Source organism: Leclercia sp. AS011 (genome assembly GCF_037152535.1).
Classification (GTDB): Bacteria; Pseudomonadota; Gammaproteobacteria; order Enterobacterales; family Enterobacteriaceae; genus Enterobacter.
This window is the reverse complement of record NZ_JBBCMA010000002.1, coordinates 1-57,109: the sequence shown is the minus strand read 5'-3', so window position 1 is coordinate 57,109 and position 57,109 is coordinate 1. Positions and strand designations below refer to the sequence as shown.

53 protein-coding genes (1 of these 53 cut by a window edge) are annotated in these 57,109 nt (G+C 58.8%); 21 read left to right on the top strand and 32 right to left on the bottom strand.

All coding sequences use genetic code 11. From position 1 onward, the window contains the following. The 3 genes from yagF to WFO70_RS12750 form a co-directional block, all read right to left on the bottom strand. A protein-coding gene (gene yagF / locus WFO70_RS12760) for a xylonate dehydratase YagF (protein ID WP_337016702.1) crosses the window boundary here: on the bottom strand, nt 1–318 show its 5' portion. 1,650 nt of this gene lie to the left of the window's left edge; only the first 318 of its 1,968 coding nucleotides appear in the window; it begins with the start codon at nt 316–318; its stop codon lies beyond the left edge, outside the window. 14 nt (nt 319–332) lie between these two features. After that, a complete protein-coding gene (locus WFO70_RS12755) occupies nt 333–1,241 on the bottom strand; it encodes a dihydrodipicolinate synthase family protein (protein ID WP_337016701.1) in 909 nt (302 codons plus the stop codon). 200 nt (nt 1,242–1,441) lie between these two features. After that, nucleotides 1,442–1,894 carry a YhcH/YjgK/YiaL family protein gene (locus WFO70_RS12750; RefSeq protein WP_337016700.1) on the bottom strand — a complete coding sequence of 151 codons (453 nt, stop codon included), beginning with the start codon at nt 1,892–1,894 and terminating at the stop codon, nt 1,442–1,444. Between the two features lie 203 nt (nt 1,895–2,097). On the opposite strand from WFO70_RS12750, the gene WFO70_RS12745 reads away from it, so the two are divergent. From WFO70_RS12745 to gbpA, 5 genes are all read left to right on the top strand, one after another. Beyond that, nucleotides 2,098–2,202 carry a pyrBI operon leader peptide gene (locus WFO70_RS12745; protein ID WP_337016699.1) on the top strand — a complete coding sequence of 35 codons (105 nt, stop codon included), beginning with the start codon at nt 2,098–2,100 and terminating at the stop codon, nt 2,200–2,202. Nucleotides 2,203–2,236: 34 nt separating this feature from the next. Then, nucleotides 2,237–3,169, top strand: a complete 933-nt coding sequence (gene pyrB / locus WFO70_RS12740; RefSeq protein WP_337016698.1) for an aspartate carbamoyltransferase — start codon at nt 2,237–2,239, stop codon at nt 3,167–3,169. Nucleotides 3,170–3,181: 12 nt separating this feature from the next. Further along, the gene (gene pyrI / locus WFO70_RS12735) at nt 3,182–3,643 is read left to right on the top strand and encodes an aspartate carbamoyltransferase regulatory subunit (RefSeq protein ID WP_337016697.1); all 462 of its coding nucleotides are present in this window, start codon (nt 3,182–3,184) and stop codon (nt 3,641–3,643) included. A gap of 73 nt (nt 3,644–3,716) precedes the next feature. After that, nucleotides 3,717–4,103 carry a 2-iminobutanoate/2-iminopropanoate deaminase gene (gene ridA / locus WFO70_RS12730; RefSeq protein WP_142488020.1) on the top strand — a complete coding sequence of 129 codons (387 nt, stop codon included), beginning with the start codon at nt 3,717–3,719 and terminating at the stop codon, nt 4,101–4,103. A gap of 184 nt (nt 4,104–4,287) precedes the next feature. Further along, nucleotides 4,288–5,745, top strand: a complete 1,458-nt coding sequence (gene gbpA / locus WFO70_RS12725) for an N-acetylglucosamine-binding protein GbpA (protein WP_337016696.1) — start codon at nt 4,288–4,290, stop codon at nt 5,743–5,745. 175 nt (nt 5,746–5,920) lie between these two features. Here gbpA and WFO70_RS12720 read toward each other — a convergent pair whose 3' ends face one another. The 3 genes from WFO70_RS12720 to mgtL all read right to left on the bottom strand — a co-directional run bounded on the left by WFO70_RS12720 (nt 5,921) and on the right by mgtL (nt 11,405). Next, nucleotides 5,921–8,305, bottom strand: a complete 2,385-nt coding sequence (locus tag WFO70_RS12720) for a beta-N-acetylhexosaminidase (protein ID WP_337016695.1) — start codon at nt 8,303–8,305, stop codon at nt 5,921–5,923. 200 nt (nt 8,306–8,505) lie between these two features. Then, entirely contained in the window at nt 8,506–11,208 is a 2,703-nt protein-coding gene (gene mgtA, locus WFO70_RS12715) for a magnesium-translocating P-type ATPase (RefSeq protein WP_337016694.1), read from the bottom strand. Between the two features lie 143 nt (nt 11,209–11,351). Then, nucleotides 11,352–11,405: a mgtA regulatory leader peptide MgtL gene (gene mgtL / locus WFO70_RS22510; RefSeq protein WP_442913382.1), complete on the bottom strand. Its 54-nt coding sequence runs from the start codon at nt 11,403–11,405 to the stop codon at nt 11,352–11,354. A 194-nt stretch (nt 11,406–11,599) separates the two neighbouring features. On the opposite strand from mgtL, the gene treR reads away from it, so the two are divergent. The 5 genes from treR to nrdG all read left to right on the top strand — a co-directional run bounded on the left by treR (nt 11,600) and on the right by nrdG (nt 18,876). Continuing rightward, on the top strand, nt 11,600–12,547 hold the full coding sequence (treR, locus tag WFO70_RS12710) for a trehalose operon repressor TreR (RefSeq protein WP_337016693.1): 948 nt from the start codon (nt 11,600–11,602) through the stop codon (nt 12,545–12,547). 125 nt (nt 12,548–12,672) lie between these two features. Continuing rightward, complete coding sequence (gene treB, locus WFO70_RS12705) at nt 12,673–14,091, top strand: PTS trehalose transporter subunit IIBC (protein ID WP_337016986.1); 1,419 nt, start codon at nt 12,673–12,675, stop codon at nt 14,089–14,091. Between the two features lie 48 nt (nt 14,092–14,139). Further along, a complete protein-coding gene (gene treC / locus WFO70_RS12700; protein WP_337016692.1) occupies nt 14,140–15,795 on the top strand; it encodes an alpha,alpha-phosphotrehalase in 1,656 nt (551 codons plus the stop codon). A gap of 372 nt (nt 15,796–16,167) precedes the next feature. Then, the gene (nrdD, locus tag WFO70_RS12695; RefSeq protein ID WP_337016691.1) at nt 16,168–18,306 is read left to right on the top strand and encodes an anaerobic ribonucleoside-triphosphate reductase; all 2,139 of its coding nucleotides are present in this window, start codon (nt 16,168–16,170) and stop codon (nt 18,304–18,306) included. Nucleotides 18,307–18,411: 105 nt separating this feature from the next. Then, a complete protein-coding gene (gene nrdG / locus WFO70_RS12690; protein ID WP_337016690.1) occupies nt 18,412–18,876 on the top strand; it encodes an anaerobic ribonucleoside-triphosphate reductase-activating protein in 465 nt (154 codons plus the stop codon). A 3-nt stretch (nt 18,877–18,879) separates the two neighbouring features. On the opposite strand, the gene WFO70_RS12685 is transcribed toward nrdG, so the two are convergent. The 14 genes from WFO70_RS12685 to pmbA form a co-directional block, all read right to left on the bottom strand. Further along, nucleotides 18,880–19,164 carry a type II toxin-antitoxin system RelE family toxin gene (locus tag WFO70_RS12685; protein ID WP_337016689.1) on the bottom strand — a complete coding sequence of 95 codons (285 nt, stop codon included), beginning with the start codon at nt 19,162–19,164 and terminating at the stop codon, nt 18,880–18,882. Continuing rightward, nucleotides 19,154–19,396 (bottom strand): type II toxin-antitoxin system RelB/DinJ family antitoxin, encoded by a 243-nt coding sequence (locus WFO70_RS12680; protein WP_333854807.1) that lies wholly within the window; start codon nt 19,394–19,396, stop codon nt 19,154–19,156. The genes WFO70_RS12685 and WFO70_RS12680 overlap by 11 nt, the downstream gene beginning before the upstream one ends. 77 nt (nt 19,397–19,473) lie before the next feature. Then, nucleotides 19,474–21,384, bottom strand: coding sequence for a BglG family transcription antiterminator (locus WFO70_RS12675; protein WP_337016688.1), 1,911 nt, complete (start codon nt 21,382–21,384; stop codon nt 19,474–19,476). A 19-nt stretch (nt 21,385–21,403) separates the two neighbouring features. Then, nucleotides 21,404–22,540 (bottom strand): lactonase family protein, encoded by a 1,137-nt coding sequence (locus tag WFO70_RS12670; protein ID WP_337016687.1) that lies wholly within the window; start codon nt 22,538–22,540, stop codon nt 21,404–21,406. A 32-nt stretch (nt 22,541–22,572) separates the two neighbouring features. Further along, nucleotides 22,573–23,313, bottom strand: coding sequence for a 2-dehydro-3-deoxy-phosphogluconate aldolase (dagF, locus tag WFO70_RS12665; protein WP_337016686.1), 741 nt, complete (start codon nt 23,311–23,313; stop codon nt 22,573–22,575). Then, nucleotides 23,310–24,428, bottom strand: a complete 1,119-nt coding sequence (locus WFO70_RS12660; protein WP_337016685.1) for a DgaE family pyridoxal phosphate-dependent ammonia lyase — start codon at nt 24,426–24,428, stop codon at nt 23,310–23,312. The genes dagF and WFO70_RS12660 overlap by 4 nt, the downstream gene beginning before the upstream one ends. After that, entirely contained in the window at nt 24,412–25,545 is a 1,134-nt protein-coding gene (locus WFO70_RS12655) for an amidohydrolase/deacetylase family metallohydrolase (RefSeq protein WP_337016684.1), read from the bottom strand. Before WFO70_RS12655 ends, WFO70_RS12660 begins: the two co-directional genes overlap by 17 nt. A gap of 42 nt (nt 25,546–25,587) precedes the next feature. Further along, a complete protein-coding gene (locus WFO70_RS12650; protein WP_142488005.1) occupies nt 25,588–26,229 on the bottom strand; it encodes a DUF4310 family protein in 642 nt (213 codons plus the stop codon). Between the two features lie 13 nt (nt 26,230–26,242). Beyond that, a complete protein-coding gene (locus WFO70_RS12645; RefSeq protein ID WP_337016683.1) occupies nt 26,243–27,019 on the bottom strand; it encodes a DUF4311 domain-containing protein in 777 nt (258 codons plus the stop codon). A gap of 23 nt (nt 27,020–27,042) precedes the next feature. Next, on the bottom strand, nt 27,043–27,342 hold the full coding sequence (locus tag WFO70_RS12640) for a DUF4312 family protein (protein WP_325932155.1): 300 nt from the start codon (nt 27,340–27,342) through the stop codon (nt 27,043–27,045). A 2-nt stretch (nt 27,343–27,344) separates the two neighbouring features. Continuing rightward, nucleotides 27,345–27,707 (bottom strand): SFCGS family glycine-rich protein, encoded by a 363-nt coding sequence (locus tag WFO70_RS12635; protein ID WP_032616243.1) that lies wholly within the window; start codon nt 27,705–27,707, stop codon nt 27,345–27,347. Nucleotides 27,708–27,717: 10 nt separating this feature from the next. Beyond that, nucleotides 27,718–28,056, bottom strand: a complete 339-nt coding sequence (locus WFO70_RS12630) for a glycine dehydrogenase (RefSeq protein ID WP_106994092.1) — start codon at nt 28,054–28,056, stop codon at nt 27,718–27,720. A 519-nt stretch (nt 28,057–28,575) separates the two neighbouring features. After that, nucleotides 28,576–28,959 (bottom strand): cytochrome b562, encoded by a 384-nt coding sequence (gene cybC / locus WFO70_RS12625; protein WP_337016682.1) that lies wholly within the window; start codon nt 28,957–28,959, stop codon nt 28,576–28,578. Nucleotides 28,960–29,013: 54 nt separating this feature from the next. Continuing rightward, nucleotides 29,014–30,366: a metalloprotease PmbA gene (gene pmbA / locus WFO70_RS12620; protein ID WP_337016681.1), complete on the bottom strand. Its 1,353-nt coding sequence runs from the start codon at nt 30,364–30,366 to the stop codon at nt 29,014–29,016. Nucleotides 30,367–30,461: 95 nt separating this feature from the next. Between pmbA and yjgA the strand changes: the two genes are divergently transcribed. After that, nucleotides 30,462–31,013 carry a ribosome biogenesis factor YjgA gene (gene yjgA, locus WFO70_RS12615; RefSeq protein ID WP_337016680.1) on the top strand — a complete coding sequence of 184 codons (552 nt, stop codon included), beginning with the start codon at nt 30,462–30,464 and terminating at the stop codon, nt 31,011–31,013. Nucleotides 31,014–31,112: 99 nt separating this feature from the next. On the opposite strand, the gene mpl is transcribed toward yjgA, so the two are convergent. Beyond that, nucleotides 31,113–32,486 carry a UDP-N-acetylmuramate:L-alanyl-gamma-D-glutamyl-meso-diaminopimelate ligase gene (mpl, locus tag WFO70_RS12610; protein ID WP_337016679.1) on the bottom strand — a complete coding sequence of 458 codons (1,374 nt, stop codon included), beginning with the start codon at nt 32,484–32,486 and terminating at the stop codon, nt 31,113–31,115. 179 nt (nt 32,487–32,665) lie between these two features. Between mpl and fbp the strand changes: the two genes are divergently transcribed. Both fbp and WFO70_RS12600 read left to right on the top strand, forming a co-directional pair. Further along, entirely contained in the window at nt 32,666–33,664 is a 999-nt protein-coding gene (gene fbp, locus WFO70_RS12605) for a class 1 fructose-bisphosphatase (RefSeq protein WP_032616238.1), read from the top strand. 159 nt (nt 33,665–33,823) lie between these two features. Further along, nucleotides 33,824–34,180, top strand: coding sequence for a LysR family transcriptional regulator (locus WFO70_RS12600; RefSeq protein ID WP_337016678.1), 357 nt, complete (start codon nt 33,824–33,826; stop codon nt 34,178–34,180). Here the strand turns inward: WFO70_RS12600 and WFO70_RS12595 are convergent. The 5 genes from WFO70_RS12595 to ytfQ form a co-directional block, all read right to left on the bottom strand. Next, the gene (locus tag WFO70_RS12595) at nt 34,155–35,723 is read right to left on the bottom strand and encodes a methyl-accepting chemotaxis protein (protein ID WP_337016677.1); all 1,569 of its coding nucleotides are present in this window, start codon (nt 35,721–35,723) and stop codon (nt 34,155–34,157) included. The two genes, WFO70_RS12600 and WFO70_RS12595, sit on opposite strands and share 26 nt — an antisense overlap. 96 nt (nt 35,724–35,819) lie before the next feature. Then, nucleotides 35,820–36,818 (bottom strand): galactofuranose ABC transporter, permease protein YjfF, encoded by a 999-nt coding sequence (gene yjfF, locus WFO70_RS12590; RefSeq protein ID WP_337016676.1) that lies wholly within the window; start codon nt 36,816–36,818, stop codon nt 35,820–35,822. Continuing rightward, a complete protein-coding gene (gene ytfT / locus WFO70_RS12585; protein WP_337016675.1) occupies nt 36,805–37,830 on the bottom strand; it encodes a galactofuranose ABC transporter, ATP-binding protein YtfT in 1,026 nt (341 codons plus the stop codon). Before ytfT ends, yjfF begins: the two co-directional genes overlap by 14 nt. Before the next feature lie 10 nt (nt 37,831–37,840). Further along, nucleotides 37,841–39,343 (bottom strand): galactofuranose ABC transporter, ATP-binding protein YtfR, encoded by a 1,503-nt coding sequence (gene ytfR / locus WFO70_RS12580; protein WP_337016674.1) that lies wholly within the window; start codon nt 39,341–39,343, stop codon nt 37,841–37,843. A 98-nt stretch (nt 39,344–39,441) separates the two neighbouring features. Beyond that, the gene (gene ytfQ, locus WFO70_RS12575; protein ID WP_032616231.1) at nt 39,442–40,398 is read right to left on the bottom strand and encodes a galactofuranose ABC transporter substrate-binding protein YtfQ; all 957 of its coding nucleotides are present in this window, start codon (nt 40,396–40,398) and stop codon (nt 39,442–39,444) included. Nucleotides 40,399–40,707: 309 nt separating this feature from the next. On the opposite strand from ytfQ, the gene ppa reads away from it, so the two are divergent. After that, on the top strand, nt 40,708–41,235 hold the full coding sequence (gene ppa / locus WFO70_RS12570; RefSeq protein ID WP_181622003.1) for an inorganic diphosphatase: 528 nt from the start codon (nt 40,708–40,710) through the stop codon (nt 41,233–41,235). A gap of 147 nt (nt 41,236–41,382) precedes the next feature. On the opposite strand, the gene WFO70_RS12565 is transcribed toward ppa, so the two are convergent. The 3 genes from WFO70_RS12565 to tamA are packed head-to-tail and all read right to left on the bottom strand — an operon-like array spanning nt 41,383 to nt 47,236. Continuing rightward, nucleotides 41,383–41,727, bottom strand: coding sequence for a gamma-glutamylcyclotransferase family protein (locus WFO70_RS12565; RefSeq protein WP_337016673.1), 345 nt, complete (start codon nt 41,725–41,727; stop codon nt 41,383–41,385). A 2-nt stretch (nt 41,728–41,729) separates the two neighbouring features. Further along, entirely contained in the window at nt 41,730–45,506 is a 3,777-nt protein-coding gene (tamB, locus tag WFO70_RS12560) for an autotransporter assembly complex protein TamB (protein ID WP_337016672.1), read from the bottom strand. Beyond that, complete coding sequence (gene tamA / locus WFO70_RS12555) at nt 45,503–47,236, bottom strand: autotransporter assembly complex protein TamA (RefSeq protein ID WP_337016671.1); 1,734 nt, start codon at nt 47,234–47,236, stop codon at nt 45,503–45,505. The genes tamB and tamA overlap by 4 nt, the downstream gene beginning before the upstream one ends. Nucleotides 47,237–47,460: 224 nt before the next feature. On the opposite strand from tamA, the gene msrA reads away from it, so the two are divergent. Next, nucleotides 47,461–48,102, top strand: coding sequence for a peptide-methionine (S)-S-oxide reductase MsrA (gene msrA / locus WFO70_RS12550; RefSeq protein ID WP_337016670.1), 642 nt, complete (start codon nt 47,461–47,463; stop codon nt 48,100–48,102). A gap of 188 nt (nt 48,103–48,290) precedes the next feature. Next, on the top strand, nt 48,291–49,628 hold the full coding sequence (locus WFO70_RS12545; protein WP_337016669.1) for a hemolysin family protein: 1,338 nt from the start codon (nt 48,291–48,293) through the stop codon (nt 49,626–49,628). Nucleotides 49,629–49,685: 57 nt separating this feature from the next. On the opposite strand, the gene WFO70_RS12540 is transcribed toward WFO70_RS12545, so the two are convergent. Next, the gene (locus tag WFO70_RS12540) at nt 49,686–49,892 is read right to left on the bottom strand and encodes a DUF1107 domain-containing protein (protein ID WP_032616223.1); all 207 of its coding nucleotides are present in this window, start codon (nt 49,890–49,892) and stop codon (nt 49,686–49,688) included. 324 nt (nt 49,893–50,216) lie between these two features. Here WFO70_RS12540 and WFO70_RS12535 point away from each other — a divergent pair, with 324 nt between their 5' ends. Next, nucleotides 50,217–50,774, top strand: coding sequence for a YtfJ family protein (locus tag WFO70_RS12535; protein WP_337016668.1), 558 nt, complete (start codon nt 50,217–50,219; stop codon nt 50,772–50,774). On the opposite strand, the gene cysQ is transcribed toward WFO70_RS12535, so the two are convergent. Next, nucleotides 50,768–51,508: a 3'(2'),5'-bisphosphate nucleotidase CysQ gene (gene cysQ, locus WFO70_RS12530; protein WP_337016667.1), complete on the bottom strand. Its 741-nt coding sequence runs from the start codon at nt 51,506–51,508 to the stop codon at nt 50,768–50,770. The two genes, WFO70_RS12535 and cysQ, sit on opposite strands and share 7 nt — an antisense overlap. A 190-nt stretch (nt 51,509–51,698) precedes the next feature. Here cysQ and cpdB point away from each other — a divergent pair, with 190 nt between their 5' ends. Next, entirely contained in the window at nt 51,699–53,642 is a 1,944-nt protein-coding gene (gene cpdB / locus WFO70_RS12525) for a 2',3'-cyclic-nucleotide 2'-phosphodiesterase (RefSeq protein ID WP_337016666.1), read from the top strand. A gap of 50 nt (nt 53,643–53,692) precedes the next feature. Here cpdB and WFO70_RS12520 read toward each other — a convergent pair whose 3' ends face one another. Beyond that, a complete protein-coding gene (locus WFO70_RS12520) occupies nt 53,693–54,073 on the bottom strand; it encodes a winged helix-turn-helix transcriptional regulator (RefSeq protein ID WP_337016665.1) in 381 nt (126 codons plus the stop codon). 89 nt (nt 54,074–54,162) lie between these two features. Here WFO70_RS12520 and WFO70_RS12515 point away from each other — a divergent pair, with 89 nt between their 5' ends. The 3 genes from WFO70_RS12515 to WFO70_RS12505 all read left to right on the top strand — a co-directional run bounded on the left by WFO70_RS12515 (nt 54,163) and on the right by WFO70_RS12505 (nt 56,957). Next, the gene (locus tag WFO70_RS12515) at nt 54,163–55,011 is read left to right on the top strand and encodes an SDR family oxidoreductase (RefSeq protein ID WP_337016664.1); all 849 of its coding nucleotides are present in this window, start codon (nt 54,163–54,165) and stop codon (nt 55,009–55,011) included. Between the two features lie 80 nt (nt 55,012–55,091). After that, nucleotides 55,092–55,916, top strand: a complete 825-nt coding sequence (locus WFO70_RS12510; protein WP_337016663.1) for an AraC family transcriptional regulator — start codon at nt 55,092–55,094, stop codon at nt 55,914–55,916. Nucleotides 55,917–55,991: 75 nt separating this feature from the next. After that, complete coding sequence (locus WFO70_RS12505; RefSeq protein ID WP_337016985.1) at nt 55,992–56,957, top strand: DMT family transporter; 966 nt, start codon at nt 55,992–55,994, stop codon at nt 56,955–56,957. Nucleotides 56,958–57,109 lie beyond the last annotated feature (152 nt).

The following is a 57,109-nucleotide window of genomic DNA, read 5'->3' as shown; positions in this document are numbered from 1 at the left end:
GTGGCGGGTGATCTCTTTTGCCGCCGCCTGCATCTGCAGGCCAATCTCCCAGTGCCCGGTGTGGTAGCCCAGCGCAATCGGGCGGCCATCCCCCGCGCGGATCCCGCCCTGGGTGCCGATAATCAGCACCTCTTTGCCGGTGAGTTTATTGGCGTCCCAGCCCATCCCGGCGTTCTGGGTCATGCCAAACAGATTGCCGCTCGGGGATTCCATCAGCATCTGCGGGGTCAGGGGCAGCGCCCCCTGTGGTCCGGCTGCGTGGGTGATCACCGAATAGAAGGCGTCATCCTGCGGGGTAAAAATCTTCTCTATAGACATCGTGACCGTCCGGTTCAGCAGAGCTTGAGCTGTTGCAGCAGCGCTTTCAGCTGCGCCTTGCGCGGTTCATCCAGCGGCCCGGCAGGCGGTAGCACGTGGGTGGAGACCGGGCGCACGCAGAGCGCAATCGCCTCTTTTATCACGTTCACGAACGGCGTATCCAGCTGATACATCTGCGGGATTTGCAGCAGGGTCTGATGATAGTGCGCCGCCTGCGCCAGATCTCCGTCGCGGAAGGCCTGCAGCAGCCTGACCGAAACCTGCGGGGCAAAGTTGCCGCTGGCCGAGATCGCCCCGTCGCCGCCCAGCAGCAGGGTATTGAACAGGTGATCGTCATAGCCGCAGAGCACCACAAAGTGCGGGTGCGCCGCCTTGACGGTGAGGATCATGCTGCGCAGATGGGCCACGGAGTCGATGGTGTCTTTAATGCCGACGATATTGCGGCGGGAGTCCACCAGGGTTTTTACCAGCTGCGGGGTGAGATCCTGCCCGGTGAGCGCCGGGAAGTTATAGAGGATCACCGGCAGGGTGACGCTGTCGGCCACCTGCTCGAAGTAGCGGATCAGGTTGGCTTCCGAGACTTTCCAGTAGTAGGGGTTAATCACCACAATGCCGTCCGCGCCGATCTGCTGAGCGTGCTGGCTCAGCTCAATGGTTTCCCGGGCGTTGGTGCCGCCGGTGCCGATCAGCACCGGCACGCGACGATCCACATGGGCGACGGCAAACTCAGCGATGGCTTTGCGCTCTGCGGTGCTGAGCTGGGAAAACTCCCCGCCGCTGCCGAGAAAGAACAGGCCATTGACCCCTGCATCGATCATGCTGTCGATCAGCGCGGCGGTACCGGCTTTATCCAGTGCGCCGTCGGCGGTGAAGATAGTGGAGACGGGGGGAATGATTCCCGAAAACTGTAGGGTCTGCGGCATGGGATCTCCTGGCTGAGTCATTTTGTTCTACATTATAGAACAGCGTTCGTTTATTTAACGATCATACTATGACGCAGAAAAAGCGCAGGACAATGGGAGGACGAGAAGGCGTGCGGGAAATTTAAGCTGGATCACATATTATTGCCCCTCACCCCGGCCCTCTCCCCAAAGGGGCGAGGGTTAGGGTGAGGGGGAAAGTTTTACCCCACCAGCATCTTAACAACCACCTTGCGCACCTGCGCCGGGTTGCCCACCGCGCACAGCGGTTTATGCACTTCGCCCGGGTAGAAGACCACAAAGTCCCCTTCGTTCAGCACCACGGTTTTCTCCTGCTCGCCTTCCGGCAGAAACGCGATGTCTTTATCCGCCAGCCAGTCGGTGTCCGGCGTGCCGTTTGGCAGGGTGCTGAAGGTCATCCCTTCCTGGCCTTTGAGCACGATCTGGATATCCAGATAGCGGGCGTGATACTCCGCGCGACGCTCGGCGAACGGCTGGGTCATGTCTTCGGAGACCAGATAGAACAGGTTGTTGCCGTCGATATCGTGCTTGCCGGTTGGGGTCGCGTCAGTCACGTTTGCTTTGACGTGGTCGATCGCCTGACGCAGCGCTTGCGGCAGCCAGGACTGGAGGTTGTGAATGTTGCCAACGATCATGGTGAAATCCTCAATATAAAACATCGTTTCATTTTCAACTTTTATACGAGAATTTTAGCTGCCATACCACCCCTTTTTGTCCGGGATTTGCAGTAGCGCATAACCATGCACGCCTAACCGTTTACGTTGCGTAAAGTGTGCATTATTCGCTTGATCCGCGATTCAGGCTGCGTATAATGCCCCACAATTTGCCAGGAGGAAGCATGCTCAAACATGTTCGACAGAGTGCCGTAGCGCGTCTTAAAACAGACGCTGGCCTGCCGTTTTTCTTCCCGTTGCTACCCCTATTCCAGAAGCCCCTCATTTGAGGGGCTTTTTTTTGCCCGGCGTCAGGAGATAAAAATGAATCCGCTTTATCAAAAACACATCATTTCCATCAACGACCTCAGCCGTGAAGAGCTGGAGCTGGTTCTGGCAACCGCGGCAAAACTGAAAGCCAATCCGCAACCGGAGCTGCTGAAGCACAAGGTGATCGCCAGCTGCTTCTTTGAAGCCTCCACCCGTACCCGCCTGTCGTTCGAGACCTCCATCCACCGTCTGGGTGCCAGCGTGGTGGGCTTCTCCGACAGCAGCAATACGTCGCTGGGCAAAAAAGGCGAGACCCTGGCCGACACCATCTCGGTGATCAGCACCTACGTTGACGCCATCGTGATGCGTCATCCGCAGGAGGGCGCTGCCCGTCTGGCGACCGAGTTCTCGGGCGGCATTCCGGTGCTCAACGCCGGGGACGGGGCCAACCAGCACCCGACCCAGACCCTGCTGGATCTGTTCACCATTCAGGAGACCCAGGGCACGCTTGAGAACCTGAACATCGCCATGGTTGGGGATCTGAAATATGGCCGCACCGTCCACTCCCTGACCCAGGCGCTGGCGAAGTTCAACGGCAACCGCTTCTACTTCATCGCCCCGGACGCGCTGGCGATGCCGCAGTACATCCTCGATATGCTCGATGAGAAAGGCATCGCGTGGAGCCTGCACGCCAGCATCGAAGAGGTGATGGCCGAGGTGGATATTCTGTACATGACCCGCGTGCAGAAAGAGCGTCTGGATCCGTCGGAGTACGCCAACGTGAAGGCGCAGTTCGTCCTGCGCGCCAGCGACCTCGAAGGGGCACGCAGCAACATGAAGGTGCTGCACCCGCTGCCGCGTATCGATGAGATCACCACCGACGTGGATAAGACGCCGCACGCCTGGTACTTCCAGCAGGCCGGGAACGGCATCTTCGCTCGCCAGGCGTTACTGGCACTGGTTCTGAATCGCGACTTAGCTCTGTAAGGGGAAATGACCATGACACACGATAACAAACTCCAGGTCGAAGCCATCAAACGTGGCACCGTAATTGACCATATCCCTGCGCAGGTGGGCTTTAAGCTGCTGACCCTGTTCAAACTGACCGAAACCGACCAGCGCATCACCATCGGCCTGAACCTGCCGTCGGGCGAGATGGGCCGTAAGGACCTGATCAAGATCGAGAACACCTTCCTGACCGACGAGCAGGTGAACCAGCTCTCCCTGTACGCTCCGGAAGCCACCGTTAACCGCATCGACGACTACGAAGTGGTGGGCAAATCACGTCCGAACCTGCCGGAACGCATCGAGAGCGTGCTGGTGTGCCCGAACAGCAACTGCATCAGCCACGCTGAGCCGGTGAACTCCAGTTTTGCAGTGAAAAAGCGCGCCAATGACATCGCGCTCAAATGCAAATACTGCGAAAAAGAGTTTTCCCATAATGTGGTGCTGGCCAACTAATCCCGGTGGTAATGCCTTCCCGGCTCTTTATAATGGCCGGGAACATTCATAACGCTGTTATTCAGGAGAAATCATGACCAAAGTACTCGCGACGGAAAATGCACCTGCAGCTATCGGCCCTTACGTTCAGGGCGTTGATCTTGGCAGCATGATCATCACCTCCGGCCAGATCCCGGTAAACCCAAAAACCGGTGAAGTGCCGGAAGACGTGTCCGCACAGGCGCGTCAGTCGCTGGAAAACGTCAAAGCGATCGTCGAATCCGCTGGCCTGAAAGTGGGCGATATCGTCAAAACCACGGTTTTCGTGAAAGATCTCAACGACTTCGCCACCGTTAACGCCACCTACGAAGCCTTCTTCACCGAGCACAACGCCGGTTTCCCGGCACGCTCCTGCGTGGAAGTGGCGCGTCTGCCAAAAGACGTGAAGATTGAAATTGAAGCGATTGCCGTGCGTCGCTAATTGTTGATTTTGAAATGCAAAAGGCAGCTTCGGCTGCCTTTTCTATTTTCTGAATACACACCGCGAAATATCCTTCAAGCATTTTCACTATTCTTTTTCATCGCAGCGTGAAATGACTAATTTTTTATTCCGGACGACACTAGCCGTGCCCAAAAAGCATTAACCCTTTTTAATGGAATAAAAAATGAAACTGTCAAAAATTGCGTTGGCACTTGCCACTCTCACGGTTGCTTCATCGGCTTTAGCACACGGTTATGTAGAATCTCCGGCCAGCCGCGCTTATATGTGTAAGCTCGGTAAAAATATTGATTGCGGTACCGTTCAATATGAACCGCAGAGCGTTGAACGTACGTCCGGCTTCCCGACTGGCGCCCTGCCACCGGATGGTCAGCTGGCCAGCGCCGGTATTTCCCAGTACTCACAGCTGGATCGCCAGAGTCTGAATGCCTGGACCAAAACACCTATTACCGCCGGTAAAAATACTTTTACCTGGTATCACACGGCACCTCATAAAACCGTTAACTGGCGTTGGTATATTACGAAACAGGACTGGAACCCAAATAAACCGCTGACCCGCGATCAATTTGAATCCACGCCGTTCTGTACCGTTAACGGTAATAACCAGGCACCGGCTCAGCGTCAGGAAATGACCTGTAATGTTCCTCAGCGTACTGGCTATCAGGTTATTTACGCCGTCTGGGAAATTGCCGATACCACTAACAGCTTCTATCAGGCGATTGACGTCGATTTTGGTAACGGCGGTAACGTCACCCCGGACGAAACCCCGGCCGTGGTTTCAGAATGGACCAAAACGCTGGACGGGCAGATCGCCGGTAACAACGTCAACGCTGGCGACAAAGTGATTGCTCGCTTCTTCGATGCGAATGGCGAAGTAACCTCCCTGCGCACCGAGCTGACCGTAGCTTCTGCTTCCCAGGGCCAGGCCAGCCAGTGGTCTTACGATCTGGCGCAGGCGATCAACGCCGCACACAGCGACGTGCGTGTGGGTGTTAAAGACGAAAGCGGCGTAGTGAACCCGGTTCACGGCGCGAACAGCGTCTACGTGAAAGACGGCAGCACCCTGAAATCTGTCGCTATCTCCTATGAAGAGCAGCAGACGCAGGCCAGCGAAGATATTGCTGTCACCAACGTCCAGTTCAGCAAAATCAAAGACGGCGCGGCGACCGTGACCTTCCACGTGAACACCCAGGGTAATGTCAACCTGGAAGCCCGCGTGATGAACCACGCTGGCGCAGAAAAAGGCTATGTGAAGCAGGACATGAACAACGCCAACCAGGACGTGACCATGAACCTGTCTGACGTGACTGCCGGTCACCACATGCTGAAATACTACGCAACCAACAAAGATGGCGTGCTGTTCGCCCAGGACGTGGTTGACATGATGCTGGAAAACGAAGCGTCAAGCACCGACGGTGCCGCGGGTAACTACGACTATACCTACCCACAGAACATCGCCTCTTACAAGGCAGGCACCGTGGTTCTGCAGCCGAAAGATGGCAAAACTTACCAGTGTAAGAAAGCGCCATACAGCGGCTACTGCGTGCAGTACGCAGCCGGGGCTAACCAGTTCGAGCCTGGCGTAGGTTCCCACTGGACCATGGCCTGGACCCTGAAGAAGTAAGTTGTCCTGATGCCCGGTAAACAGGTCTGTGCGGTCTGTTTGCCGGGTGGCGGCTTCGCCTTACCCGGCCTACGGGTTTGTGCGGTCTGTGTGCCGGGGGCGCTTCGCTTGCCCGGCCTACGGGTTGGTGCGGTCTGTTTGTAGGCCCGGTAAGCGTAGCGCCACCGGGCTTTTTTTACTGATTGCGCGTCGCGCGCAGCAGTTTCTCCAGCGGATAAACCGCCGCAATCACCACTTCATCCTGAATCTGCGCCGCCTTATCCAGCTCCCCCTGAATCGACGCAATCTCGGTATCATCCAGCGTCCCCTGTCGTGCCACCAGATCCGTTAGGCGCAGCCCAATCGCCGCCAGCTTATCCACCGTCTGAATCACCGGTTTCAGCGCTTTCAGTTGATAGCTGTTCTCCGCCAGCGCCAGCGCGTCCGGGGTGTTGCTCTGCCAGCGGGTAAACAGATGGCGCAGCGCCTCCGCGCTCTCGCTGTCTTCGGCATCGCTCACCAGCCGTTCGGCCCAGCGGTTCATCTGCCGCACGGTGTTGCTTTCCGGGGCCAGGGCATCGGCCAGGCGGTTCAGGGGCTCGAACAGATCGTAATTCCCGGCCTGGAACTTGAGATGATTGCGGGTGTAGTACTGGGCAGGCTCCAGCGCCTGGGCGAGGATATTCAGCGCCAGAGTGTCGGTGGTGTTCCCCAGACGCGTAAACTGCACCTGCTGACGGGCATGCTGTTGCAGCCCCACCGACACCGTTGACCAGCTGTCCATCGCCTGCAGGCGGGTGTACATGTTATCCACATCGTTTACCTCCTGCGCCGACCACAGCCGCTCGGCCACCGCAAACGCCCGCGGCCAGAGCTTGATATCCAGCACCGGGGCCGCGACGTTTTCCGCCCACAGCGCCGCCTCGCCGCCCAGCAAATTGGCCTGCTGGCTGGCATCCGGCACCGCCGGGGCGATCCCTTCCGGTACCGCATCCAGCCGCTGGCCCGTCACCGGATAACGGCCATTACCCAGCAGGAAATAGCCCTCAATCTTGTCGTCTTTCACCGTCACCACCGGGCGGGTCTCCCCCATCCAGGTATCCACGGTGAAGCTCACCTGGTTGTCGCTGCGCCAGTCGATATCCTGCACCGCCCGCCGCGATTTGCCGTTGAAATCGATAAAGCCGCGCCAGCCCGCATCGCCTTTCACCAGCGTAAAGCTCCCTTCCAGCGGCTTGCCCTTCAGGCGCGGCAGGGTGAAGGACCAGCTCTGGGCGCTGTCACGGTCGGTGATGACATCCACATTGTTCAGCCCCTGGGGCAGGATCTCATTCCGGTAGTGATAGGCGGTGTACTGGGGCTGATCGAGATAAAAACCGGTGGAGAGGATCCCTTTGTAACCCTGCTTCGCCACTTCGCCCAGCGCGTCCTGCCCCTGCCAGGACTGGATCAGGATGCTCTTGGGCAGATCCGGGTGGAAGATCTCATCCCAGCCCACCATCTGGCGCTGGCTTTTCTCGAGGATCGTCTCCAGCTTGCGGTTGAAGTACGCCTGCAACGCGTGGCTGTCGGTCAGCTTGTTGTCGCGCATAAACTGCTGGATGGCGGGATTGGCTTTCCACTGGCTGTCGTCCACTTCGTCGCCGCCGATGTGCAGATAGGGATCCGGGAAGATCGCTGCCAGTTCGGCGACCATCGCCCCGGCAAAGGCGTAAGTGGCCTCTTTGGTGGGATCCATCACCGGCTTCAGCACGCCCCAGTGGCGCTCCATCTCGTAGGGCCCCGGCGCGCTCATCAGCTCCGGATAGGCCACGGCAATGGCCGAGGCGTGGCCGGGCATGTCAATCTCCGGCACCACGCGAATACCACGTGCGGTGGCATAGCGCACCAGGTCACGCATCTGATCCTGGGTATAGAACAGGCCGTCGCTGGCGAGTTCGGTCAGTTTCGGGTAGCGCTTCGAGGCAAAGCGCCAGCCCTGATCGTCGGTTAAGTGCCAGTGCAGCACGTTGAGTTTCGCCGCCGCCATGCCGTCGATCTGGCGCTTGATGTCCTCCAGCGGAATAAAGTGGCGGGCCGAGTCGAGCAGCAGGCCGCGCCACGGGAAGCGCGGAGCATCCTCAATGGCAACCCACGGCAGGGAGGTGTGCTCCGGCCCGTTCTGGATCAATTGCAGCAGGGTCTCTATCCCGCGCAGCGCCCCGAAGCGCGTGTTGGCGGCGATCGTCACCCCGCTGGCATCCACCGTGAGCTTATAGCTTTCATCGCTGTCCGGTTTGGGCAGCGGGGCCACTTTGCGGGCGATGGCGATAGTCACCGTCGGTTTTTCGGGTTTGTCGGCCTGGGGCTGAAGCGTCCAGCCGGTTTGCAGCGCCACCCGCTGGCGCAGACGCGTCACCGCATCGCCGAGATCGTCCCCGGTGACGCTGACGGAAAAATCATTGCTGAGCACCAGCGCGCCCTGGGTGGCGGGACGTTCGACCTTCGCAGGCCAGGGCATTAGGGGGAGATCGCCTGCCGGGGCGGCAAAGGCAGAAAAACCGAGCATAAGCCCGGCGGTCAGGAGGCTGTACCGTAACATGAATGTTCCTTATTTGACGGGCCGAAAAAAGGCAAAACATTCTGTTAACATGCGTTCAAATTATCGTCAAGCAAATGCGCCGATGGAGATCACAGGTTGTTGAATTTGGGACAAAAGCGATATGCCGGGTGGCGGCTTCGCCTTACCCGGCCTGCATGTCGAGCGTAGGCCCGGCAAGCGCAGCGCCGCCGGGCACAAACCTACTGCCACCCATACCGGCGCGCATAGAACCCTTTCACCAGCTGGGTCAGCACCATGTACCCGGCGAGGATCGCCACCAGCCACGGGAAGTAGCCGAGCGGTAGCGCCTGCAGTTGCAGATACCCCGCCAGCGGCGAGAACGGTAGCGCGATGCCGAGCACCATCACCAGCCCCGTCATCACAATCAGCGGCCAGGCGGCACGGCTCTGGAGGAACGGAATGCGGCGGGTGCGGATCATATGCACAATCAGCGTTTGCGACAGCAGCCCCACCACAAACCAGCCGGACTGGAACAGGGTCTGCTGCTCCGGGGTGTTGGCATGAAACACAAACCACATCAGGCAGAAGGTCAGAATGTCGAAGATCGAGCTGATCGGGCCGAAAAAGAGCATGAACCGGCCGAGTTCTGACGGATCCCAGCGCTGCGGCTTCTGGATCTGATCCTCATCGACGTTATCAAAGGGGATGGCCACCTGGGAGATGTCGTACATCAGGTTCTGGATCAGCAGATGCAGCGGCAGCATCGGCAGGAACGGCAGAAACGCGCTCGCCACCAGCACGCTGAAGACGTTGCCGAAGTTGGAGCTGGCGGTCATTTTGATGTACTTGAGCATGTTGGCGAAGGTGCGGCGGCCTTCGATCACCCCCTCCTCCAGCACCATCAGGCTCTTCTCCAGCAGAATGATATCCGCCGCTTCGCGGGCGATATCCACCGCGCCGTCGACCGAAATGCCGATATCCGCCGCCCGCAGCGCGGGGGCATCGTTGATGCCGTCGCCCATAAAGCCCACCACATGCCCCTCACGCTTCAGCAGGGTGACTATGCGCTCCTTGTGCATCGGCGTAAGGCGCGCGAACAGGGTGGTACACTTGGCAAGCGCCGCCAGTTCATCGTCGGAGAGGGTTTCGATCTCGCTGCCTGTCACCACCTCGCCCGCATCCAGCCCCACTTCGCGGCACACTTTCGCCGCCACCAGCTCGCTGTCGCCGGTGAGGATTTTTACCGTGATGCCGCTGTTTTTCAGCGCTTTCAGCGCCGGAGCGGTGGTCTCTTTCGGCGGGTCGAGGAAGGCGATATAGCCTTCGAGGATCAGATCCGATTCGTCAATGCGCTGGTAATCGCCCTCCCGTGCGGGCAGGAATTTACTCGCTACCGCCACCACCCGCAGCCCCTGGCGGTTGAGGTTATCGGTGACGCGGCGGATGCGCCGCAGCATGCTCTCGTCCAGCGGGACAATCTCGCCGCTATGGCGCACCTGAGTAGAGACATTCAGGATCTCCTGCAGCGCCCCTTTGCAGATCAGCTGATGCACGCCCTGCTCTTCACTCACCACCACCGACATCCGGCGGCGCTCGAAATCAAAGGGGATCTCATCCACCTTCTGCCAGCGGGTTGCGAGGGTGCGGGCAACGGCTTCATCCACCCCTGCCAGCACCGCCACGTCGAGCAGGTTTTTCAGCCCGGTCTGGTAGTGGCTGTTCAGCCAGGCGGTATTCAGCACCCGCTCGCAGACCTTGCCGGAGATGTCGGTGTGGTGCTCCAGCACAATTTTGTCCTGGGTCAGGGTGCCGGTTTTGTCGGTGCAGAGGATATCCATGGCACCAAAGTTCTGGATGGCGTCGAGGTGCTTGACGATCACCTTTTGCTTCGAGAGTTTTACCGCCCCGCGCGCCAGGGTCGAGGTGACAATCATCGGCAGCATCTCCGGGGTGAGCCCCACCGCCACCGAGAGCGCAAACAGCGCCGCTTCCCACCAGTCGCCTTTGGTGTAGCCGTTAATCAGCAGCACGATGGGAGTCATCGCCAGCATAAAACGGATCAGCAGCATGCTGACGCGGCCTATCCCCTGCTGGAAGGCGTTCGGCTCGCTCTCCTGCTCGCTGACGCGCCCGGCCAGCTGCCCAAACCAGGTGTTGCCCCCGGTAGCGATCACCATCGCCTGCGCCGTGCCGCTGACCACCGTGGTGCCCATAAAGCACAGGGTGTCGCACTCCAGCGGGTTAGTCTGCTGCGGGTCGCGGCTATGGGCGACTTTCTCCACCGGCAGGGATTCGCCGGTCAGCGAGGCCTGGGCCACAAACAGGTCCCGGGCCTGGAGAATACGCAGGTCCGCCGGGATCATGTCGCCTGCGGCCAGCTTTACCAGGTCCCCCGGCACCAGCTGATCAATGGGCACCTCCCGCCAGCCGCTTTCCCCTTTATCGTTGAGGGTGCGTAGCACGGTGGCGGTGTTGCTGACCATCGCCTTCAGGGCATCCGCCGCTTTGGTGGAGCGGGCCTCCTGGATAAAGTTCAGCAGGGTGGAGATGCCCACCATCAGGGCGATCACCCCGGCGGCAAACAGGTCTTCGGTGGCATAGGAGATGATGCCCAGCACCGTCAGCAGCAGGTTGAAGGGGTTGCGGTAGCAGGCCCAGAGATGTACCCACCAGCGAGCCGGTTTTTGCGCCGGGATCTGGTTCTCGCCATGGCTTGCGCGGGCAGCCTCTACCTCTGCCGCCGTCAGTCCTTCCGGGTGGCTACCAAAGGTGCGCCACAGGGCGGGCTCGTCCATGGTAGCCATCCGCAGGCAGTGGGCGGCCAGCGCGCCGGGGATAACGGTATCGGTTTTGCCCGTTGCCATCGGGTCACGCTGCACCAGACGACGCGGCAGGTGGCGGCTCAGCCGGGCCAGCAGCTGTTGAGTGAAATTTTTGAACATAACAGGTCCCCCGCACCCGTAAAAACGGGCGCAGTCTTGCCTTCAGACGTGACAAAGCCACGCCTGAAGAGCGGTATCAGTTATGCAGGGACGTCAGGAAAACGTCACTGCCTTACGCATCCGGTAAGGCAGCGAGGAGTGGCTTACCGGAAAGAACAGGTTCTCCCTCGCGGGAGAGGGGTGGGATCGGGATCCATACAGCCTCCGGTAAGTAAAAAAAGGTAAGTCGGCGCGCAGTATAGTGTTTTAGCCATACCGTTCGTGACAATTCGGGCGGTATGATACCGCCCGGGCATTAAACCAAACGTAAACCAGACTTTGCCCATTGCGGAACCGGACACCCGATTTAGGCTTATTGATTATTTCATCAATGCGTTACAGGACTGAAAGCATGCAGAACCGCCTCACCATTAAAGACATCGCGCGTCTGAGCGGCGTGGGTAAATCCACCGTCTCCCGGGTGCTGAACAACGAAAGCGGTGTCAGCGAGCGCACGCGCGAACGCGTCGAGGCGGTGATGAACCAGCACGGCTTCTCCCCGTCCCGCTCGGCGCGCGCCATGCGCGGGCAGAGCGACAAAGTGGTGGCAATCATCGTCACCCGTCTGGATTCGCTGTCGGAAAACCTGGCCGTACAGACCATGCTGCCCATCTTTTACGAGCAGGGTTACGATCCGATCATGATGGAGAGCAAGTTCTCGCCGCAGATGGTCGAGGAGCACCTCGGGATGCTGAAACGCCGCAATATCGACGGCGTGGTGCTGTTTGGCTTTACCGGTCTCAGCGAGCAGATGCTCGCCTCCTGGCAATCGTCGCTGGTGATGCTGGCCCGCGATGCCCGCGGCTTCGCCTCAGTGTGCTATGACGATGAGGGAGCGATACACGTCCTGATGCAGCGCCTGTACGACGGCGGTCATCGCCATATCAGCTATCTTGGCGTGCCCCACAGCGACGTCACCACCGGCCAGCGTCGCCATACTGCCTACCTCGAATTCTGCAAACAGCATGCCCTGCCGGCGGTGGCCGCGTTGCCCGGCCTCGGGATGAAGCAGGGCTATGAGAAGGTGGCCGACGTGCTGACCCCGCAGACTACCGCGCTGGTCTGCGCCACGGATACCCTGGCTCTTGGCGCTAGTAAGTACTTACAAGAGCAGCGCATCGACAGCCTGCAGCTGGCGAGCGTGGGTAACACCCCGCTGATGAAGTTCCTCCACCCGGAGATCGTTACCGTCGATCCGGGCTACGCTGACTCCGGCCGCCAGGCCGCTATGCAGCTGATAGATCAGATCAACGGCCGCAGCGAACCCCGGCAGATCGTCATTCCCGCCACCCTCTCCTGAGGGGCAAAAGACGCTTTATTGTGATCCTCGCCCGGTTTAGGGAACGTTCCCATTTTCCGCGTTACGCTGAAAGAGTAGGCTTGCCACCAGTCCATAACCCCTACCATCTGTCATGAGGTTTCATGATGAGCAAAGTAAAACAAACGGATATCGACCAGCTGATCGTGCTGGTTGGCGGACGTGACAACATCGCCACGGTCAGCCACTGCATTACCCGCCTGCGTTTTGTATTAAACGATCCGGCTAAAGCCAACCCCAAAGCCATCGAAGAGCTGTCGATGGTGAAAGGCTGCTTCACCAACGCCGGGCAGTTCCAGGTGGTGATCGGCACCGAGGTGGGCGACTACTACAAGGCGCTGCTGGCGACCACCGGCCACTCGTCGGCGGATAAAGAGCAGGCCAAGAAGGCCGCGCGCCAGAACATGAAGTGGCATGAACAGCTCATTTCACATTTCGCGGAGATTTTCTTCCCGCTGCTGCCGGCGCTGATCAGCGGCGGTTTAATCCTCGGCTTCCGTAACGTCATTGGCGATGTGCCGATGAGCGACGGCAAAACCCTCGCCCAGATGTACCCGGCCCTGCAAAGTATCTATGACTTCCTGTGGCTGATTGGCGAGGCGATCTTCTTCTACCTGCCGGTGGGCATCTGCTGGTCGGCGGTACGCAAAATGGGCGGTACGCCGATTCTGGGTATCGTGCTGGGCGTAACCCTGGTCTCTCCGCAGTTAATGAACGCTTACTTACTTGGGCAGCAGGTGCCTGAGGTGTGGAACTTCGGCCTGTTTACTATCGCTAAAGTGGGTTATCAGGCCCAGGTGATCCCGGCCCTGCTGGCCGGTCTGGCGCTGGGGATGATTGAGACCCGCCTGAAGCGCATGGTGCCGGACTACCTCTATCTGGTGGTGGTGCCGGTGTGCTCCCTGATCCTGGCGGTGTTCCTCGCCCACGCCTTTATCGGTCCCTTTGGCCGCATGATTGGCGACGGCGTGGCCTACGCGGTGCGTCACCTGATGACCGGCAGCTTCGCCCCGATTGGCGCCGCGCTGTTTGGCTTCCTGTACGCCCCGCTGGTGATTACCGGCGTGCACCAGACCACTCTGGCGATTGATATGCAGATGATCCAGAGCCTTGGCGGCACCCCGGTGTGGCCGCTGATCGCCCTGTCGAACATTGCTCAGGCCTCGGCGGTCACCGGCATCATCATCGTCAGCCGCAAGCACAACGAACGTGAAATCTCGGTGCCGGCGGCGATCTCCGCCTACCTCGGGGTCACCGAACCAGCGATGTACGGCATCAACCTGAAATACCGCTTCCCGATGCTGTGCGCGATGATCGGCTCCGGGCTGGCGGGCCTGCTGTGCGGCCTGAACGGCGTGATGGCCAACGGCATCGGCGTCGGCGGCCTGCCGGGCATCCTCTCTATCCAGACGAGCTACTGGCAGGTGTACGCCCTGGCGATGGCGGTTGCCATTATCGTCCCGATGGCGCTGACCACCATCGTCTATCAGCGCAAGTTCCGTCAGGGCACGTTACAGGCTGTTTAATCTCTTTCGGGGCGCAGTTGCGCCCCTTCGCATTTGCAGGAGCGCAAGATGAATACCCTTCCTCACTGGTGGCAAAACGGCGTCATCTATCAGATCTACCCGAAGAGTTTCCAGGACACCACCGGGCGCGGCACCGGGGATTTACGCGGCGTGACGTCGCGCCTCGACTACCTGAAAACTCTCGGTATTGACGCCATCTGGCTGACGCCCTTCTATATCTCCCCCCAGGTGGATAACGGCTACGACGTGGCGAACTACGTCAGCATCGATCCGGCCTATGGCACGCTGGACGATTTTGACGAGCTGGTGGCGCAGGCCCATCAACGGGGGATCCGCATCGTGCTGGATATGGTGTTTAACCACACCTCCACCCAGCACGCGTGGTTCCGCGAGTCGCTCAATAAAGAGAGCCCGTACCGCGAGTTCTATATCTGGCGCGACGGCACCCCGGAGCAGCTGCCCAACAACTGGCGCTCCAAGTTTGGCGGTAACGCCTGGCGCTGGCATGCCGAAAGCGAGCAGTACTATCTGCACCTGTTTGCCCCGGAGCAGGCGGACCTCAACTGGGAAAACCCGCAGGTGCGCGCCGAGCTGAAAAAAGTGTGCGAGTTCTGGGCCGATCGCGGCGTGGACGGCCTGCGTCTCGACGTGATTAATCTGGTATCGAAAGACCAGGACTTCCCGGACGATACCATCGGCGATGGCCGCCGCTTCTACACCGACGGACCGCGCATTCACGACTATCTGCAGCAGATGAGCCGGGACGTCTTTACCCCGCGCAATCTGATGACGGTGGGCGAGATGTCCTCCACCCGCCTGGAACACTGCCAGCAGTACGCGGCGCTCGACGGGCGCGAGCTGTCGATGACCTTTAACTTCCACCATCTGAAGGTGGATTATCCCAACGGCGAGAAGTGGACCCTGGCGAAACCCGATTTTGTGGCGCTGAAAGCCCTGTTCAGCCACTGGCAGCAGGGGATGCACAATCAAGCCTGGAACGCACTGTTCTGGTGTAACCACGACCAGCCGCGCATCGTCTCGCGCTTTGGCGACGAAGGGGAATACCGCGTCCCGGCGGCGAAGATGCTGGCGATGGTGCTGCACGGCATGCAGGGCACGCCGTACATCTATCAGGGGGAAGAGATTGGCATGACCAACCCGCACTTCACCCGCATCACCGACTACCGCGACGTGGAGAGCCACAACATGTTCGCCGCGCTGCGTAATCAGGGACGGGATGCCGACGAGCTGCTGGCGATCCTCGCGAGTAAATCCCGCGATAACAGCCGCACGCCGATGCAGTGGGATGCCTCCCCGAATGGCGGGTTTACCACCGGCGAGCCGTGGATCGCCCCGGGCAATAACGCGGAGGCGATCAACGTTGAAGCGGCGCTGGCGGATCCCGACTCGGTGTTTTACGCCTACCAGACGCTGATCCAGCTGCGTAAAACCCTGCCGGTGCTCACCTGGGGGGATTATCAGGATCTGCTCCCGGATCACCCCTCCCTGTGGTGCTATCGCCGCCAGTGGCAGGGCCAGACCCTGATGGTGGTTGCCAGCCTGAGCCGCGAGTGCCAGCCGTGGCAGCCACAGACGGTGGAGGGCGACTGGCAGGTGGTGATGAGCAACTATGCCGAAGTTTCACCGCAGCCGGGCGCCATGACATTGCGTCCGTTTGAAGCGATCTGGTGGCTGCAGTCTTAACAGTCATGCCGGGCGACCCGAGGGTTGCCCGGCGAGCGGATTAATTTGTTTAATAATTAAACAATTACTCCACGATTGTCTTTACAATTCCTCAATCGCCCACCCGCTGTACTCTTCCTTTGATACCTTGTTCTGAATCAAATAAATCGCAAACTTGTTTGATGCAAATCACTATATGTAGCGATTAGAATGCACGCCGACCCAACATCTTGTATTTAACGTCTACTATTTCAACAATAAGACGGCGCTAACGCTGGCCGAAATTGTGGATAACAGATGTGGGTAACCCGGGAAGTGGCTGGGCTGACTGCGGTTATGCCAACAACACACTTTCCCCTTCTCTGTGGATAACCTGTTTCTAAAGGAGTGGTCATGACACCGCATGTGATGAAACGAGATGGCTGTAACGTGCCTTTCAAATCAGAGCGCATCAAGGAAGCAATTCTGCGTGCAGCTAAAGCAGCGGGAGTCGATGACGCAGATTACTGCGCCACCGTCGCAGACGTTGTCAGTCATCAGATGAATCATCGCAGCAAGGTCGACATCAACGAGATCCAGACCGCGGTGGAAAACCAGCTGATGTCTGGCCCATACAAGCAGCTGGCGCGCGCCTACATTGAGTATCGCCACGACCGGGATATCGAGCGTGAAAAACGCGGCCGCCTGAACCAGGAGATCCGTGGCCTGGTGGAACAGACCAACTCTGCGCTGCTCAACGAAAACGCCAATAAAGACAGCAAAGTGATCCCCACCCAGCGCGACCTGCTGGCCGGTATCGTCGCCAAACACTATGCCCGTCAGCACCTGCTGCCGCGCGACGTGGTGCAGGCTCACGAGCGCGGGGATATTCACTACCACGATCTCGACTACTCGCCGTTCTTCCCGATGTTTAACTGCATGCTGATCGACCTGAAGGGCATGCTGACCCACGGCTTCAAGATGGGTAACGCCGAGATTGAGCCGCCAAAATCCATTTCTACCGCCACCGCGGTAACGGCGCAGATCATCGCCCAGGTTGCCAGCCATATCTACGGCGGCACCACCATCAACCGCATCGACGAAGTGCTGGCCCCGTTTGTCGCCGCCAGCTTTAACAAGCATCGTCAGACGGCAGAAGAGTGGCAGATCCCGGATGCCGACGGCTATGCCCGCTCCCGCACCGAGAAAGAGTGCTACGACGCCTTCCAGTCGCTGGAATATGAGGTAAACACCCTGCACACCGCCAACGGCCAGACGCCGTTTGTCACCTTTGGCTTTGGTCTGGGCACCAGCTGGGAATCGCGCCTGATCCAGCAGTCCATTCTGCGCAACCGCATCTCTGGCCTCGGCAAAAACCGCAAAACCGCGGTGTTCCCGAAACTGGTGTTCGCCATCCGCGACGGCCTGAACCACAAGTTTGGCGATCCGAACTACGACATCAAACAGCTGGCGCTGGAGTGCGCAAGCAAGCGCATGTATCCGGACATTCTGAACTATGACCAGGTGGTGAAAGTCACCGGCTCGTTCAAAACCCCGATGGGCTGCCGCAGCTTCCTCGGCGTGTACGAAGATGAAAACGGCGAGCAGATCCACGACGGGCGTAACAACCTGGGGGTGATCAGCCTGAACCTGCCGCGCATTGCGCTGGAAGCCAAAGGCAACGAAGAGGCGTTCTGGAAACTGCTGGACGAGCGCCTGCTGCTGGCGCGTAAGGCGCTGATGACCCGTATCGCCCGGCTGGAAGGGGTCAAAGCCCGGGTCGCGCCCATCCTCTATATGGAAGGGGCCTGCGGCGTGCGTCTGAAGGCCGACGACGACGTGTCGGAGATCTTTAAAAATGGTCGCGCCTCTATCTCGCTGGGCTATATCGGCATTCACGAAACCATTAACGCCCTGTTCGGCGACCAGCACGTCTACGACAGCGAGGCCCTGCGGGCGAAAGGCATCGCTATCGTCCAGCGTCTGCGCGACGCGGTGGATCAATGGAAAGAGGAAACCGGCTACGGATTCAGCCTCTACAGCACCCCGAGCGAGAACCTGTGCGACCGCTTCTGCCGCCTGGATACCGCCGAGTTTGGCGTGGTGGAAGGCGTGACCGATAAAGGCTACTACACCAACAGCTTCCACCTCGACGTGGAGAAGAAGGTGAACCCGTACGACAAGATCGACTTTGAAGCAGCCTACCCCCCGGTGGCGAGCGGCGGTTTTATCTGTTACGGCGAGTATCCGAACATTCAGCACAACCTGAAGGCGCTGGAAGACGTGTGGGATTACAGCTATCAGCATGTGCCCTATTACGGCACCAACACGCCTATCGACGAGTGCTACGAGTGCGGCTTTACCGGTGAGTTCGAATGCACCAGCAAAGGCTTCACCTGCCCGAAATGCGGTAACCACGACGCGGCTCGCGTCTCCGTGACCCGCCGCGTGTGCGGCTACCTCGGCAGCCCGGACGCGCGTCCGTTTAACGCTGGCAAGCAGGAAGAGGTGAAGCGCCGGGTTAAGCATTTAGGGAATGGGCAGATCGGTTAACCCTCTGCCACATTGATGCCCGGTGGCGCTGCGCTTACCGGGCCTACGGACCGCACTCTTTTGTAGGCCGGGTAAGCGCAGCGCCACCCGGCGTGGTTATACGCTATGAACTTCCATCAATACTACCCCGTCGACATCGTCAACGGTCCCGGCACCCGCTGCACCCTGTTTGTCTCCGGCTGCATTCACGAATGCCCCGGCTGCTACAACAAAAGCACCTGGCGGCTGAACTCCGGTATGCCGTTTACCAGCGAAATGGAACAGCGGATCATCGACGATCTCAACGACACGCGCATCAAACGTCAGGGGATCTCCCTCTCCGGCGGCGATCCCCTGCACCCGCAGAACGTGCCGGATATTTTGCGGCTGGTGCAGCGCATCCGCGCCGAGTGCGCAGGCAAAGATATCTGGGTGTGGACTGGCTATAAAATGGATGAGTTAAACGACGCCCAGATGCAGGTGGTGAACCTGATCAACGTGCTGATCGACGGCAAGTTTGTGCAGGATCTGAAAGATCCGATGCTTATCTGGCGCGGCAGCAGTAATCAGGTGGTGCATCATTTACGTTGAGTCTTAAAGCCGTTGATTTATATCACGATAAACGGCTGATTTTTCGCGTTTTCCCACCGCGACCACAAAAACGGTGATGAACTCATCCCTGACCTGATACACCAGCCGATAACCGGACGCTTTGAGCTTAATTTTGTAGCAGTCCGGTAAGTCATGGAGCCTGGCAGACTCAATCCGCGGGTTGGACAGTACGACCTTGAGCCTCTTTTTAAACTGAGACTTAACGGTCTCACCCAGCTTCTGCCACTCCTTTAGCGCACGCGGATCGAATTCCAGCTCATAAGTCATCCAGACTAACCTTGATGCCTTTTTGCGGATCCGCCAGCCGTTCCCTGACCGTCCTGATCAGTTCATCTTCGCTGTCGCTCACCGTCACGGTTTTGACCGGCATACGGCCATTTTCGGCGACATACTGGAACAGAAGCCGGACAGCTTCCGTCGGGGTAATATTCAGTTTTTCCAGCACGGCATAAGCCTCGTTTTTGAGTTTGTCATCCAGACGGACGTTAAGCGTGGCCATTATGCCTCCGGTAAACGTGAAATTGTAATGCAGTTTAGCATTACATTCGCATTACATCGAATTCTGGATAGCACCTCTCAAAACCTGCTCAAACACTCCATCGCCACGGTTTTAAACTCGTCGAAGTCCTGGCAGCCGCACAGCCGGGTCATCGCCCGTTCGCGCAGGAAGGTGACGAAGATATCGTAGATCGCCATCGCCTCCTCATATTCGCTTTTACTGATCGCCAGCAGGAAGATGACGTGCGCGGTGTCGTCGCCCCACGGAATACCCTGCGGGGCCAGCACGGTGTAGACCACGGTTTTTTGCGCCAGCAAGCCGAGGGAGTGCGGCAGGGCGATACCGTCGCCGAGCAGGGTGCTGACGATGGCTTCACGCTCCACCACCGAGTCGAGAAACTCCGCGTCAACAAACCCCTCCTCCTGTAGCTGGCCGCACAGCTCGCGGAACAGCGTCTGCTGGTCGATGGGACGATCGATAACGCGAAAATGGCTGGCGTCGAAGAACTTCTCCAGCATCCACGGGCGGGTTCTGTCCACCAGCACCAGCTTGCCGATCTGCTCCAGTTGATAGTCGGTGGGGAACGGGGCGATCATCACCACCGGCTTGGCTTTTTCCGCGATCCGCGCGGTGGAAATCACGAAATCTTCGCTGATGCTTTCGCACTGCTCGTACTCGCGCAGCGTCAGGGTGCGCGTCACCTCGATTTGCGGATACTTGCGCTGCAGTACCGCCTCGATCATCCGCACCATGGCGTTGCCCGCGTCGCAGACCAGCAGCACCCGCGGCTGGCGCTGGTAGCCAATGTTGTAGTGGCGCTCCAGCCCGACGCCGATGTGCAGCACCAGGAAACCAATCTCGTTTTCGCTGATGGCATAGGGCGTATATTTGCCCCAGCTCGACACCGCCGCCAGCGTCATATCCCACGCCATCGGGTAGTGCTGCTTGATGTTATCCAGCAGCGGATTGGGGATCATGATCTGATAGCGCACCCGGGTGATCATGGTCTTTATGTGGGTCAGCAGATCCGCGTGCAGCTGGGTGTCGTCGAGCAGGTTGTAGTTAAAGTGGGTGTTGATATAGCGCAGGATGTAGTTCACCAGCGCCTCTTCATCGTCGGCGTTGATGGCGCTGGGGGAGATCTCCTGCACCTGGCGCGCGGCGATATGCACCCCCAGCCAGGTCTCTTCCGCGGGAGAAAGGGTCTTATCCGCCAGCCGGGCGATGGCGCTGGCGATATCCCGTGCGGCATCGCGCACGTTCTCAGCCACCTCTTCGGCGTTAAATTCCGGCAGCGGATAGCCTTCGCTGATGCGTCGCACCGTCACCGCGCCATAGAGGCGCAAAAACAGCTCGCCCTCATCGGTCAGGCGAATGTGATGACGGGTAAAGGTCTCATGCAGCACGGCGGCGAGCTGTTCCGGCACGCCCGCGTTGAGCGCCACTTCCGTGACCAGCGGATTGAGGTTGTCCTGCTGCGCCAGCTGCCACAGCAGATCGGTCAGGCAGGCGCGGATCGCCATCTCGCTGCCAAACAGCTTCATGCCGTGGCGTGGTCGGGTCTCCAGAGTCAGGCGATAGCGGTGAAACCACTCGCGCACCTCCGCCATGTCGCTCTGCAGCGTGGCGCGGCTGACGAACCACTCGTCGGCCAGATCTTCCAGCTTGAGGGAGAACGCCGAGGTGAGAAAGCGCACCACCAGGTAGTGCACCCGCTCCGGGCCCGTGCGCGGGATCCGCAGCGTCCGCGGATGAGAATCCTGCAGCTGCTGGTAGCGGGCCTGATCGTCAATTTTCAATTGATAGCCGTTCCCGCGGCTGAGGATAAACTGCGCCCCGTTGCCCGCCAGCAGCGCATTGAGCGCGGTAATGTCCGCCCGGACGGTGCGTGTGGATACCGACAACCGTTGCGCCAGTTCGTCCTGCGGCAGCGTTTCGTTTTGCAACATCTCAAACAGTTGCGCTAAACGTTGGTTGGGAAATCGCACGGGGTTGTCCTCTTACAGCTTAGGGTGAAATGACCATCTGGGATGGGCTGCCGACCGGAGTATAGTCGGGCTCGAAGCTCAGCTTGCCGTCCTGCGCTACGCGGAAACGGGTGATGTTGTCGCTGCGCTGGTTCATGACGTACAGCCAGCGCCCCTGTTTATCCAGCGTCAGGGTGCGTGGATAATCGCCGCGCGTCCAGATATCGTCCTGATGCGTCAGCGTGCCCTCCGCCGTTACGGTAAAGTGCCCGATGCTGTTATGCAAACGGTTAGCCACATACAGCTGTTTACCATCGGCGCTTAACGCCAACCCGGCGGCAAAACTGGTGCCTTTGTAACCGTCTGGCAGCGCAGAGACCGTTTTGCCCTCTTTCAGGGTGCCGCTGGCCTCCACGACATAATGGGTCAGCGTAGACGCCTCTTCGTTAATCAGCCACAGGGCATCCCCTTTTGGCGTAAAGACGAAGTGGCGCGGCCCTGCCCCTTTCGAGGAGGCGCTGATAAACGGCGGATCGTTCGGGGTCAGCTTGCCGCTTCGATCGTCAAAGCGGTACTGGTAGATGCGATCCAGCCCCAGATCGGTGGAAAACACGTACTTGCCGCTCGGATCGGCGGCGATCATGTGCGCGTGGGGGCCGTTGTGATCGCTGATGGCAAAGCTGCCCTCAACTGCGGCTTCCGGTTTTGCTGCGCCCGGCTCACCCTGATCCTGATGCTTGTCCGTGGCGTCACCCAGGCTGCCGTCGGCCTTGATCGGCAGAACGGCAATCGATCCGCTGACGTAGTTCGCCACCAGCAGGTGCTGGCCGTTCGGCGTCAGGGAGAGATATACCGGCCCTGCGCCGCCGGACGCCACCTGATTGAGCTCGCTCAGCTCGCCGTTATCGCCCACCCGCAGCGCCTGCACCACGCCCTGCTCCACTTCGCTTGCCAGGTAGAGCGTTTTGCCGTCCTGCGACACAGTTAGCTGCGCGGCATTCGGCAGTTTGCTCACCAGCGTTTTTTTGGCGAGCGCGCCGGATTGCGGATCAACGGTAAAGCGGTACAGCCCCTCGCCGTTGGGGTTGTAGGTGCCCACCCAGGCGTACTGGGTCTGGGCGACAGCGGCGGTAGCAAGTAAAGAGAGTGAAGCGACAAGCAGGTTACGGGTGTGCATGGTGGCTCCTTCGGGTGTGTGCGTTGTAGGTTTTACTTCACCAGCTTCTTCGTCATCGCCAGCAGGGTACGCACGTCTTCCGGGCGCGTATCGCCGCTGGCTTTGTCGATAATCGAGCTGTAGATGTGCGGGATGATCTTGCTTACGCCCGCGTCGAGGGCGATCTGCAGGATCTCTTCATAATTTTCCAGATCGATTCCCCCGGTCGGCTCCAGCCAGAAGTCGTGACGGGCGCAGGCTTCCGCCACCGCTTTATACTCGTCACGGCACTTGAGGCCGCCCATCGGGAAGTATTTGATGGAGCTGCCGCCGAAATCTTTCAGCAGGGCAATCGCAGTTTCAACCGGCACGATGCCGTCCGGCGCGTTGCTGCTCAGCGGGCCGGTGGAGATTTTCACCATCCCGACGGTGCCGGTCGGGGAGACCAGACCGTTGACCACGGAGTCGTTCTGCCCGAGCAGCGCGCGGCTGGTGGCGACGCCGGTAAAGACCTGGTTGACGTGCTGCGGCTGCACCTGACGGGAGATTTCGCTCACCATCGCCGACTGGTTCGGATCGCCCGCCCCCAGCCCTACGGAGAGCGCGTTATCAATCAGGGCGGCATATTCACGCATATCGGCGACGGCGCTGTCCACGTCCGGGTAATTTTTGGAGAGCACACCCACCAGCACATGACCTTCCGCCGCCTCGTAAATGGCGCTGGCGTTGGCTTTCGAGCCTGCCAGCACGTTCAGGCAGACGCGGTCACGGTAAAAATTGGGGGTCAGTTTCATGCTTTTTTCTCCTGGCCTAATACTTCGCTAATACGGCGGTAGACGATATTCAGTTGGTCTGCACTGACGCTGCGCACGTCCGCTTCGATGATCCCTTCGTTGGCTTTGTAACCGCGGAAGTAAATGGCGTATTCGCCCTGTTTCAGGGCATGCACCAGATCGCCGGTGCCGACGCCGGTGGTGGCTTCGTCAAACTTAATTTCGGTACGGGCGATATCGCGACCCGCGCTGTCCCAGACCACGCGTGCCGTCACGCCATTGAGGGTGTTGAGCGCGTCGATAAACGGCGTCATCTTCGCCACCATTTCCGCCCCACTCTCTTTGGTCGCTGTCAGGTAGTGTTCGATGGCGCAGGTCAGGCCAAGGATGCCCTCTTTACCCACCTTCATCGCCCGGCCAATGCCCGCCGTCTGGCGCTTCACCCACTCAACGTACTGGGTCTTGCCGATCACCAGCCCGCTGGTGGGCCCTTCGATCGCCTTCGCGCCGCTGTAGATCACCAGATCGGCGCCGGATCGGTAGTAGGTATGGAGATCTTCTTCCGCTGCCGCATCGACGATCAGCGGCAGATCGTGTTTACGCGCCACCACCGCCGCCTGCTCAACGCTGAGCATGCTTTTCTGCACGCAGTGGTGAGATTTGATGTACATGATCGCCGCGGTACGCGGAGTGATCGCCGCCGCCAGCTGATCGGCAGAACATTCGTTGGCGTAGCCCGCTTCCACCAGCTTGCCGCCGCCCAGCGCCACCATGGTGCCCACCGGGGCGCCAAAGTTCACGTTGTGGCCTTTCGGCAGGACGATCTCGTTGTTCTCAATCGGGGTGACGTGCAGGTTTTCCAGCAGCCAGTCGCTGTCTTTCACCAGCACCGCCGCCACGGACTGGGCGATACCTGCCGAGGCGCATGAGACGACGGTCGCCCCTTCCACATCCAGCAGCTTCGCGATGTATTCACCGGTTTTGTTGACCAGATTCTTCATCTCGAAGTACTGGTTCATGCCGTCCATCGCCGCCTGCACCACTTCCGGGCGCGGGGTGGAGACGCCGAGCGCGGTCATGCGGCCGGAGGTGTTAATCACCTGTTTTAAATTGTATTTTTCAAAAATTGAAGGCATGTTCCGTGCTCCCTTGTTCGGTCATGTAGCCCTTGCCCGCGCGGATCGCGGCAAGCGGCACCAGAATGTGTTCAGCCTGCAGGCTGTCGTTTTCAGCATCCGTCAGCACCGTCGGCTGGCGTTTAACCGTGAACAGCGTCAGGTCGGCGTCGAGGCCCGGCTGAATGCGGCCTTTGCGGGTCAGGCGCAGGCCGTCGGCGGCGTTGGCGGTGACGCACTCAATCACCTGCGGCAACGACATGCCGATGGCAAGAAACTTCGACATCACGCTCGCCAGCGAGCCGACCGGGCCGTTAATGCGGTTGCGGCAGTAGATATCCGAGCTGATGGTGTGCGGCAGAATGCCCATCGCGATGGCCCGTTTCGCCACCTCAAAGCTGAAGCTCGCCGTGCCATGGCCGACGTCCAGGCGCACGCCGCGCTTCAGCGCAGAGGTAATGGAGGCGCGCAGCTCGCCGGAGGGCGTCAGAATGCGGTTGGGTTTGCCGTTGTAGCAGTGGGTGATGATGTCGCCGGAGCTCAGCAGCTCGGCAATTTCGTCGAGGTTCGGCGGGTTGTTGCCGATGTGCACCATCAGCGGCAGGTCGCCGTTCTCTTTCTGGATGGCTTTCGCGCGCTCCAGCGGCGTAATGCCGTTTTCGCCCACCACGCTGCTGCTCATGCGTGCCTTCAGGCCGACGATAAAATCGGGGTGGCGCTTCACCGCCTGTTTCACAGCATCGGCATCAATATTCGCCATATTGGCCAGCTCGTTCTGGGCAATCAGCCCCACGCGGGAGATGTTCAGCAGGGCAAAGACCTCGGTAGAGGCTTTGCGGGTGATGTCATAGAAATCGTCCACGTCGTCGGCCCCGGTGCTGCCCGCGTCCACCACGGTGGTAACGCCGGTGGCAATGCCGACGCTGTCCGGCTCGTCGTGGTAGATCGGGGAGTTCGGGTAGCAGTGGACGTGGGAGTCAATCCAGCCTGCGCTGACGAATACGTTGCCGTTCAGCTCAACCGTTTTGCTGGCGGGAGCGTCAATGTCGCCCAGCGCCGCGATCTTCCCGTCCTGGATGGCGATATCGGTCAGGGTATCGTCGGTAAGGCGCGCACGGCGCAGGAGTAAATCAAACATGGGGTTCTCCTGATAAGGCGGGCGCCGGAGCGCCCGCGGGTATTAAAGGGCGACCGGGAACAGCCAGCCCAACAGCATTGCGCCGAGGATCGCACCGCCGGTAATCGGCTTCTGCCAGATGTAGAACAGCAGTGCGCCCAACAGGGAACCGATGCCGATAGGAATCGACGCGGTCATGGCGCTGAGGATAATCAACGGCCCGAGGAAGCGGCCAGAGGCGTTACCCGCGCCCATCATCACGTCCGCCCCGTAGGTAGAGTTGCTCTGGTTGATGGTGAACTTACGCGCCAGGATGATGATGTAACCGATCGCCAGGCCAATAATCAGGCCGGTCGCCAGCGAGGCGATAAAGTTGGTCACCGGGAACATGATGCCCGCCCCCAGCAGCAGCGCCGGAACGCCTAAGCCAACGCCGGTCTGGATCGCGCCGCCGATGTCGAGGATCCCCACCAGGGAACCTTCAATAATACGGGCGAACAGGAAGCTGGCACCGAACGCCGCCACTGCGCCGTAGGCCCCGGTGTCGATGCCCGCTTTCAGCATCGCCACGAAGGCCACTTCGTTAAAGGCACCGATGCCGTAGAGGTAGTACATGTGCGTCCCGGCAAACACGCCGGAGGAGAGCAGGCCAACGAAGATCGGGAACGACCAGTCGGCATACCAAAAACCTTTATTCTGTTCCATGTAGAGGCTCCTGTTACTTGCCGCTGAGCGAGTTGTGGATCATGTCGAGCCAGTTCGGCACGGTCAGATGGAAGGATTCGATCATCTTCATGTCGAAGCCGCGGAAGAAGCCGCTCAGCACGAACAGCAATACGATGGCGACCATCATCACTTTGGTGACGTGGTTCCAGCCGCTCTCTTCTACGCCTTTACCGATCAGGATCCCCAGCACCAGACCCGGTACGGCGTTGCCCATGATCAGCTGTGCCGCGCCGCCAAAGACGGTGGCCCAGAAGCCCGATTTTTTACCCGCGTCGATGGCCGCCAGCCAGAAGATCACCGGCATCACGGTGTTCACCAGCAGGTTCGCGGCAGGCACCAGCACCTTCACGGCGGTGACCTGAAGGGCAGCAGGAACGGACGACGCGGTAAGATTGAGGAAGGTGACGACGATCATGCCGATCACGCCGCAGGCAATAGCCATTTTGCGCGGATCGTGCAGCGTCTCGCCGACGTTGCGGTTTTTGATCATCAGCGCCGCGGCACCCCAGTTCGGGATGATGCGGTGGTCAACGTCCTGAGTGAAGGAACCCGCTGCTACCGACGAGGCCCAGGCGTTGAAGAAGAAGCCTAACCCAAAGGAGAAGTGAGACGCCGGGTCTCCCTCACAGGAGTTCAGCTCCCCCAACGTACGAAACGCGCCCATACCCTGTGTGGTAGGCGCATGAAACATGCGTGCAGCCCCGGCGCCCACGCCGACGCCAACCAGGCCGCCGATGATGAGCGATTTTATTAAAATTATCAGGAACATTCGTCTGCCCTATTTAGTAAGAATCAGCGTTGCGTAACAAAGTCCACCCGGTCGAGATTGATGGCAGTCACGTTGACGGTCACGTCCAGCTCCACGCTGTAGGTGCGTCTTTCCCGGCGCAAAAAGAAGAACAGAAACGCCTCTTTACGCACCGCTTCTTGCGCCTGAACAACCTGCACATCCTGTGGCTCAATACGCAGTAAGATATGCGGCGATGCTTTCATCACCGCGGCCTGAACCTGGTTCAGCGCGTCGGCAAAGGCGCGCGCTTTGGCGTCACCTTTGCCCTTCACTCTCACCGTGGTGGTGAACTGTTCTTTCATGCTTATGCGCCGTGCTTCTTCTGCCACGCCTGTACCAGACGCTCGCCCAGCTCTTCTTTATCCATAAAGCCAAAGCCCAGCACGTTGCAGCCTTCGTTGATGGCGGTGACGCCCTCTTCCACGGAGCGCATGCCGTATTTCGCTTTGTAGCCATATTTGGTTTGCGCGGTGATAGCACCCGCGCCGCCGCTGCCGCAGAAGGAGATGCCGAAGGTGGCGTTTTCCGCTTTCATTACGTCACCGAGCTTCATATCGGCGGCCATGCCCGGCACAACCACCGCGCGTCCACCGGCTTTTTCCACACCGGCAGCCACTTTCTGACCTTTGCCCAGGCGATCGCCAATCACGACTGTAATCTGTTCCATGTGTTGCTCCTTAAAGGTTGTCTTTCGCGACTTCAAAGTGAACGGAGAGCAGCCAGGCTTCTTCATCAGGAAGGTTGCCAAACTGCGCGACCACTTCACGGGCAAGCCGCATTGATTCAGGGGAAATTTCGTCGAACAGGTCAGCCTCGACCTCCGGCAGCGGCTCGCCGGTCACTGACCGGTGCGCCATGGCGCGAACGTGGGAGGTCAGCATCTGCTCCTGAACGGCATTGGGGATAATGTGGTGATGGCTAAGCAGCGTGAACGTCTGCTTGAGCATGGTGTCGGCCAGCTGTTCAGTTTGTGCCGCCTGGTCTCCAGTGTCGTTTATTACCGTTCCGTTAATCACTCGTCTTACCCCGTTATTGGCTCTGGAATAAAACTAACCCTGGCTGTTGCGGGTTTGTAGCGAGTTGTTTTCCACTTCGAAGTGGAAAGGAGAGCGGCGCCAGTGATCTGTGCCACATAATTGGCCTGAATGATGATATTTCACTGGATTTACGTGATGAATATCACGCTGCTGAGCGGGTAAAACGGCGTTGTGGAAGTGAAAAAGTTTACGAGCAGGCACGTAGAAATGTGAGCTGGATAAGGTTTTCTTATGCGGATTGGGTAGAGTGGCCGTGGGTGCTTGAGACTGACCATCTCATGCATGGGACGGGAAGTGGAAAGCCCCACCTGAATAAAAATCAGGGATGGGGCCCGAAACGACACGTCCTGACACGTGAAGTTCGCTGCCTTACCCGCTTAAGAAGCAAGGAGGCATCCATGAAAACTGCAGCTCTGGCAAGGAGTCGAGCTTATGCAGGGGGAGTGCAATCCCCCTGCATTTCATGAGTGTATCAAGGACGTACGGCTCAGGCACCCATTAACGGTATTTTTTGTGATAGGTGTTACGTGTGGTGACAAACCCATCGGCTGCCGCCTGGGCCTCTTTCACTTTGCCTTCGTTGGCCAGCTTCAGCGCGCCGTCAATCTGCCCGACCAGCGTCTCCAGACCGTGACGGTAATCTTTTATCTCCGCGCTGTCTTCCGCTTTACCTTCCAGCTTCGGCGGGGTCTCTTTTTGCGCATCTATCGCAGCAGCACGCATTTTGGTCAGGGCGCCTTTCATCTCTGCCGCATTGTCCGTTTTCTGCACCACCTTCAGGTTTTCGCTGAGGATGTCCATATTGTCTTCCAGGTCGGCAAAGACCGACGAACTCAATACCAGCGTTGAGGCTGCGAGGATGGCTAACAGGTTTTTACGCATTGCTCACTTCCTTTTTTATTATCAAAAAAAAGCGCACCGAAGTGCGCCTGGGTATTACTGGCCGGCGATCTTCATCTCCGGCAACAGCACCGATCCGCACTGGATATTGCTGCGTGTCTCGATATCGTTGCCCACGGTCACGATATTGCGCCACATATCCTTTAAGTTGCCGGCGATGGTAATTTCGCTCACCGGATACTGAATCTCACCGTTTTCAACCCAGAAGCCGGACGCCCCGCGCGAGTAGTCGCCGGTGACGCCGCTGACGCCCTGGCCCATTAACTCGGTGACCACCAGCCCGGTACCCATCTCTTTCAGCATCTGCTCAAAGCTCAGGCCGCGGCCCGGGATACGCCAGTTGTGGATGCCGCCCGCATGACCGGTGCTTTGCAGCCCCAGTTTGCGCGCGGAGTAGCTGGTCAGCAGCCACTGGGTCAGGATGCCGTCTTTGATGATATCGCGACGCTCCGTACGCACGCCTTCGCTGTCGAACGGCGTGGACGCCAGCCCTTTCAGCAGGTGCGGGTGCTCTTCAATGGTCAGCCATTCCGGCAGGATTTGCGTGCCCAGCGCGTCGAGCAGGAAAGTCGACTTGCGGTATACCGCGCCACCGGCAATGGCCCCCACCAGATGGCCGAACAGCCCGGTCGCCACTTCATTGGCAAAGATCACCGGTGCTTTCATGGTAGACAGTTTTCGTGGAGCGAGGCGGGACAATGTGCGTTTTGCGCACTCCATCCCCACCCACTCCGGCGACTGCAGATCGTCCATCGCACGGCCAATGGTGTAGGCGTAATCGCGCTCCATGTCGCCGTTCTCTTCGGCGATAACGCAGCTGGAGAGCGAGTGACGGGTGGAGCTGTAGCCCTGCAGCATGCCGTGGCTGTTACCGAAGACTTTGATGCCGTAATGGCTGTTAAAGCTGCCGCCTTCGGTGTTGGTGATGCGTTTATCGGCGTTCAGGGAGGCCTGTTCCGCGCGGGCCGCGAACTCAATGGCCTCGTCAGGGGTCACTTCTGCCGGGTGGAACAGATCCAGATCCGGGGCCTCAAAAGCCAGTAATTCCCGGTCTGCGACGCCTGCGTAAGGGTCCGCAGAGGTGTAGCTGGCGATATCCAGCGCCGCCTGCACGGTACGGGCAATGGCGTCCGGGCTGAGGTCAGTAGAGGAGGCGCTGCCTTTACGGTTCTGGTGATAAACAGTAATCCCTAACGCGCCATCGCTATTAAATTCAACGGTTTCCACTTCGCCATAGCGGGTGCTGACGCTCAGGCCGGTGGTCTTGCTGACGGCGACTTCTGCCCCGTCGGATTTCGCTGACGCCAGCTCCAGAGCCATGGAGACAGCTTCTTCCAGTGCTTTACGCTGCGCTGCAACTTGTGAGATCACTTTCATCGTAAATGCCATAATGTAAGGTGTAGTTAGCTGAAGTCTATCAGAGAACCGTTTCTCAGTACGCGCCTAAACTGGTAAGATTAGCCTCTTTTTTTAAGGAGCCTGACATGACTAAGCAGCCCGAAGACTGGCTCGACGACGTTCCCGGTGATGACATCGAAGACGAAGATGATGAGATCATCTGGGTCAGTAAAAGTGAAATTAAACGCGACGCCGAAGAGTTAAAACAGCTTGGTGCGGAAATGGTAGAGCTGGGTAAAAACGCGCTGGATAAAATCCCGCTCGATCCCGATCTGCGTGCCGCCATCGAACTGGCACAGCGCATCAAGAAAGAGGGCCGTCGCCGCCAGCTTCAGTTGATTGGTAAAATGTTGCGCCAGCGTGACGTCGAGCCGATTCGCCAGGCGCTCGATAAGCTGAAAAACCGCCACAACCAGCAGGTTGCCCTGTTCCATAAGCTGGAGCAGATCCGCGATCGTCTGATTGAGAATGGCGATGACGCGCTGGCGGAGGTGCTGAACCTGTGGCCGGATGCCGACCGCCAGCAGCTGCGCACGCTTGCCCGTAACGCGAAGAAAGAGAAAGAAGGGAATAAGCCGCCGAAATCTGCGCGTCTGATCTTCCAGTATCTGCGCGAACTGGCGGAAGCCGAAGCATAGTTCGGTAACAAGCGCCGGATGGCGGCGTAAACGCCTTATCCGGCCTACAAAATCGTGCAAATCGTAGGCCCGGTAAGCGTAGCGCCACCGGGCTTTTTTTTACGCTACGGTACCGGCTTTCTTCGCCAGACCGTCCAGCAGCTTCTGATGGATCCCACCAAACCCGCCGTTGCTCATCACCAGAATGTGATCGCCCGGCTGCGCGGTTTTCACCACCATCTCCGCCAGCGTATCCACGTCGGCACTCCAGTGCGCCGGTTGAATGCAGGCGTCCGCCACTTCCGCGACCTGCCACGGAATATGCTGCGGCTGCAGGAGGAAGACTTCATCCGCACGGCCTAACGACGGGGCGAGATCGTCTTTGCAGATGCCCATCTTCATGGTGTTAGAGCGCGGTTCCAGGACGGCCAGAATGCGTGCCGTACCGCCCACTTTGCCGCGCAGCGCCGCCAGGGTCGCGAGGATCGCCGTCGGGTGGTGGGCAAAATCGTCATACACCGTCGCGCCGTTCGCTTCACCGCGCAGTTCAAGACGGCGACGGGCGTTGATGAAAGATCCCAGCGCATTTGCCGCATCGGCAGGCAGCACGCCCACATGACGGGCCGCGGCAATCGCCATCAGGCCGTTATGCATGTTGTGTTCGCCCACCAGCGCCCAGTGCACTTCCCCGACCTTTTCGCCATCCAGCAGCACTTCCCACTGGGAGGCATCGTTGGTCAGCTTTTTCGCCTGCCAGTGGCCCTGCTCGCCCACCAGCTCCTGCTCGCTCCAGCAACCCATCGCCATGGTCTGCTTCAGGTTGACGTCGTTTTCCGGCAGGATGATGCGTCCCTGGCCCGGCACGATGCGCACCAGGTGGTGGAACTGTTTCTGAATCGCTTTCAGGTCGTCAAAGATGTCCGCATGATCGAACTCAAGGTTGTTGAGGATCAGCGTCCGCGGGCAGTAATGAACAAATTTAGAGCGCTTGTCAAAGAAGGCGCAGTCGTATTCGTCCGCTTCAATGACAAAGAACGGGCTGTCGCCCAGGCGGGCAGAAACCTCGAAATTGCCCGGTACGCCGCCGATCACAAAGCCCGGCTGGTAGCCGCAGGCCTCGAGGATCCAGGTCGCCATACCGGCGGTGGTGGTTTTGCCGTGGGTACCGGCAACGGCGACAACCCAGCGGTCGCGCAGCACAAAGTCGTGCAGCCACTGCGGGCCCGACATGTAGGGAATATTCCTTTCCAGCACCGCTTCCACGCAGGGATTACCGCGGGTCATGGCGTTGCCGATAATCACCAGATCCGGCTGCGGATCGAGCTGGCTGGCGTCGTAACCCTGAATAAGATCGATGCCCTGGTTTTCCAGCAGCGTGCTCATGGGCGGATACACATTGGCGTCCGAACCTGTCACTTCATGGCCAAGAGCGCGCGCCAGCATAGCCAGGCCGCCCATGAAAGTGCCACAAATCCCCAATATATGAATGCGCATACGTCACTATCCTTCTTCAATGTGGCGCACATTTTACGCATATGTCAGCAGCAGAGAAACGCATTTCAGGAAAATCTGTAGTTAGCTGGCGCGATTCACCTCTGCGCTAAGATTTGAAAGTTTGTTAAGATTGTTGGGCATCAACAACTTTACTCAACATCCAATGCAGGGAAGGTGTTATGAAAACGTTAGGTGAATTTATTGTCGAAAAGCAGCACGAGTTCTCGCATGCTACCGGTGAACTCACTGCTTTGTTGTCGGCAATAAAGCTGGGCGCCAAGATCATCCATCGCGATATCAACAAGGCCGGGCTGGTCGATATCCTGGGTGCCAGCGGTGCTGAAAACGTGCAGGGCGAAGTTCAACAGAAACTCGATCTGTTCGCGAACGAAAAACTGAAAGCTGCACTGCGCGCACGCGACATCGTTGCGGGGATCGCCTCTGAAGAAGAAGACGAAATCGTGGTCTTTGAAGGGTGTGAACACGCTAAGTATGTCGTACTGATGGATCCTCTGGATGGCTCCTCCAACATCGACGTTAACGTCTCTGTCGGCACGATTTTCTCCATTTACCGTCGCGTCACCCCTGTCGGCACCCCGGTAACCGAAGAAGATTTCCTGCAGCCGGGCAACAAGCAGGTTGCAGCGGGCTATGTGGTTTACGGCTCCTCCACCATGCTGGTCTACACCACCGGCTGCGGCGTGCACGCCTTTACCTACGATCCGTCGCTGGGCGTGTTCTGCCTGTGCCAGGAGCGCATGCGCTACCCGCAGAAAGGCAGCACCTACTCCATCAACGAAGGGAACTACATTAAATTCCCGGCGGGCGTGAAGAAATACATCAAATTCTGCCAGGAAGAGGATAAAGCGACCCAGCGTCCTTATACCTCGCGTTATATCGGCTCCCTGGTGGCGGACTTCCACCGCAACCTGCTGAAAGGTGGGATCTACCTCTACCCAAGCACCGCCAGCCACCCGGAAGGCAAGCTGCGCCTGCTGTACGAGTGCAACCCGATGGCCTTCCTCGCCGAGCAGGCGGGCGGTAAAGCCAGCGACGGCAAGGAGCGGATCATGGATATCATCCCTGAGAGTCTGCACCAGCGCCGTTCGTTCTTCGTCGGCAACGACCATATGGTGGAAGACGTTGAACGCTTGATCCGTGAATATCCGGATGCCTGATTTTTGATGTTGACCAAAAGGGGCCGTTCGGCCCCTTTTATTTTTCCCGCTATTTATACCTTTGTCGGTATAACACTATATAAAAATGCTGCTGTAACCCGCTGAACCAATCCGTCATCATTACGGCGTTCAAATAGTGTTCAATGGAAATCAGCCGATATGAAAAACCTCTCTCGCTCATCCACGGGAATCGACCTCAATCTGATTCCGGTCTTTATTGAAGTCGTCCGGTGCGGGAGCATGGCCAAAGCCTCCTTACGTCTGGATATGTCCAGACCCGCCGTGAGCCTGGCGCTGAAACGCTTTGGGATGCTTTTTGATGAGCCGCTGTTTACCCGCAAGGGCCTGTTTCTTGAGCCAACGCCTTATGCGCTGCATTTGACCGCCGAGATGGAAAAGCTGCTGGGTTTGATCCATGACCATATCGCCAGCGCCCCATCCCGAGGAGAGAGCATTCCGACGCCGGGAGCGGCGCCGGACTGTGATAATACTATGCCTGTTGCATCGACAGTTTAAACGACGACATCGCCTCGATCAGCTCCCGTGACTGTTCCTCCAGCGAGCGCGTCGCGGCGGAAGACTGCTGGACCAGCGCCGCGTTTTGTTGCGCGGTTTCGTCCATCTGATTGACCGCAATATTCACCTGCTCAATCCCCCGGCTCTGCTCGTGCGATGCGTTAGCAATCTCCCGCATCAGGCGGGTCATGCGCATCACCTCGGTGGCGATCTCATCCATGGTTTCCCCCGCCTGCTGGGCCAGCTCGCTGCCTTCGCTGACGTGTGACTGCGAATCGCTAATCAGGGTGCGGATCTCTTTTGCCGCATCGGCGCTGCGGCTGGCGAGGATACGTACCTCACCGGCCACCACCGCAAAACCACGTCCCTGCTCGCCCGCGCGGGCGGCTTCCACCGAGGCGTTCAGCGCCAGAATGTTGGTCTGGAAGGCAATCCCGTCGATAACGCTGAGAATATCGGCGATACGGTCAGAACTGCCGGAGATGTCGCGCATCTTCTCAATCACGTAGCACACCATTTCGCTGCCGCGGTCAGCGGTATCCGACATGGTCTTCGCCACCTGGTGCGCCTGCTCGGCGTTATGGGCGTTCTGTTTTACCGTGGCGGTAAGCTCTTCCATGCTGGCCGCGGTCTGCTCCAGAGAGGTCGCGGTCGACTCGGTGCGCTGGGCCAGGTGCATGTTGCCGGCGGTCAGCTCCCGGCTGCCGGTATCGATCTGGGAGCTGGCATCGCGCACGCGCAGCACCGAGCCCATCAGCGACTGACGCATCTCCTCGATGGCGGCATTCAGGCGGTTAAACTCCTGGCTGGCCGGTGCGGTCAGGGCGTGGGTCAGATCCCCGGCGGCCACGTGCTCAAGCTGGGCGATGGAGGCCGAAAGGGGCTTGAGCAGCATATGACGCAGCGCCAGCCAGGCCAGCACAATGATGCCTGCGGTCAGCAATGCGGCAACGATAATCAGCAGCATCACCCGCTCTTTACTGGCCTGCACCGCCGCCACTTCGGCTTTGCCGCGGGTGTCGCTCCAGGTCTGGAAGGCCTGCATGTCGTTATCAAACTGACGCGCCACCGGCACCAGGCGATTCTCCAGCAGATCGTAATAGGCATCGGCGCTCTGCTCTATCAGGGCGTTTTGCATCGGCACGATCCCCTGCTCGTTATAGGCCGCGAGGCTCGCCGCCACCTTCTTCAGCAGCGCCTCGCCTTCGGGATCGTTCACCCCGCCATCGATCACGTGTTTCAGCGTGGTTTGTGCCTGGGTGATTTCGTCATTGATGTTTTTCACCGATTTCGCGGCATCATCCAGCAGGCCCACCTCCATCATACGCACGGCCTGGCCCGCTTCATTACGCGCGCGCAGGATCAGGGTGTAGCCCGAGTTGAGCTGCACCAGCTGTTCACCCTGAAGGTGATTAATGCGCTGCAGGGAAGAGGAACTTTGCGTGAGGGCATAAATGCCGATACCGCTGACAAGCAGCAGCAGGAGGGTCATGACGGCCAGTAACGAAAGCAAGCCGGTACGAATCGATAGCGTTTTCAGCATGATGTAATTTCCGGTAGCGAGATAAATCTGGACAGAATTAAGGGTTATCGGCCGCTACCGGAAAAGATTTAGACTGTTCGCAAATTCAGCGAGTTATCACTTGATGGTCGTGGTACTCACCCGGGTAACAGGCGAGCTCTGGCGATTCTCCCACAGTACCGTCAGCCCGCGCTGCAGGGCGATAAAGATGAACAGCAGAATGCCAATCGCAATCTTGGTCCACCACGAACTGAGGGTGCCGTCGAAGTTGATATAGGTCTGGATCAGCCCCTGGATCGCCACCCCAAACAGCGTGCCCAGCACCGTGCCGACCCCGCCGCTCAGCAGCGTACCGCCAATCACCACCGAGGCAATGGCGTCCAGCTCCACGCCCACCCCTGCTAGGGCGTAGCCTGCCTGGGTATAGATGGAGAAGACGATCCCCGCCAGCGTCGCCAGCCCGGTGGAGAGCATGTAGATGCGGATGGTGGTGCTGCGGGTGGAGATGCCCATCAGGTTGGCGGAGGTCGCGCTGCCGCCGATGGCGTATACCTCGTTGCCAAAACGGGTGCGGTGGGCAAGGAAGATGCCGATCACCACCACCCCCAGCATCACCAGCCCGAGAATGCTCAGGCGGCCACCGCCGGGGATTTTCCACGCCAGGCTGGAGAGAGTGTCATACACCGGATGGTTAATCGGGATCGACTCCTCAGAGACCAGATAGCTGACGCCGCGCAGGAAGAACATCCCGGCGAGGGTGATAATAAACGCCGGGATCTTCAGGGCGTCGATCAGCAGCCCCATAAAGGCCCCGAAGGCGCAGCCCATCACCAGCACCAGCGGGAAGGCCAGCAGCGGGGAGATCCCCCAGTAGCCGATCGCTTTCGCCAGGAAGACGCCGGTAAAGGCGATCACCGACCCGACGGAGAGGTCGATCCCACCGGAGAGGATCACAAAGGTCATGCCGACGGCGATGATCCCGAGGAAGGCGTTATCGGTCAGGATGTTGCAGATCACCCGCGTCGAGGCAAAGCCGGGGAATTGCGTCAGGCAGTAGAGATAGCCCAGCACAAACACGCCCAGGGTGATCATTAGCGGTAAATTACGTTTTATCATGGCCACGCATCCCCTTAATAAGACTGATAAAGCGCGGCGACTGGACGATCAGCACGCAGAGCACCACCACCGCTTTCACCACCTGGTTAAGCTCCGGCGGGAAACCGGACAGCAGGATCCCGGTGTTCATCCCCTGGATAATCAGCGCGCCAATCACCGACAGCAGCAGGTTGAAGCGCCCGCCCATCAGCGACCCGCCGCCGATCACCACCGCGAGAATGGCATCCAGCTCCAGCCACAGGCCAGCGTTGTTGGCATCCGCCCCGCGAATATCCGCGGCAACGATAATCCCGGCAATCGCGGCGCACACCCCGCTTAAGACGTAGGTCAGCATCACCATCAGGCGGGTGCTGACCCCGGCGTTTTTCGCGGCGCGAATGTTGATCCCCACCGCTTCAATAAACATCCCGAGGGCGGTTTTACGGGTGAAGAGCCAGAAGGCAATCAGGGTCACCACCACGATGATCACCGGCGTCGGGAAGAACAGCAGCGAGCCGCTGCCGATCCACGCCAGGCTGGGGGCGTTGAAGGTGACGATCTGCCCGGAGGTGATCAGCTGCGCCACCCCGCGTCCGGCCACCATTAAAATCAGGGTGGCGACGAAGGGCTGTATTTTTAGGATCGCTACCAGGATGCCGTTCCACAGCCCGGCCAGCACGCCGGTGCCCAGGGTCACCAGCAGCACCACCGGCAGGCTGTGTCCGGCCACGGTCATCGAGGCCGCGGTGGCACCCGCAATGGCCATCACCGCCCCGACCGACAGGTCGATACCGCCGGTGGCGATCACCAGGGTCATGCCAATCGCCAGCAGCGCCACCGGGGCGGCGCGATTCAGGATATCAATCGGGCTGCCGAACAGGCGGCCATCCTGGAGGATAATCTGATAAAAATGGGGCGATACGAGGCTATCCACCAGCAGCACCAGCACCAGGGCAATGATTTGCGGCGTGCCGGTGGGCCAGCTGAAGCGGCGCTTCGGCTCGCCGGTCTGAGAGAGTGAACGTGACATCACGATGTACTCCTTATGCCGCAATGGCGTTCATAATTGCCGGAACGGAGAGGGCATCCAGCGGGATCTCGGCCACCTGCTGTCGGTCGCGCATGATGATCACGCGATCCGCATAGCCCACCAGCTCCTCCAGCTCCGAGGAGATAACCAGCAGCGCCAGGCCGTCGGCGCAGAGGGTTTCGATCAGGCGGATGATCTCCGCGTGCGCCCCCACGTCGATACCACGCGTCGGCTCGTCGAGGATCAGGAACTGCGGTTTGGTCAGCAGCCAGCGCGACAGCAGCACCTTCTGCTGGTTGCCACCGGAGAGAAACTCGATCGGCTGTTCCGCGCTTGGGGTGCGGATCCCCAACTGGCGAATAAAGCGTTCGGCAATGGCGTTCTGCTCTTTACGCGGAATAGGCCGCAGCCAGCCGCGCTGGGCCTGCAGGGCCAGAATGATGTTTTCGCGCACCGAGGCCGCGGCAATAATCCCGTCGGTTTTCCTGTCTTCCGGGCAGAAGCCAATCCCAAGGCTGGAGGCCTGATGCGGAGAGCGCAGCGCCTGGGGTTTGCCTTTGATCAGGGCGCTGCCGGTATCGGCCGGCTTGATGCCGAAGATCACCTCGGCGGTTTCGGTACGGCCGGAGCCTAACAGCCCCGCCAGACCAACAATCTCGCCGGGACGTACTTCAAGGTTAAAGGGGGCAATGGTGCCCTTCCTGCCGTAATCCTTGAATGCTGCAATGGGTTTCTCGCTGAGCAGGGTGCGGCCCGCACGTTGCAGGGCGTTGGTCTCCAGCTCGCGGCCCAGCATCATTTTGACCAGCTCGATTTGCGGCAACTCGCGGGTATTGCGGCAGCCGACAAAGCTGCCGTTACGGAGGACGGTAATGCGGTCGCTAACGGCATAGACCTGATCGAGGAAGTGGGTGACGAAAATCAGGCTCACCCCCTGATCGCGCAGCTGGCGCATCAGGGTGAAGAGCATCTCCACCTCCTGGGTATCCAGGCTGGCGGTGGGTTCGTCGAGGATCAGCACTTTGGCGGAGAGGTCGATGGCGCGGCAGATAGCGACGATCTGCTGCATCGCCACGGAAAAACGGTTCAGCGGTTCGCGCACGTCGAGGGAGAAGCCGTAGGACTCCATCAGCCGGGTGGCGCGGGCCTCCATCTCCTTGCGGCGCAAAAAGCCAAAGCGCCTGGGCTCACGACCGATAAACAAATTATCGGCCACCGACATGTTCGGCAGCAGGTTCACTTCCTGATAGACGGTCCCGATCCCCAACTGCTGGGCATGGGCGGTATTTTTTGGCGAAATGGCCTGGCCTTCCAGCCAGATGGTGCCGCGATCGGCGTGATAGACGCCGGTCAGGGCTTTGATTAGCGTGGATTTCCCGGCGCCGTTCTCCCCCAGCAGGGCCATGATCTCGCCGCGACGCAGGCTGAAATCGACGTTATCCAGCGCTTTTACGCCGGGAAAGTACTTACTCAATCCTTCTGTGCGGAGGATTTCCTGGTGTTGGTCTGTGGTCATAATGTCGTCCCCCGGCACAACCCGTAGGCCGGGCAAGCGCAGCGCCGCCCGGCAATTCCCCTCACCCTACCCTCTCCCGGAGGGAGAGGAAAAAGGGATCAGTAGCCCATATTTTTCTTCTTCTCTAACTCTTCTTTCGCGGTATCAGGCAGGTAAAGGGTGGATTTGGTGATGGTGACTTTCTCCGGCATGGTGCCGTCTTTCTTGAATTTTTCCAGCGCGTCGAAGGCTGGGCCCGCCATGTTTGGCGTCAGCTCAACGCTGGCGTTGGCCTCTTTGTCGATCATCGCCTTATAGATATCCGGCACGCCGTCGATGGAGCCGGTCAGGATATCGGTGCCCGGTTTCAGACCTGCTTCTTTGATGGCCTGAATGGCGCCGATTACCATGTCATCGTTGTGGGCGTAAACCATGCAGATGTTTTTGCCGTTGTTCTCGGCTTTGATGAAGCTCTCCATAACCTCTTTCCCTTTACTGCGGGTGAAGTCGCCGGACTGAGAGCGGATAATTTTGATGTTTGACGCTTTAGAGATGGCATCAGCAAAGCCTTTCTTACGGTCAATGGCCACGCTGGCCCCGACGGTGCCCTGCAGCTCAACCACGTTACAGGGTTTGCCATCCACCTGTTTCACCAGCCACTCACCGATCAATTTACCTTCCAGTACGTTGTCGGCGGTGACGGTCGTCATATAGAGAGATTTGTCTTTTACATCGATGGAACGATCGAGCAGGAAGACCGGAATTTCGGCATCTTTGGCTTCTTTCAGAACCGGCTCCCAGCCTGTTGCCACGACCGGTGCAATGAAGATGGCGTCAACGCCCTGGGCGATGAAAGAGCGCACCGCTTTGATCTGGTTTTCCTGTTTCTGCTGACCGTCGGCGATTTTCAGCGTGATACCGCGCTTTTCGGCCTCGCTTTTCGCGACGTTGGTTTCAGCCGCTCGCCAGCCTGATTCTGAGCCGACTTGTGCGAATCCTACGGTTAATGGGGCGGCCATTGCCATAGACGACATGGCTGCTGAAACTGCTGTGACAAGAAGTAAGCGCTTCCACATAAGAACGTCCTCGTAGGGTAGTTTATTGTTGGGTAAAAGGTGTTCTGCGGACAAACTATAGACAATGCGAGATGTAACGGAGTGTGTTACATCACACTTCAGAGAAGTGAATAAAACGTTAATCACAAGTTTGTAATCGCTTTCATTGAGCCATTAAAAATGCGGCTGAGTTTATGGATTATCTTGTCATGAGAATGGGCTGATAGTGGCGTGCGGGAGAAGGAAATGGCGAAAACAGGCGAAGACATTCAGCGTCAGTTGGCTATAATACTCGCCACTTGATTACCAATCATTTTAAAGGACACAGACATGAGCTTACTCAACGTCCCAGCGGGTAAAGAACTGCCGGAAGACATCTACGTAGTTATCGAAATCCCGGCGAACGCTGATCCTATCAAATACGAAGTGGACAAAGAGAGCGGCGCGCTGTTCGTCGACCGTTTCATGTCTACCGCGATGTTCTATCCGTGCAACTACGGTTACATCAACCACACCCTGTCTCTGGACGGTGACCCGGTTGACGTGCTGGTCCCAACGCCATATCCGCTGGAGCCAGGCTCCGTTATTCGCTGCCGTCCAGTTGGCGTGCTGAAAATGACCGACGAATCCGGTGAAGATGCGAAACTGGTTGCGGTACCGCACACCAAACTGAGCAAAGAGTACGATCACATCAAAGATGTGAACGACCTGCCAGAGCTGCTGAAAGCGCAGATCACTCACTTCTTCGAGCACTACAAAGATCTCGAGAAAGGCAAATGGGTGAAAGTTGACGGCTGGGACAATGCAGAAGCGGCGAAAGCTGAAATCATTGCCTCCTTCGAACGCGCTAAGAAGTAATTCTTTCTGCGTTAAGAGCCCCGATTCGTCGGGGCTTTTTTTTGTCTGTATGGCCAGTTGCCGGGTGGCGGCTACGCCTTACCCGGCCTACAAAACCTTCCGTTGATGTCAAAAAAACAACGCCACCCGAAGGTGGCGTTGTTTATCTCAGTACTGGTCTCTGTCTAACCAGTTACCGCTTTCAATCAGCGTCAGACCCTCGACCGAACGTTGGTACACGTACATCCATGCACTGCCGTAAGGTGTCTGGATCAACTGGCGAGCGTACTCCCCGCCTTTGGTGCGCAAGGCATCAAGTTCGGCCAGGGTGGCATTATCAATACGATACACCTCACCCTGTACTGCGCCGTTCCCCGGAACCGCGCCTGGGTAGTGACCCAGGCTGTACAGCTGGTAGTTCTCGATGCTGTAATCCCCGAGCAACTGGGCGTTGGTCATCCAGTGGCTGTTGCCTTGCTTGGTTCGTAAACTGCCGTAAACAAATATTCGCATTGCTAAAACTCAAACTGATAGAGCAAATCGAGAGCCTGGTCTACGCCAGACACCGCTTCCAGATATAGCTTAGGCATCAGGCGATAGCGTAACGTGAGTGTCGCCAGCGAGTCAAAGATCCCCACGCCATATTTCACCTGCAGACCCGGCAGTACATAGCCGCTGACCACCACCTGAGAAGAGTCACCGACCCCCTGGGTGTCCAGCGCCAGATTGCTTACGCCAAACGTCTCCCCGATTTTACCCACAACCTGACCACTTTGTGCAACCCCCAGGCCGACTAACATTGAGGTCATCGCCGCACTGTCGCTCTGATTGCTGTCCAGACCTTGCCCGCGCAGCAGGTATGAGAGCGCTTCCTGCTGGGACATTGCCGGATCGGAGAATATTTCCGCTTTCGGTTCGTCAGCGGTACCGGTCACGCGTACCCCGGCGATCACGTCATTCTCGGTGGCTTCAGGGTTACGGATCGCTTCGATGTTCAGCAGCGGCTGATCCGGCGGACCGGAGAACAACAGCTCGCCTTTACGCACAATCAGATCCTGGCCGTAGGCGTGGAAGCGCCCTTCCGGAATGGTGATCTGTCCGTTCAGGCCCAGCCCCTGTTTATCCTGTGCGACCTTCAGATCGCCGGTCAGCCTCGCCTTCAGGCCAAAGGCGTCCAGCCGCACGTTGTTGCCCACGTGCACGATCAGGTTGCTGTTGATCGGGATAGAGGCCCGCTTTGTCTCTTCCGGCTGCAGATTTTTGTCGAGCATCACCTCATCGCTGGAGACGCCCACCGCGCTCTCCGGCAGGTCATGGACCACAATACGTGCCCAGGGCACATCCACCCGACCGTCGAGCGTAAACAGCTGCGGCGTGGCCTCAAAGACCACGTCCGGCGAGACGTCCAGGCGCACCATCGGCGGCACCGTGATGCGCACCTTGCTGCCCTTGGCCGCCACCCGCGCACGCCAGTTATCGATCTGGCTCCAGTCGGCATCCCCGCTGAGGTTGATCTGCCCCTGCTGGGTACGCACGGTTCCGGTCAGGGTCGAGCTCATGCCGTTGAAGTTCATCGCCAGCTGGCTCGGCTGCATATCGAACGGCATAAAGTTGCCGTCGATATCCACCCCGTTGAGCTGCATCTGACCAAACAGCTGCGGGCTTTGCGCGTTGCCGGCCAGCCGCAGGTTAGCATTCAGCATCCCCGCCGCCTTCTCGCCCCGGGAGAAAATGGCGTTCGCCATCGCCAGGTTGAGATTGCGGATATTGACGTTGCCGCCTAGGTTGCGCTGCCCCTGCGGATCGGTCACCTGGATCTGGCCGTCAAACTGTCCGTTATTCGCGAGGCGGATCAGCCAGCCCAGCTCGGCGCGGTTGTTGTGCAGATCGGCGGTGAGGTTCAGGGTGGTGAAGGCCAGCGGCAGCGGCGCGTCGTTCACCACCTGCGTGACCTTCACGTTACGCCCGGAGAGCGTGACGTTGCCCTGCGGCAGCCCCGGTTTGGTGGCATCCCAGGCGACATCCGCTTTGCCGCTGAACACGCCGCTGGCCTGGGTGGTATCCGGCATAAACGGCTTGAGCATCGCCAGGTCGAAACGGTTGAGGTTCACCACCGCCCGGCCTTCGGCTCCCGCATCCACGGTCTGCGGCACGCACAGCTCGGCATTCGGGTTGGTCCAGCAGTGCGGCCCGATGCTGATCTTCTGCTCCGCGTTGCGGTAATCCAGCGCAATGGAGCGGGTTAACGACCACGGCCCCACCGGGGTGGCGAAGCGGGTGTTATCCAGAGTGCCCTTCCAGCGCATCGCTTCGCGGTCAAAACTGCCCGCCAGGTGCAGCTGGCCGGAGACCGGCTCGCCCTGGACGCGCAGCTGGAGATCGTGCTGCTTCTCGCTACCTTTGGCCTCCAGCGTCACCTGACTAAGGTTCACGCCCGGCTGGGAAATACGATCCACGCGCAGGTTGAGGTGCCCGGCGATCTGATCGGTGGATTTGACGTCGCCATCGACCCGCACGCGGGCGATGGAGAGCTCCTGCCAGCGCAGGCCGTTGGCGGTGATATCGGCCAGCAGCTGCGGGGCCTCGACCGTGCCGCGCACTTTCACCAGCCCTTTCGCCGTTCCGCCCAGCCCCGGCAGGGCGTTATCAAGATTCGGCGCGTCGATGGTGGCATCCAGATCGAGATCTTTCACCCCCAGCTCACCCTTGATATCGGCAGTATTGCGGCCCAGCGCCACGTGCAGGCCCGGGATGATCCACTGCAGGTAGCTGTTCCCCTTCAGTGAACCTTTTACGTCCACCTTGTTCTGCTTCACGTTGCCGGTGATTTTCAACTCCGGGATGTCCATCTGCCAGCTGCCGCCGTACAGACTGCCGCGGGTTTTGATCAGCCCGTCGAGCTTCGATGGCCAGTCCGGCACCTCTTTGGCGGTGTTGATCCCGGTGAGCTTCAGCTCTCCGCGCCAGCTGATCGCCTTCTGCCAGTCGAGCAGCGCCGTCAGCTCGGTTTTGCCCTCCAGCGCGGCGACCGTCAGCTTATCGAGATTGATCTGCTGCTCGTTGCCCTTCGCATCCAGCGTAATGCCCGCAGGCGGCAGCCCCTCCCCTTTCACGTCGGTGCGGAACGACAGGGTGTAGTCGGTCATTTTGCCGGTGAGCTTCAGCTTCACATCATCGGCCTGGTACTGTTTCTCGCCGGTAAATGGCCAGTAGAGCTGTTCGCTGACCACTTCCAGGTTGAGCGGCAGTCCCGCTTCGGCAAGCCGGGTCTGGCCGCGCAGCACCAGATCCACCGGGCCAGAGAGGTTCACGCCAAACTCCAGCTGCTCGCGCAGGGCGCCGCCGACCTTCAGCTTCACCTTCTCACCCTTGATCGGGTCGATGTTCAGGCTGCTGTTGAGGGTAATATCCACCGGCCAGTTATCCCGCAGCAGCGCATTACCGGTGGCGTTGACGCTCCCCTGGTTGGTGTCGATATCCAGCGCGTCGAGCTTCATGTTGCCGTCGATACTGCTCACCTTCAGCAGCATGTTGAAGACCGTCAGATCGGTATCGCCGGTCAGGCGCAGCTGTTCGCCCTTAAACTCTTCGATATTGAGGTTCAGCGGCAGATGCACGTCGGTCATCTCCGGCAGGACCGGTTTAGAGAAGAGATCTTTCAGCGTTTCCCCCAGCGGCTTCTCTTCCGGCTGCGGGTTCTGAATTTTTGGCTCGACGATCTCTTCCTGCGCCACGTCCGCCACTTTTGGCAGGGCAATCAGCAGCCCTTGCAGGGATGTGGGAGTCAGGGTCAGGTTTTTCTCCTGCCAGCGCAGGCCGGAGGAGAAGTCCATTACCGACACGGTGGTGTCGTCGATTTTGACGTTGACGTTATTCAGCGCCACCCGGCTGAGCGTAATCGGGTATGGCGTGGAGAGATCCAGCGGGCCGCTCTCCTCTTCGGCAGGCGGGGCCGATTCCGGCATTTTTTTCGAATCTATCGTCACGAAGACATCTTTTAACGACAGATCGTTGATGCACAGGCTGCTGTCGCGCAGACAGCTGAGCTTCACTGCCAGGTGCAGATCCCCGGCGTTAACCGCCACGCCCGGCTGGTCGTAGCGGACGTTTTTCAGATGCAGGTCGCGCCAGCCGCCGGTGACCTGGCCAATCTCCAGCCCCGGCACCCAGCGGTTCGCCGCCTTAAACAGCAGATGCAGCCCGCTGGTGGTGCCCACCAGAAAGGCCACCGCCGACAGCAGCAGCAGGATAAACACCACAACGCCGAGGCTGATTTTCTTCCATAAACTCATAATTCAGGCCCCAGACCGATGTAAAACTGTAAACCGTGTTCGTCTTTATCACCCACCGGCACGGCGAAATCGAGCTTGATAGGCCCGACCGGTGACTCCCAGCGCACCCCGACGCCCGCGCCGGTTTTAAAGTCGCTGCGGCGGATATCGCTCACCGCTTCTCCGCTGTCGATAAAGGTCGCTCCCCACCATTTTCCGGTGACGTTGTACTGATACTCCAGCGAGCCGGTAGCCAGCTTCGAGGCCCCGATCAGCTTGCCGTCGTCATCTTTTGGCGCGATGGATTTGTATTTGTAGCCACGAATGCTGCGATCGCCCCCGGCGAAGAAGCGCAGATCCGGCGGCACTTTTTCGAAGTCGCCGGTTTCAATCCAGCCCAGATTGCCGCGCATCACGAAGCGATGCCGGTCATAAAGCGTGCGGATCCAGGCGTTTTGCGCCTGCACGACCACGAAATCAACGTCCGAGCCCCAGGCGGTATTGGAGTAGTCCACCGAGTAGCGCTGGGAATCGCCCCAGGTCGGCATCAGCCCGCCGCGGGAGCGGGTCCGGCTGATCATCACCCCCGGATAGAGCAGCATGGTGGTGTTGGTGACGTTAGCCTGGGTAAAGTGGTCAAGGCTCCAGCGCAGGTTAATGGCGCGCTGCCAGCCGCTGGAGAGGTCCCAGTAGCGCGATACGGCGAGGGTCGTGGAGTCCGCTTCGGTATCGTTCAGATCGGTGCGCTTAAAGCCGCCCTGCACCAGGTAGTACTGCTCAAGCGGGTTTTTCAGCAGCGGCATTTTATAGCTGAAATCGAGCTGCTGTTCAGGCGCGGAGATACTGGCGTTGGTGGTCAGGCTGTGGCCGTACGAGTTCATCCACGGCTTTTTCCACGTCGCTTTCACCCGCGGGCCGACGTCGGTGGAGTAGCCGACCCCGGTCTCAATGGTGTTCTCGGTGCGTGGCGACACCACGCCGTGCAGCGGCAGGACTTTGGTCTTGCGCGCTTTATCAAATTCCGGGGCCACCACCACCGAGTTAAACCAGCCGGTGGCCGACAGGCGACGGTTGAGCTCGGCCAGATCTTTCGACTGGTAATAGTCGCCCTCTTTAAACGGGATCAGGTTCTGCAGGTACTCGTCGCGGATTTGCGAGCCTTCGAAGGTGACGTCACCAAAGCGGTAGCGCTCTCCGCTGTCGTAATCGATGTCCCAGAACGCCTGATGTCGGTCGAGGGAAATGCCGAGCTGGCTTTTATTGAACTGGCTGTCGAAGTAGCCTTTGCGCAGCGCTACTTTGGTCAGATCTTTTTTGAAGCCGTCATAGTCGCTGTGATTGAGCACGGTGCCGTTCTTCGGCCGCGTATTCAGCAGATCGAGGTAGTCATGGTCGGTACGCGCGCCGCCGCGCAGCACCACGTCCGTACCGCCGATCAGCACCGGCTCGCCCGGCTTGACGCGGGCAATCAACACCTGCCGCCCTTTGGCCGGAGGTGGACGCAACTCAAAGTCGATGGTGGGTTCGTAATAGCCGAGCGCTTTTAAGCCGCCGCGGATGGCGTCATCCACACGGGCACGGAAGCGACGGTCTGGCGTCACTTCGTCGCTCTGGATCGTGGAGAGCTGTGCGCGTACGTTTTTTTGCAGCGCGCCAGATAACCCCTCGACCTGCAAACGAACATTCGCCGCATCGGCGACTCCGCTTGTCAGCAAGAAACTGACTAAACATAACTGGCGGATTTTTGGCACGTTTTCTCCTGAATATCCTTGTTTCCACCCCTGGAGGCAGATGAAGTGCCGCTCCGCAGCAGATCACGGCATAAAGCCCAAAACCCAATTCACGGGTTGAAAAAGGGTTAAACACCCTAATATTTCTTATGATTAAATCTAGACTCATTCACCGCATTTATTGTGTTCAATTAAACGCGTCGTGACAACCTTAACCCAAACATCACCTGTCCGGAGGTCACACCGTGAGTTTATTCGATAAAAAGCACCTGGTTGCTCAGGCGGACGCATTACCGGGACGTAACACCCCTATGCCCGTCGCCACCCTGCACGCCGTGAACGGTCACTCGATGACCAACGTTCCCGACGGGATGGAGATCGCCCTGTTCGCCATGGGCTGCTTCTGGGGCGTGGAGCGCCTGTTCTGGCCGTTGCCGGGCGTCTACAGCACCGCGGCGGGCTACACCGGCGGTTATACCCCTAACCCCACCTACCGCGAAGTCTGCTCCGGCCAGACCGGTCATGCCGAGGCGGTACGGGTAGTCTATGACCCGAGCGTCATCAGCTACGAACAGCTGCTGCAGGTGTTCTGGGAAAATCACGATCCGGCGCAGGGTATGCGCCAGGGCAATGACCACGGCACCCAGTATCGCTCGGGGATCTATCCGCTCACCCCGGAACAGGACGCGGCGGCCCGGGACAGCCTGGCGCGCTTCCAGCAGGCGATGCACGAGGCTCACGACGATCGTCAGGTCACCACCGAGATCGCCACCGCCCTGCCGTTCTACTACGCGGAAGATGATCACCAGCAGTACCTGCACAAAAATCCGTACGGCTACTGCGGTATCGGCGGCATCGGCGTCTGCCTGCCGCCTCAGCTGGCATAACAGTAAACCGGTTCTGCCTGTTTGTGGGCAGAACCGGCTCAAAAAGTGATCTCTGGCGGCTTTACAGACATTTACGCTATACTAGCCGCTGAAATAACCGGCCTACCGCTTCGGACCGGTGTTCATAAACGCTACAACCCTGTATGACCAACTTCCCTCCGAGGATCTGGCGAGAAGCCGGATAAGATATGTTAAACAGTATTTTAGTAATACTTTGTCTGATAGCCGTCAGTGCATTTTTCTCAATTTCAGAAATTTCGCTGGCCGCATCCCGTAAAATCAAACTTAAACTTCTCGCCGATGATGGCGATATCAACGCTCAACGTGTGCTGAAAATGCAGGAAAACCCGGGGATGTTCTTCACCGTGGTGCAGATTGGCCTTAATGCGGTTGCCATCCTGGGCGGTATTGTCGGCGATGCCGCGTTCTCTCCGGTGTTTCACAGCGTGTTCTCTAACTACTTCTCCCCTGAACTCTCCGAGCAGTTGAGCTTTATCCTCTCCTTCTCGCTGGTGACCGGTCTGTTCATTCTGTTTGCCGATTTGACCCCGAAACGCATCGGTATGATTGCGCCCGAAGCCGTGGCTTTGCGCATCATCAACCCGATGCGCTTCTGCCTGTTCGTGTTCCGCCCGCTGGTGTGGTTCTTTAACGGCCTGGCGAATACCATTTTCCGCATTTTCAAGCTGCCGATGGTGCGTAAAGACGACATCACCTCTGATGATGTTTATGCCGTGTTTGAAGCCGGGGCGCTGGCGGGTGTTCTGCGCAAGCAGGAGCATGAGCTGATCGAGAACGTGTTTGAGCTGGAATCCCGTACCGTGCCGTCGTCGATGACCGGCCGCGAGAACGTCATCTGGTTCGATCTGCATGAAGACGAGCAGAGCCTGAAGAACAAGGTGGCGGAACATCCGCACTCCAAGTTCCTGGTCTGTAATGAAGATATCGACCACATCATCGGCTATGTGGACTCCAAAGACCTGCTGAACCGCGTGCTGGCGAACCAGAGCCTGGCCCTGAACAGCGGCGTGCAGATCCGCAATACGCTGATTGTGCCGGATACCCTGACGCTCTCCGAAGCGCTGGAAAGTTTCAAAACCGCCGGAGAAGACTTCGCGGTGATCATGAACGAATACGCGCTGGTGGTGGGGATCATCACCCTCAACGACGTCATGACTACCCTGATGGGCGATCTGGTGGGCCAGGGGCTGGAAGAGCAGATTGTGGCGCGCGATGAGAACTCATGGCTGGTGGACGGCGGTACGCCGATTGATGACGTGATGCGCGTGCTGGATATCGACGAGTTCCCGCAGTCCGGCAACTACGAGACCATTGGCGGCTTCATGATGTTTATGCTGCGTAAGATCCCGAAACGTACCGACTCGGTGAAGTTCTCGGGCTACAAGTTCGAAGTGGTGGATATCGACAACTACCGCATCGACCAGCTGCTGGTGACGCGTATCGACAACAAGCCGACCGTGCTGGTGCCGAAACTGCCGGACGCCGAAGAGAAGGTGTCGGCGTAAGCCACAAACATCAACGGCTCCCTCGGGAGCCGTTTTTTTTACTGCATAGCACGTTGGTTAAGCCATCTCAGTTTGCAGACGCATAACCTGACGGTTGACTTCGGACATCACAGAAAAGTGCTGTTTATCCTTCACTTTTGGGACAAGGATTTTGCCCTTATCAAATTCAAAAGCGCCAACATCCTTGATATACAACCGTCCACGGAACAGGATTTTTACGTATTTCGCCACCTGAAGCGGATTGTAGCGTTGGAAAATTTTCATTCTATTATCTCCTGCGAATCATACGCTCTTGCGGCGCCACAATCGGGCCGACTTTCTGGAGCGCAAATTTATTGCCCAATGACTATAGTCCAGAAAAACTGCGATACCCAGTCTGCATAAGTATATTTACCTTTTGATGACAAATAATCAGAGTATTCTTTGCAATCGTAACTTTCGGGCAGTATAAGCCTTCGTTTTTGTGCAGATATGTGCGTTCCCCCTCACTCTGGCACCGGGATTGCGGGTAAAGCGCCGCGATCGCACTTATGATTAAAACGTATGACCAAGTGGTCGGATCACCTGCCAAAAAAATAAGGAAACACCATGACTCTACGTAACATCCTGGCAACGGCCTGCCTGTTGCTGCCAATGATGGCATCTGCACATAATTTCGAGAAGGGACAACGTGTGCCGCCGGTGGGCATTGCCGACCGGGGAGAATTGATCCTCGACAATAATGAGTTTAGCTACAAAAAATGGAATAGCGCGCAGCTCCCAGGCAAAGTGCGAGTTGTGCTGCATATTGCCGGCCGCTCGTCGGCAAAAGAGAAAAACGCAACCTTAATTGAAGCGATCAAGTCGGCACATTTACCAAAAGATGGCTACCAGACCACTACCATCGTTAACACCGACGATGCGATCCCGGGCTCCGGCATGTTCGTGCGCAGCAGCCTTGAGAGCAATAAAAAGCTCTATCCCTGGTCGCAGATTGTCGTCGACAGTAATGGCACAGCGCGCGGCGCGTGGCAGTTGAAAGAGGAGAGTTCAGCGGTAGCGGTGCTGGATAAAGAGGGCCGCATTCAGTGGGCGAAAGACGGGGCGCTGACCCAGGAAGAGGTGCAGCAGGTGATTGCCCTGCTGCATAAGCTGCTCGGTCAGTAAAGCGAGACCCGGAAGCCCGGATTCAGGAAGGATTCACGCGGGGTATAGTCGAGCGGCTTGCCCTGCCAGTCGTGAACATGCGCGCCCGCGGCGGCGGCAACGGCATGACCTGCCGCCGTATCCCAGACGTTGGTTGGCCCGAAACGGGGATAGAGCTGCGCCTGCCCTTCTGCCACCAGGCAGAACTTCAGCGAGGAGCCGATCGACGTCGTCTGATGCTCACCCAGCTGATGCAGATACTCCTGCAGTTCATTATCCGCATGTGAACGGCTGATCACCACCAGCGGTGGCCGGGCGTCACGCACCTGAATCTGCTTGCGCACGCCGCACTCCTCTTTCCAGGCTTTGCCGTCGGCGGCGCTGTACATCACCTTCAGCACCGGGGCATAGACCACGCCCAGCACCGCCTTGCCTTTCTCAATAAGGGCAATATTCACAGTGAATTCACCATTCCGCTTGATGAACTCCTTGGTGCCATCCAGCGGATCGACCAGCCAGTAGCGCTGCCAGTGCTGGCGCTGCTCCCAGGGCTGAGGATCTTCTTCTGACAGCACCGGAATATCGGGCGTCAGCGCCTGCAGTCCCTTCAGGATCACCCCGTGCGCCGCGAGATCGGCGGCGGTCACCGGTGAGTCATCGATTTTTTGGATCACGTCCATCGGGACCTTGCCATCATAGACCTGCATGATGGCATCGCCCGCATCCCGTGCGAGCTGACAAATTTTATCTAACATTCTCCACCTCTTTGTTAACACAGTGGGTTTAACTCTTTGTTTTATTTATATCGCATTGTGAATAAATCCGCTATCTGTGAAGCAATTCCGGTTTCAGGGCGCTTTTTTCTGGCAGGATTCACAATTCTGTAAGCAAAAAAATAGTGATACATATTCTTTTGTGGCCTGTATCAAAAAAAGGACTCCTCTGATGATTAAGTTTAGCGCAACGCTCCTGGCGACGCTGATTGCAGCGAGCGTGCAGGCGGCGACGGTCGATCTCCGCATTCTGGAAACCACCGATCTGCACAGCAACATGATGGACTTCGACTACTACAAAGATGCGCCGACGGAAAAGTTTGGCCTGGTGCGCACCGCCAGCCTGATTAATGCCGCGCGTAGCGAAGTGAAAAACAGCGTGCTGGTGGATAACGGAGACTTAATTCAGGGTAGTCCGCTTGGGGATTACATGGCGGCGAAAGGTCTGAAAAAGGGCGATATCCATCCGGTGTACAAGGCGCTGAACACCCTGGACTACGCGGTGGGCAACCTCGGCAATCACGAGTTTAACTACGGGCTGGACTATCTGCACATGGCGCTCTCAGGGGCCAAATTCCCGTACGTTAACGCCAATATCATCGACGTTAAGACCAACAAGCCGCTGTTTACCCCCTATCTGATCAAAGAGACCACCGTGACCGATCAGGACGGGAAACCGCAGACCCTGAAGATTGGCTATATCGGCTTTGTGCCGCCGCAGATCATGACCTGGGATAAGGCCAACCTGAGCGGCAAAGTGACGGTCAACGACATTACCGAAACCGCCCGCAAGTATGTGCCAGAGATGCGCGAGAAAGGTGCCGATCTGGTGGTCGTCGTAGCCCACTCCGGCTTGTCTGCCGATCCGTATCAGGCGATGGCGGAAAACTCGGTTTACTACCTCAGCGAAGTGAAAGGCGTCGACGTCATTCTCTTCGGCCACGCCCACGCGGTGTTCCCGGGCAAAGATTTCTCCAGCATCAAAGGGGCGGATATTGCCAAAGGGACGCTGAACGGCGTGCCCGCAGTGATGCCGGGTATGTGGGGCGATCACCTCGGGGTGGTCGATCTGGTGCTGAATAATGACGGCGGCAAATGGCAGGTGACCCAGTCGAAGGCAGAAGCGCGGCCGATTTACGATCTGGCGACCAAAAAAGCGCTGGTGGGCGAGGATAAAAAGATTGTCGAGGTGCTGAAGCACGACCACGACGCCACCCGCGAGTTTGTCAGCAAACCGATCGGCAAGTCCTCCGACAACATGTACAGCTACCTGTCGCTGGTGCAGGACGATCCTACCGTGCAGGTGGTGAACATGGCGCAGAAGGCCTACGTGGAGCGCTATATTCAGGGGGATCCGGACCTGGCGAAACTGCCGGTACTCTCCGCTGCTGCGCCCTTTAAGGTGGGTGGGCGCAAGAACGATCCGGCCAGCTACGTTGAAGTGGAGAAAGGCCAGCTGACCTTCCGCAACGCCGCCGACCTCTACCTCTATCCCAACACCCTGGTGGTGGTCAAAGCCACCGGCCAGGAGGTGAAGGAGTGGCTGGAGTGCTCGGCGGGCCAGTTCAACCAGATCGATGTGAACAGCACTCAACCGCAGGCGCTGATTAACTGGGACGGGTTCCGCACCTATAACTTCGACGTGATCGACGGCGTGGAGTACCAGATTGATGTCTCAGGGCCAGCGAAATATGACGGCGAGTGCCAGGTAGTGAATGCCGAGGCGGAGCGCATCAAGAACCTGACCTTCAACGGCAAGCCGATCGATCCAAAAGCGACCTTCCTGGTGGCAACCAATAACTACCGCGCCTACGGCGGTAAGTTTGCCGGGACCGGCGACAGCCATATCGCCTTCGCCTCACCGGATGAGAACCGTTCGGTGCTGGCGGCGTGGATCGGTGAGCAGTCGAAAAAGTCCGGCGAAATCCACCCGGCAGCGGACAACAACTGGCGTCTGGCACCGATCCACAGCAACGTGAAGCTGGATATTCGCTTTGAGACCGCGCCATCCGAAAAAGCGGCGGCGTTTATCAAAGAGAAGGCGCAGTATCCGATGCAGCAGGTCGCAACCGATGAGATCGGGTTTGCGATTTATCAGGTGGATTTAAGCAAATAGCAGCAAATGCGGTTTTCCAGGCCGGGTAAGGCGTAGCCGCCACCCGGCAACTAAGCCGCACGCTCATCCCGGTTACTCATCACCTGCGGTAAATTGAGCTCGATCCAGTCGGCCAGCGCCGCCACCTTTTCGCTCACCTCTTCCCCCAGCGGCGTCAGGCTGTACTCCACATGCGGGGGCACCACCGGATACGACACCCGATTGATAAAACCATCCTGCTCCAGCGCCTGTAGCGACTGGGCCAGCATCTTTTCGCTTACCCCGCCCATCTTGCGCCGGAGATCGCTAAAGCGGTGCGTCCCCTGACGCAGCGCCACCAGGATCAGCACGCCCCAGCGGCTGGTCACATGCTTGAGCACATCCCGGGAAGGGCACTGCTCGGCAAAGAGATTGCCGTCGCGCAGCTGCTCACTGAGGGTGAGATGGGTCATTTGATACTTACCTTTTTGTACGTACTTACTAAAAGTTAGTTTGAGTGATAGTGTGCCACAACATTCACCCGAGACGAAGGATATTCATCATGATCGCGATTACCGGCGCTACCGGCCAGCTTGGCCAACTCGTTATTGAACAGCTGCTGAAAACCGTTCCCGCCAGCCAGCTGGTCGCCATTGTGCGTAACCCGGCGAAGGCCGACGCGCTGAGCCAGCAGGGCGTGACCGTCCGCCAGGCCGATTACACCGACCAGGCGGCCTTCACCGCCGCGCTCGCGGGCGTGGATAAACTGCTGCTGATCTCCTCCAGCGAAGTGGGCCAGCGCGCACCACAGCATCAGAACGTGATTAACGCGGCGAAGGCAGCGGGGGTGAAATTTATCGCCTACACCAGCCTGCTGCATGCCGACACCTCCCCGCTGGGCCTGCACGTGGAGCACGTCGCTACCGAAAAAGCGCTGGCAGAATCCGGCATTGCTTACGCGCTGCTGCGTAACGGCTGGTATACCGAAAACTACCTCGCCAGCGCCCCACCGGCTCTGGAGCATGGAGTGTTCATCGGTGCGGCGGCTGAGGGCAAAATCGCCTCTGCGACCCGCGCTGACTATGCTGCTGCCGCGGCCCGCGTCATCAGCGAAGAGGGACATGCCGGAAAAGTCTATGAGCTGGCGGGCGATCAGGCCTGGACGTTAAGCGATCTCGCTGCCGAACTGAGCCGCCAGAGCGGCAAAAAGGTGGTGTATCAGAACCTGAGCGAAGCCGATTTTGCCGCCGCGCTGAAGAGCGTGGGCTTACCGGCGGGCCTGGCCGATATGCTGGCCGACTCCGACGTCGGGGCCTCGAAGGGCGGCCTGTTTGATGACAGCCGCACCCTGAGCGCGCTGCTGGGTCGCCCGACCACCAGCCTGGCCGAGAGCGTGAAAGGGATCCTGTAATTGTTAAAAGCGGGTTAATTATGGTGGCATCCCCGCGGGTCATCTCTGATAATGAAATCTGACCCGCGAGGAGGCTCACCGTGCAAGGCGTACCCGAACAGTTCTTCGATGAGAGAGACAGCGCCCGCTTTCGCCATCTGGCGCAGCTGCCGGGCGTGGAGCTGTATCACGCCCATATCTCCCGCTACGCCTTTGAGCCCCATACGCACGAAGCCTTCGGGATCGGTGCCATTGAAGCCGGTGCCGAGCGCTTTCGCTATCGCGGGACACAGTACGTCGCCCCCGTCCATTCCGTTGTGACGATGAATCCCGACGAGCTGCACACCGGCGAGGCGGAAACTGCCGACGGCTGGCGCTACCGGATGATCTACCTCGAGCCGGATCTGCTGGAAGAGGTGACGGGTATCCGTCACTGGTGGTTCAGCGATGTGACCCGCCAGGATCCGCGACGTTCCCGGCAGATCTGTCAGCTGATCTACGGCCTGTGGCACACCGACGATCCGCTGGCGCAAAAAGGTCTGCTGCTGGATCTGATTGATACCTTCCAGCCGCTGGCGCGCCATGCCCCGGTTGTGCGCGAAGGGGCACATCGCTTCGAGCGGGTGCGCGACTATCTGCATGACAACTATATGCACTCCCTGACCCTCGATGAGCTGGCGCAGGTGGTGTCCCTCAGTCCATACCATTTTCAGCGCCAGTTTAAGGCCCATTTTCACGTCACGCCCCACCAGATGCTGATGGCGATCCGCCTGTGGCGCGCCAAAGCCTTTCTTACGCAGGGGCTTCCGGCGGCAGAGGTGGCCGCTGCGACGGGCCTGACCGATCAGTCACACCTGACCCGGGCGTTTACCCGTCGGTACGGCATCACCCCCGTGCGCTACCAGAAACAGGTCGCGAAGCGCTAATGCGCAATCTCGTACAATACGCCCCCCTTTTGCCTTTCTACACTGCCTGCAGGTTCAGCGAAAATGGATACAAAAATGGTTAGCGGCGTGTTGTACGCCCTGCTTGCAGGGTTGATGTGGGGGCTGATTTTTGTCGGCCCGTTGATCGTGCCGGAGTACCCGGCGGCCCTGCAGTCGATGGGGCGCTATCTGGCGCTGGGGCTTATCGCGCTGCCGATCGCCTGGCTTGGCCGGGCGCGGTTGCGCCAGCTTACCGGCCGCGACTGGCTGACCGCCCTGGCGCTGACCATGATGGGCAACCTCATCTACTACGTTTGCCTCGCCAGCGCCATTCAGCGTACCGGGGCACCCGTCTCAACGATGATCATCGGCACGCTGCCGGTGGTAATCCCCGTATTCGCCAATCTGCTCTACAGCCAGCGTGACGGCAAGCTGGCGTGGTCAAAGATGGTGCCCGGCCTGGTAGCCATTGCGCTGGGGCTAGCCTGCGTCAACGTTGCCGAGCTGCGCCACGGCGTGGCCGGAGGCAGCGGCTGGCGCTACGTCTCGGGGATCCTGCTGGCGTCGGTGTCGGTGGTGTGTTGGGCGTGGTACGCCCTGCGTAATGCCCGCTGGCTGCGGGAAAATCCGGACAAACATCCGATGATGTGGGCCACCGCCCAGGCACTGGTGACGCTGCCGGTGTCGCTGCTGGGCTATGTTGCTGCCTGCGCCTGGCTGAACGTGCAGCAGCCGGACTTTGCCCTGCCGCTGGGGCCGCGGCCCTGGGTCTTCCTCGGGCTGATGGTGGCCATTGCTATCTGCTGCTCCTGGGTGGGAGCCCTGTGCTGGAACGTCGCCAGCCAGAAATTGCCGACGGTGATCTTAGGCCCGTTAATCGTTTTCGAAACCCTGGCCGGGTTGCTGTATACCTTCCTGATGCGCCAGAGCCTGCCGCCACTGTTAACCGGCACGGGGATTGCGTTACTGGTGGTGGGCGTGGTGATTGCGGTGAGTGCGAAGCCGGAAAAACCATTGGTTGTGCCGGCTTCGGAGCTGTAGATATTGCCCGGCGGCGCTACGCTTGCCGGGCCTACGGGTATGTAGGCCGATGTGATGGACACCTCCCACCTTACGGCATCAGAGTGCCAGACTGAGGTGTTAACTTCAGTTCCCAGGGGGAGGTGTCCACATGAATATTAAACGTATTGGCC

Coding starts and splice junctions, on each gene's coding strand:
- WFO70_RS12755 (WP_337016701.1), bottom strand. CDS start 1,241: ATGCCGCAGACCCTACAGTTTTCGGGAATCATTCCCCCCGTCTCCACT.
- WFO70_RS12750 (WP_337016700.1), bottom strand. CDS start 1,894: ATGATCGTTGGCAACATTCACAACCTCCAGTCCTGGCTGCCGCAAGCG.
- WFO70_RS12745 (WP_337016699.1), top strand. CDS start 2,098: ATGCTCAAACATGTTCGACAGAGTGCCGTAGCGCGTCTTAAAACAGAC.
- pyrB (WP_337016698.1), top strand. CDS start 2,237: ATGAATCCGCTTTATCAAAAACACATCATTTCCATCAACGACCTCAGC.
- pyrI (WP_337016697.1), top strand. CDS start 3,182: ATGACACACGATAACAAACTCCAGGTCGAAGCCATCAAACGTGGCACC.
- ridA (WP_142488020.1), top strand. CDS start 3,717: ATGACCAAAGTACTCGCGACGGAAAATGCACCTGCAGCTATCGGCCCT.
- gbpA (WP_337016696.1), top strand. CDS start 4,288: ATGAAACTGTCAAAAATTGCGTTGGCACTTGCCACTCTCACGGTTGCT.
- WFO70_RS12720 (WP_337016695.1), bottom strand. CDS start 8,305: ATGTTACGGTACAGCCTCCTGACCGCCGGGCTTATGCTCGGTTTTTCT.
- mgtA (WP_337016694.1), bottom strand. CDS start 11,208: ATGTTCAAAAATTTCACTCAACAGCTGCTGGCCCGGCTGAGCCGCCAC.
- treR (WP_337016693.1), top strand. CDS start 11,600: ATGCAGAACCGCCTCACCATTAAAGACATCGCGCGTCTGAGCGGCGTG.
- treB (WP_337016986.1), top strand. CDS start 12,673: ATGAGCAAAGTAAAACAAACGGATATCGACCAGCTGATCGTGCTGGTT.
- treC (WP_337016692.1), top strand. CDS start 14,140: ATGAATACCCTTCCTCACTGGTGGCAAAACGGCGTCATCTATCAGATC.
- nrdD (WP_337016691.1), top strand. CDS start 16,168: ATGACACCGCATGTGATGAAACGAGATGGCTGTAACGTGCCTTTCAAA.
- nrdG (WP_337016690.1), top strand. CDS start 18,412: ATGAACTTCCATCAATACTACCCCGTCGACATCGTCAACGGTCCCGGC.
- WFO70_RS12685 (WP_337016689.1), bottom strand. CDS start 19,164: ATGACTTATGAGCTGGAATTCGATCCGCGTGCGCTAAAGGAGTGGCAG.
- WFO70_RS12680 (WP_333854807.1), bottom strand. CDS start 19,396: ATGGCCACGCTTAACGTCCGTCTGGATGACAAACTCAAAAACGAGGCT.
- WFO70_RS12670 (WP_337016687.1), bottom strand. CDS start 22,540: ATGCACACCCGTAACCTGCTTGTCGCTTCACTCTCTTTACTTGCTACC.
- dagF (WP_337016686.1), bottom strand. CDS start 23,313: ATGAAACTGACCCCCAATTTTTACCGTGACCGCGTCTGCCTGAACGTG.
- WFO70_RS12660 (WP_337016685.1), bottom strand. CDS start 24,428: ATGCCTTCAATTTTTGAAAAATACAATTTAAAACAGGTGATTAACACC.
- WFO70_RS12655 (WP_337016684.1), bottom strand. CDS start 25,545: ATGTTTGATTTACTCCTGCGCCGTGCGCGCCTTACCGACGATACCCTG.
- WFO70_RS12650 (WP_142488005.1), bottom strand. CDS start 26,229: ATGGAACAGAATAAAGGTTTTTGGTATGCCGACTGGTCGTTCCCGATC.
- WFO70_RS12645 (WP_337016683.1), bottom strand. CDS start 27,019: ATGTTCCTGATAATTTTAATAAAATCGCTCATCATCGGCGGCCTGGTT.
- WFO70_RS12640 (WP_325932155.1), bottom strand. CDS start 27,342: ATGAAAGAACAGTTCACCACCACGGTGAGAGTGAAGGGCAAAGGTGAC.
- WFO70_RS12635 (WP_032616243.1), bottom strand. CDS start 27,707: ATGGAACAGATTACAGTCGTGATTGGCGATCGCCTGGGCAAAGGTCAG.
- cybC (WP_337016682.1), bottom strand. CDS start 28,959: ATGCGTAAAAACCTGTTAGCCATCCTCGCAGCCTCAACGCTGGTATTG.
- pmbA (WP_337016681.1), bottom strand. CDS start 30,366: ATGGCATTTACGATGAAAGTGATCTCACAAGTTGCAGCGCAGCGTAAA.
- yjgA (WP_337016680.1), top strand. CDS start 30,462: ATGACTAAGCAGCCCGAAGACTGGCTCGACGACGTTCCCGGTGATGAC.
- mpl (WP_337016679.1), bottom strand. CDS start 32,486: ATGCGCATTCATATATTGGGGATTTGTGGCACTTTCATGGGCGGCCTG.
- fbp (WP_032616238.1), top strand. CDS start 32,666: ATGAAAACGTTAGGTGAATTTATTGTCGAAAAGCAGCACGAGTTCTCG.
- WFO70_RS12600 (WP_337016678.1), top strand. CDS start 33,824: ATGAAAAACCTCTCTCGCTCATCCACGGGAATCGACCTCAATCTGATT.
- WFO70_RS12595 (WP_337016677.1), bottom strand. CDS start 35,723: ATGCTGAAAACGCTATCGATTCGTACCGGCTTGCTTTCGTTACTGGCC.
- yjfF (WP_337016676.1), bottom strand. CDS start 36,818: ATGATAAAACGTAATTTACCGCTAATGATCACCCTGGGCGTGTTTGTG.
- ytfR (WP_337016674.1), bottom strand. CDS start 39,343: ATGACCACAGACCAACACCAGGAAATCCTCCGCACAGAAGGATTGAGT.
- ytfQ (WP_032616231.1), bottom strand. CDS start 40,398: ATGTGGAAGCGCTTACTTCTTGTCACAGCAGTTTCAGCAGCCATGTCG.
- ppa (WP_181622003.1), top strand. CDS start 40,708: ATGAGCTTACTCAACGTCCCAGCGGGTAAAGAACTGCCGGAAGACATC.
- WFO70_RS12565 (WP_337016673.1), bottom strand. CDS start 41,727: ATGCGAATATTTGTTTACGGCAGTTTACGAACCAAGCAAGGCAACAGC.
- tamB (WP_337016672.1), bottom strand. CDS start 45,506: ATGAGTTTATGGAAGAAAATCAGCCTCGGCGTTGTGGTGTTTATCCTG.
- WFO70_RS12545 (WP_337016669.1), top strand. CDS start 48,291: ATGTTAAACAGTATTTTAGTAATACTTTGTCTGATAGCCGTCAGTGCA.
- WFO70_RS12540 (WP_032616223.1), bottom strand. CDS start 49,892: ATGAAAATTTTCCAACGCTACAATCCGCTTCAGGTGGCGAAATACGTA.
- WFO70_RS12535 (WP_337016668.1), top strand. CDS start 50,217: ATGACTCTACGTAACATCCTGGCAACGGCCTGCCTGTTGCTGCCAATG.
- cysQ (WP_337016667.1), bottom strand. CDS start 51,508: ATGTTAGATAAAATTTGTCAGCTCGCACGGGATGCGGGCGATGCCATC.
- cpdB (WP_337016666.1), top strand. CDS start 51,699: ATGATTAAGTTTAGCGCAACGCTCCTGGCGACGCTGATTGCAGCGAGC.
- WFO70_RS12520 (WP_337016665.1), bottom strand. CDS start 54,073: ATGACCCATCTCACCCTCAGTGAGCAGCTGCGCGACGGCAATCTCTTT.
- WFO70_RS12515 (WP_337016664.1), top strand. CDS start 54,163: ATGATCGCGATTACCGGCGCTACCGGCCAGCTTGGCCAACTCGTTATT.
- WFO70_RS12505 (WP_337016985.1), top strand. CDS start 55,992: ATGGTTAGCGGCGTGTTGTACGCCCTGCTTGCAGGGTTGATGTGGGGG.